Here is a 57,671-nt window from a genome sequence, read left to right as displayed (position 1 = left end):
GCTCAACGGCTTCAGCTTGCCCCGCTTCAGCAGCAGCTTGCTCGTCCATCGCTTCGGCCCACATATCTAAGCCATCTTCGTTTTCTGTACTCATGTCAACCTCAATAGGATGTAATGCTAAGGTTTAATACTCTAAATCGTCTTCGAGTAGGTGTAATTCGGCATCGCTATCTAAGCGCTTACCACCTTTTGTCAATATGGTCAGTTCATTCTTAACTGACTCAGGACGTTTAATTTTCGACTCAATTTGCAACGCGACATTATCTCGACTGCGGCCTAACTTGGCGCGATAAGTCGGTAAATCTTCCACTAACACAGTGACGTGATCTGGCATTTCAATCGGGATAATATCCCCTGCCTGTAGCTCCATCACCTGTTGCAGCGGTAAATCAACTTCTAAGAACTTGGTATTTAAATTAATCGGCACGTCCATAATTTCATCGCGCAACGCCTTCGACCAACGCATGTCAGTGTCTTCTTTATCACTTTGGACACCAGCATCGAGTAATTCACGAATTGGCTCTAACATTGAATACGGCAAAGCAACATGGAAATCACCACCGCCGCCGTCAAGTTCAATGTGGAAAGAGCTGATCACAACCACTTCAGTTGGGCTGACAATGTTTGCCATTGATGGGTTAACTTCAGAGTCGAGGTATTCAAAAGACACATCCATCACTGGCGACCAAGCTTCTTTGTAGTCTTCAAAAATTAGCTTGAGTAACATTTGAATAATACGGCGTTCTGTTGGCGTAAACTCACGACCTTCAATTTTGGCGTGATAGCGACCGTCACCACCGAAAAAATTATCCACCAAAATGAAAACTAAACGCGCTTCCATGGTAATAAGGCCAGTACCTTTAAGCGGCCTGAAGCGCACCATATTCAAGCTAGTCGGTACGAATAAAGTGTGTACGTACTCACCAAACTTGATCATTTGAATACCGTTGATTGACACCTCAGCGGTACGACGCATCATATTAAATAAACTGATGCGCATGTGACGAGCAAAACGTTCATTAACCATTTCTAAGGTCGGCATTCGACCACGAACAATTCTGTCTTGAGACGAAAAGTCGTAATCGCTCATGCCTTCAACGCTGGCAGAGTCCTCTACTATTTCCTCTTCTTCGACATCATCAACGCCGTGTAGTAGCGCATCAATTTCGTCTTGTGATAATAAATCGCTCACAAATCACACTCTTAGTTAATTAGCTAAACATTTGTTAACGCAGTTAATTACTGCATTACAAAGCCAGTAAACAAGACTTTTTCAACCACTTTTTTATCTTCAATATCCATCATCACTTTTTGTACTTCAGTCAATGACAATTGTTTCAAAGAGGTTTTACCCGCGCTGGTCGCAAGATCATCAGCATTGGCTTGAGAAAATACGCCTAAAAAGGTGCTTTCCAATAAAGGTACGTGTTTTTTGGCAATTTCTTCGTTGTCTGCGCCACGCACCAACAGCTGTACTCGAATTTCAACAAAGCGATCACGAGAGGCTCCCGGCACATTGAAACGAAATGGTCTCGGCATTGGCACATACAAAGCACTGCCAACTTCAGCCGCACCAGCATCGGCAACTTCGGCAGGCGCTTCACCAGAATCAAGCGCTGCAGCAGCCTCTTCTTCACTGACTTCAGGTTCGCCACCACTGAGAAAGAAAAATGCTCCACCACCAGCGGCCGCTAAAACAACAACAATAATGATGATCAACATCATTTTTTTCTTTTTACCACCGCCGTTATCTAGTTCTAACTCGTTTTCATCTGCCATGCTATCAAGTCCCAGTTCAGCACTAATCAATTTATAAGTTCAAACTATATCGCTGAAAACCATTCAAGCCAATGAGTTTTCAACAATTATGCGTAATAATCTACGCCGACTGCTGAACCTTTAACCATATAGCTTTGTTGGTCGTGCTCTGCGACTTGACCATGGTCTTGCTCTTGGTGCTCAGCACCACGGCCAGTGCCAGAACCACCTTGTGCTAGCTGTTCTTGGCTTTGCTGATCCCTTTGCTCGATGTTAGCGTCACCGACATCGACGCCAGAGCCCGCTAGCATGTCTTTTAATCGGTTAATGTTTTGCTCTAAGGCCTCTTTTGCCTGCTGATTTTGAACAACAAAGCTGACCGCTGCCTGCTCATTTTGTAAGTTAACCCTCACTTGAACATTGCCAAGCTCAGGCGGATCTAACTGAATATCAACTTGTTGTAGCTTTTGCGAGACCATTACCATCACTTTGTCTTTGAGTTGCGCACTAAAGTCTTTGCGATAAATATTGATGGTTTCGGTAAGTTGCGCTGCCTGCTTCTTCTGCACTTGCACATTGTCTTGCGTGACCTGATTAGCGACTTCATCTAAGTAGGTCTGCTGTTCAGTGCTTGTTCGCGCTTGTTGGATACTGCGCTCATTAGCCTGTGAAGCCGCATCTAGTGTTGCTTGGAAAGCACTGCTGCGATGGGCCTGTTGTTCAGGCTTTAAACTGTTTTTGTCTGACTCGGCAACAACAATATCTTGTTCAAGCGGTTGCTCAGTTGTCAGCTGTGCATTACTGTTTTGCCCTTGCTGATTGCTTGAACTTTGGCTATTACCTTGAGAGGTATTACTTTGTCCACCAGCACTTAAATCAACTGTGCGGTGATGACTGCCAGTGTTTGCTTGACTGTTAGTTTGGCTACTAAGGTTTCGCTCTTGTTCAGGGTTAGCTTGGCCAGCAATGACTTGGCGCCCGACATAAAGTTCAGACGACTGTGCAGTCAAAGCTTGACCATTGTCACCACTATCACCGCTAAGATTAACCGTTTGCTGTTGCGTACCAGTTGTATTAGCAGCAACTTGTGTATCGGCTTTTTGGGTCAAGACAGCATCACTATCAGGTGTCAGCGTATTAGCGGTTGTGACTAAGTCACCGTCAGTTTGAACTTCCAAGCTTTGTTGTTGAGCGGCCAATTCACTCTCTGCTGATGTTTTTACTTTGGCGAGTTCTGCCGCTATTTGCTGTGCCTGCCCAGCTGACGTTTGCTTTATCTGTTGTTCACTATTATTGGCGGCATGACTTAACACAACGCTGCTAGCCGCTGAGTCGACATATGCGCCTGGTGGCTGACCAATAAGATGCTTTTGACTCAGATCACCCCCCCTGCCAGCAAGTAATCGCTCTTTTATCGACAACTCGTGGTCAAGCACGGATCTTGCTGTCTCGGTAACTTTGCTCGCTGAGCCGGCTTCCGCCTTATTATTGCCAGCTTCGCCATTTGAAGTCAGCTCGGTTTTATTCTGTTGGGCTTGGGCTAATGCTTGAATGCGTTGAATCGTCTGGCCGTCGTCAGTGTTTTCAGTATCAGTGCTCTCTGTATTAGTAGCACTACTTACTTGCTTAGATCCATCAATCGCAATACCTTGAGTATTAGTGAACAACCGATCTTGTTTTGTTCTCTTTTCTGTAGGTAAAGTTATTAACCCGTCATCAGTTTGACTTTCACCATCAGCGAGCTTTTTACCATTGGCGTTATTGTCTTGTTGTATCAATAGTTCAGAGCGATTGACTAACTCAAGTAATTTCGACGCAGAACTCAACGCTGGCGTTTTCGCATCAGTATTGTCTGCTTGGCTATTGTTAGTTTGAGCATTAGTCGCTTGGTTGCTCTGGCTGGCAGTTTCTTGGTCAATCTTATCAATAGCAGCAGATTTAACTGAGGCTTCATTGAGGTGTTCATCGGTCTTGTTCGCTTGACCTGCCGATTCAGTGCGGGTTTGTCTCTCTTTATCTAGGCCAGCATTTGCCGCTTTAGACTTTTTGACTGCAATATCATCACGCTTGGTCGAACTTTCATGCTGACCGTTATTATCAGTTAACTCATCGCGCTGGCGATTTGTTGCCTCAACCTTCCTGCTTTTGTCAGCTTTACCTGCATTAATGTGTTGCTCTACTAGGCTGGCAAAACCACTATCGCCCTCACTATTGGCGCTAGTACTGGCACTGCTTGAGTCTTTGGTATCACGTGCTTGCGTTAACCCTAGATTGATAATATTTTCCATACGCCTAATTCACACCCCTAACAATCGCTTTTCATGACTATTGACTCAATGAACCATTGGTCAAAGCTCACTTAACCTTGTCTTAACCTTATCTAAGTTATCTTGGTCGATATTGCCGCTTTGGCTTGATTATTTTTGTTATTAAAAAACATACAAAAGTAGTGCCATGTTTAGCAGTAAATTAACTAACGCAGGAACTTTTACCGTGATAACCACCAATAAATGTCAAAATGAGTGTCTTACTGATAACGTTGGCGAATGAATTGTTGACCAGCAATTTCGTCGAACATTTTTTGTTCGCGCTTATTGGCTAACTGCTGCTCTTTTACGCGATACTTTTCCATCAGCTTCTCGACAGCTTGTACTTTTTGTCGTTGAGCTAGCCAGAGTTTTTTGCGCTGTTTAACCAGTGCCTTAGCTTGGCTAAGCGCTATTTCAACTTGCTCTGAGGCGTTGTCTAGTTTACTGATAAAAGCGTGAAAATGACTGTACGTTGCACTGTCGATACCTTGAATAGAGCGGTCGTTCAACCGTTTCATATATTCTAATCGATAGTCAGAAACACTTTGTAAACGCAGACGGTTTTGTTGAACATCTTGCTCTGCGAGCTGCAACTGCTGAGCCGCTAAGCGTTCTTTGTCTTGCTCGACCTTGTGTAGTGTCATCAACTGCTTGCTCAATGACTCGCTCCTCTCATTCTGATTACTTATGATAGCTTATGACAGCTTGCGACTACCTAAGAGGGCATCGCTTGGCCAGCCTGCTGCTGATGGTGAGCTTGAGCCGCGGAGACGATTTCTTGCAGCTGGGCTAAGCTCTGATCATAAGGAATAACTTCCTTCATTTGCTGCTGTAAGAAAAAGTTAATCACAGGTAGTAATTTAATTGCCTGATCAATTCTTGGATCGCTGCCCTGAGTGTATGCGCCTATGGTGATAAGATCTTTGTTTTGCTGATAAAGTGAATAGCTCTGTTTGAGCTGTCTCGCTAGGTCTTGGTGTTCGGGGCTAGTCACCATCGGCATCACACGACTAATCGAACCTTCAATATCAACCGCCGGGTAGTGACCGCTATCCGCTAATTCACGGGATAACACGATATGACCATCTAGAATAGCGCGTGAAGCGTCAGCAATCGGATCCTGCAAATCATCGCCTTCGGTCAATACGGTGTAAAATGCCGTAATTGAACCTTGACCATCGCCACCGTTACCGGCCCGCTCTACTAATTGAGGTAGTTTTGAAAAAACCGATGGTGGATAACCTTTGGTTGCTGGTGGTTCGCCAACTGCCAAGGCAATTTCCCGTTGAGCTTGGGCATAACGCGTAATAGAGTCCAACAGCAGTAAAACGTTTAAACCTTGATCGCGAAAATACTCGCTAATGGTGACAGCCGTTTCACAGCCTTTTAACCGCATCAAAGGAGAGTTATCAGCAGGTGCCGCGACCACAACAGAGCGTTTACGGCCTTCTTCACCGAGGATTTCTTCAATAAACTCTTTAACTTCGCGGCCGCGTTCACCAACTAAACCAACAACAATCACGTCAGCAGTGGTGCCGCGAGTCATCATGCCCAACAAAACACTTTTACCGACACCACTGCCGGCAAATAAGCCCATGCGCTGGCCTTTACCAACGGTGATAAAACTGTTGATTGAGCGCACGCCAACATCAAGCGGTTCGCTAATCGCTCTTCTGGCTAAGGGGTTGAGCATTTCAGATCGATAAGGCGTATCGTTGGCTTTAATCGGGCCTTTGCCATCAAGTGGCTTGCCGATACCATCGACAACCCGCCCCAATAAGTCCATTGACAATGGCAACCGAGCTTTGGTGGCAAGGGGAACAACGCGAGCCCCCGGTTGAACCCCCTGCAAGCTTTGCTCGGGCATAAGAAATGTTTTGTCGCCGGCAAAACCAACGACTTCGGCGATTAAGTCGCCGAATGCGGTTTCAACCAAACACTGGCTGCCGACATGTGCCTTAACGCCGACCGCCTCAAGTGTTAAACCAACTACGCGTACTAAGCGACCAGCGACCGATATTTTGTGTTTGTTAACAAATTGCTGGCAATTGCCAAGCCGCTGATTAAGCTGCTCAATATTAATCATAGTAAAAACAAACCGCGTTGGGTTTTTGACACTCGAGTAAAATCAGTTATTGATGCAGTGCTTGTTGCAAAAATGAGTCCAGTACGTCTTTAATTTTTGATTTTATTGATAAGTCGATATTTGAAGTACTATTTTCAATTTGGCAGCTTCCTGGCATCAACTGAGGTGCCGGCAGCAAACGCCAGCCGTGCTCCGCCAAAAATTGCTCGCCAAATTGGCTTTCAACTCGCTTAATATCTTCTGGGTGTAAATACACTTGAGTTTGATTTTCTTGAGCGGGTAAAGCTTTCATACCCTCGGTAATCGCCGAAAACAAAATATCTTGATTAGTTTTGGCTTCATGCCCAGTAATAGCTTCAACCAATTGCACCACTAAGTGAAGTAGTTGCTGCTCGACATTTTTCTCAACCGATTGCATCGGATGGTGCAGTTCGTTGACAAGCCCTTGCCAACGCTCGGCCAGCTCATTGACTTGGTGCTCACCATCAGTAAAGCCTTTTTCAAAACCCTCTTGCTGACCAGTCGCTAAACCTTCTTCATGGCCTTGCGCTTTACCTTCTTGATAACCGGTTTCAAAGCCTTCCTCTTTGCCTTGGTTGAAGCCCTCTTGGTAAGCTGCTTGACGAATTTCTTCAATTTCTTCAGCAGTTAATGGGACAACTTCTTCAACCACTTCCTCTTCTGGAGGTTCATAACGCCAACTCGGCTTTTTGCCGATAGCATTGGTTTGGCTATCATCAATTTCAAGCTCAACATCAGGTAACGGCCAAACGTTTAAATCATCTTTCAGCTCTGGTTTCGCCTGAGCTTTAATAATATATCCTTGCTGGTTGCTAGCCTTAACGGTCATACAACTACCTCTTGGCTGTTAACAACTAAAAACAACTTGTTGTTACTCGCGTGATTACAAGAATTCATCGCCACCACCAGCGCCGCCAAGCATGATTTCACCTGAGTCAGACAAGCGTCTAGCAACCGATAGAATTTCTTTTTGTGCCGCTTCAACTTCACTGATGCGCACTGGCCCCATCGCTTCTAAATCGTCTGCGAGCATTTCAGCTGCGCGTTTCGACATATTGCCAAGAATCTTCTCTTTCAGTGCTTCATCAGCACCTTTAATCGCTTTCATTAGTGAGTCTTGTTGAACATCGCGAAGAATGGCTTGAATACCTCTATCGTCGACATCGGCAAGGTTTTCAAAGACAAACATCAAGTCTTGAATTTGTTGGCTCATCTCTTCGTCGTGCTCGCGAATCGCGTCCATCAAGACACCTTCAACATTGGTATCCAAGTAGTTCATGATGTCTGCCGCAGCTTTCAAGCCGCCCATTTTGGCCGCCTGCGCACCAGCTTGACCCGCGAACTGTTTCTCCATGATCTCGTTCAATTCTTGTAGTGCCGCCGGTTGTACTTCTTCGAGGTTGGCGATACGCATCATCAAATCTAAGCGAACTTTGTCGGCAAACTGGCCGAGAATTTCTGCTGACTGCTCAGGTTCTAAGTAAGACAATACAATGGTTTGAATCTGGGGATGCTCGTTGCGAATAATGTTGGCAACTTGTTTTGAATCCATCCACTTCAACGAGTCTAAACCTTTAGCGCCACTGCCCATCACGATTTGGTCGATCAGGTTGCTCGCTTTGTCTTCACCAAGTGCCGCCGTTAATGCTTTGCGGACGAAATCTTCACTTTGGAAACCTATGGTACTAAAGTTTTGGATTTCGTTGATAAACAGCTTGTGTACCGAAGTAATTTTCTCTTGGGTAAAATCCTCCATGCCGGCCATGGCCGTTCCCACCTGCTGTACTTGCTTTGGCTCAAGGTGTTTTAAAATTTGTGCGGCGTCCTCTTCCGACAAACTCAACAGTAAAATGGCTGCTTTTTCGACACCTTCGAGCTTTTCAACATCAAAAGTACCGCCACCGCCTTCTCCGGCCGGGACTAATTCTTGGCTCTCATCACTCATCTTCGACTAACCAACTTTTCACAACTTGAGAGGATAATTCAGGCTCGTTTGCCACTAAGGCGCGAACCGCTTTCAGTACATCTTCATCGCGATGTAAGTCTGGTAATTGTAAACTACCGTCTGGGGCAAAACCAACCGCTTCAGCATCAAAATCTGCCGTCAACATGTCCATGGTTTCATCGCCGAGATCAACATGGGTGTCTAATGACTTCTCGCCGTACTCATCTGGCGTTTGCGCTGGGTTCATCAAGCGCGTCAACATTGGCTTAATGACAAAGACAATCAAGACAATAATAACCAGTGCCGCTAAGCCAAGTTTTACTAATTTCATGAAAATTGGCTTGTCGTAAAACGGTACCGCTTGCTGCTCACCCAAGTCGATGCGTGAGAAAGGTAACGTGACCACTTCTAGTGCGTCGCCGCGTTGCATGTCAAAACCAATACTACCCTGTAGCAAGCGACGGATATTGGCAAGCTCTTGCACCGATCGCGGTGTCTGCGTAGTTTCGCCTTCTGCCGACGTGCCGTTGATGTAATCAAGCGCCACAGAAACACTGATACGACGAATAACCCCCGTTTGTTGCTTGGTGTAGCTAATTGATTCGTCTAATTCATAGTTGCGGGTTGACTCACTGTGCTTACGACTTGGTGTCACGGTTTGGCTATTAGCACCACCAGCTTCTTCTGGAATATCTGACTCTAACGGCGGTTGATTTGACAAGGCACCAGGAATTCCGCCAAGACCACCACCAATAGAGCTGTCTTCAACGGTCATTTCGCTGCGGAGTGCTGGTAAGTCAGGATTATAGCGGCGCTGGGTTTGTTCAGTGTTAGTAAAGTCCATAGTGACGTCGACTTGCGCCGTGTAATTGCCCAAACCAACCACTGGAATTAAAATACTGTCGATTTTTTCGCGGTACTCTTGTTCGCGCTTTTGTTCAATTTCAAATTCTTTACGAGAGCGCGCTGACACTGAGTTTTGTGAACCTGAGTTGAGCAAACGGCCGTTTTGGTCAGTTACTGTTACTCGGTTAGGATCTAAGCCCTGCACTGCTGAGGCAACAATATCAACCACTGAATCGACTTCTTCTGCCGACAAAATTTTACCGCGGCTCATGGTCAGTACAACAGTTGCCGACGGGCTTTTTTGTTTGCGAGCAAAAACATTTTCACGGGGAATCGCTAACAAGACTTTAGCACGAGCAATTGACTGTAAGTCTTCTATCGTGCGCGCCAGTTGTTGTTCACGGCCGTGCTTTAAGCGCTCGCGTTCTAAACGCTGACTCACGCCAAAGCCCATGTCTGTCATCAAAATTTCGTCGCCTGCACTCGGTTCATCATTTAAACCTTCGCGAGCGAGTAACAGTTTAATGCGCTGGTAATCTTCTTCTGGAACAAAAATGGTGTTGTTTTCTTGTTTGTAGTCTTTGACGTTATTGGCGTCGAGAAAATCCATGGTCTTGATCAATTCTTGCGTCGGCAATTTAGCGACTGCTCGGTATTCCGGCTCATAAGCAAGAATCAAAATAAAGGCGGCTATTGCCAAACAAATTGCCAGCGCCGCAACCAAAGTAAATTGGCGCATCACATCAACGTTGTTAAGGGCGGCGGCAAAACCAGATTTTTGCTCTTGCCCGATAGCATCGTTGTTGTCATTGGCGATTAAATCGTTGCCAGCACCATCACTTGCGACCATTGCGTTACTTGTATCAGCCACTTAACTTCTCCACTTAGCCTTAATACTCAGTTCAACTCGCGGCCTAAACCGGCATACTCATAATTTCTTTGTAGGCTTCAACAAACTTGTTGCGAACCTGAACAGTGGCTTCGAAAGCGACCCCAGCTTTTTGACGAGCAATCATGGTTTCAGCAAGTGTAATACTGCGGTCTCCCATTTCAAACGCCGTGGTTTTGGCACCGGCGTCTTTTTGGATACCATTAACCGTATCAAGCGCTTGTTTGAACATGTTGCCAAAGTCTTCACTTGACTTGTTTACCTGACGGATTTCAGTTTGGCGATTACCTGTGGCTTCAACCGCCATAGATTGCATTTGCGCAAATAATGAATTGCCTTTGATATCCATAGTTCACCTGCTCGTAAAAAGTTGTTAAAGGTGCAATCGTCAAAACTTTGAAAGCACTGTATAACAGCTATCAAGCAAGTGTAATGCCAAAAACAATTTAATACATAAAGACTTGATACAAATAGAAAAAGACGAAATAAATCGCCTAATAAAAAATTGACACTGTAGAAAATACAAGCAAGTTCTCAATCTTGGTTGAGAACTTGATATTGACTAAAAGCTAGAAGCTAACAGATGACATCACTTAACCGGGTATTTGAATGCCATCTTCACGCATGCGCGCGAGTTTGTAACGCAAAGTACGAGGACTAATACCGAGCTTCTCTGCAACGACTTTGCGTTTACCACTACATGCTTGCAAGGTGTCCAAAATAATTTGGTGCTCTTGCTGCTTGAGTTCGTGACCAAGGCGATCATCGCTTTGCACAGGTTCTGCTGGCGCGACCACCGCGGTTTCAAATTGCTCAATTAAAATATCTTCCGCGTTAATACAATCATCACTTTGCAGGATCAAGGCGCGTTGAATAACATTATCGAGCTCGCGGACATTGCCTGGCCAGTTGTAGGCAGATAGCTTGCTGCGAGCAGCTGGCGACAAATGAGGTATGACCTGCCCAGCTTTTTGACAATGACGCTCAATTAAGTGTTGTGCCAATGGCAAAATATCATCGCTACGCTCAGCCAACGGTAACCAGCTCAGTGGAAAAACATTTAATCGATAGTATAAATCTTCGCGGAACACTCCGTCTCGCACCGCTTCTTTTAAATCGCGGTTACTGGTGGCAATAACCCGAACATTGAGCTTAATGGTTTTTCTACCGGCCAAACGCTCAACTTCTCGCTCTTGTAATACCCGCAATATTTTCGCCTGTAACCCCAAATCCATTTCGGTAATTTCGTCGAGCAAAATCGTGCCACCTTGGGCTTGCTCAAACTTACCCGGACACGCCTGAATAGCACCGGTAAACGCGCCTTTTTCATAACCGAATAAGGTTGCTTCGAGCATGTTTTCAGGAATTGCAGCACAGTTAATGGCAACAAACGGCTGATCAGCACGAGTTGAGTTAGCATGAACGTATTGCGCTAACACCTCTTTACCCGAACCACTTGGCCCCAAAATCATGACTGACGCGTCTGTAGTCGCGACTTTTTTGGCTAATCTCAATAATTCTAAACTGCGATTATCGGCAACCACTGGCGTGTGCTGCTCTGAAATTTGGCTTGGAATATATTGATTGACCATATTGAGCAAAACTTCAGGTGCAAATGGCTTCGCCATATAATTGGCGGCACCATCTTTAATCGCTTGCACAGCGTCATCAATAGTGCCGTAGGCGGTCATCATCAACACTGGCATTTTAGGCCAGTGATGCTTAATCGTTTTCAATAGCGATAAACCAGACATCCCCGGCATTTGAACATCACTAACGACCAAATCAATCTCTTGGTTTTTGAGTTGTAATAACGCGCTTTCGCCTGAATCTGCTTCAAAGCACTGATAATTTGAAATCATCAGCGTGTCAATGAGTGCCTCTCTTAAACCAGCATCATCTTCAACGACTAAAATTCTACTTGTGGTCATTTGGACTCTCCTAACTGTACATTTGAGCGCACTTGAGCGGATTCGATAACATCAGCTAACGGCAAAGTAAGATGGAAATGAGCGCCTTGTTCGCTTGGCATTAACTTAACTGTGCCCTGATGAGCGCCAATAACAGATTTGACAACCGCTAAGCCCAAACCCGTACCTTGCATTTTTGAGGTAAAAAACGGTTCGAAAATCTTTTCCCTCAGTGATTCTTCAATACCTTGACCATCGTCTTTAACATCAATGGCTATCGAGTCAGCACGACGGGTAATTGACACTTCAACATTAACCCCTTGTGGGCTCGCTTGAATACTGTTGTCAATTAGGTTGCGCAAAGCCCCCGATAACGCCGATGAATTACCCAATATTTCGAGCGGCTTGTTGTCACTAGCAACACTAATACTACTATTAGACTTGTTCGCAAGTGCAGCCATCTCTTGTGCAATAGACTTCACTAACTCGTCAATTTCAATGCGTTCAACGACCTGCTGACGACCACTTTTGGCAAATAACAACATGTCATTCACTTGCTGCTCTAAATCTTGCAAACGCGACATTAATTTTTCTTGAAAACCCGATTTGGCTTGCGCACTAATTTTACTGTTGGCTAGGTTAGCGCCGTAAAGCATCGCAGCAGACAAGGGTGTGCGAATTTGATGTGCCAGAGACGACACCATTTTACCCAAGGCAGATAAACGCTGGAGCTGGCTTAACTTGTCTTGCAACAATCGAGTTTCGGTTAGGTCGGTGATCATGATCAACTGCCCCGGCTGATTACCAAGAGCGCTAATTTCTAGCTTCACTCTGCGACCATCGCGCAATGACACCTCGTGGTAATCATCAGCTCGTGGTTTAAACGAACGTTGAATCACTTGAAACCAAGGCTGACCAAGAATCGGTTCATCGAGCAAGTCAATCGCCACTTGGTTGACCCTGACAACAATGCCATCACCGTCAAGCATAATAAGCCCGGTTGGCATTGCATCGAGTACTTGGTTTAATTGTTCTTTCTGTTTACGTAAATCGGCTAACTCGCCTGGATAGCTTTCCGACATTAACGCAGGTTCTGCACGTTCGACACGGTTTGGCGACATAGGGATCGCCGCAACCGGATTAAGCACAGATTTTGATGACGGGGATAAGGCTAGTGCCATAACAACTCACTTAACAGTTTAATATGATGAGTTGTTTTAAGCACGATACATGCCAAAAAATTAAATCAATGAAATCAATGTATTAAAATAAAAATACCGGTCAATTTTTTGACTGATTGTCGCTAAATGACTAGATTAAGTCGGTGAGTTTGAAGCAACACAGCAGTTGAATGAACGACTGTGTTTCGCCACTAGTGCTTAACCAAAATAAGGTTTAACCAAAGTAAGTTTGTAACTGCTGCCAAAATTGCTGAACAATTTCTCTGTCTTGCGGGGTAAGCTCAGTGCGTGCTTGTGCTAATTTTTCACTAACATCTTCGACTAACTCAGCACCCAAGGTTTGTTGTTCATCGCCAAATTGGCTGGCTGCCAACGCAATAAAGCCACGTAAGTAACTGCTGGCAAACAAGGTATCGCTGTCGGCATCACGGCTCACAAGGTCATCAAAGTACTGATAAAGTTGCTCAAGCTTAGTAAGCGCTGGAACGTCTGTTAACATGTTAATATTCCTGTAAAAATAATTTTATACCTAAACTTAAACCTAAATCTAAGCTCAGGGCTATTAATAAACTCTGGTCTATTACTCTGGACTTGCAACGGGATACAAGACTTGGTCGTTATATCCGGTCACTATCGGCAAATACCCGGCTAATTCTTGATCTAAGCTTGGATCGCCAGAGTCACTAATCAACGGGCGTTGGTTTAACGCCTGCAATTTGGTTTTAGTTGCGACAATAATAATATTCTCTTTGCCTATGGCGCGAATCACTCTTGGGCTTAGCTGCTGATTACCACGCCCTAAAATATGACCTTGACCACCAATCAGGGTGATCACTAGCTTGACACCATGGCTCTGCGCTTTTGCGTGTTCTATGGCTGACCAAATTTCAGCTTCGGTGACATCAGATTGCACGAGCATTTGCTCTTTAACTAAGTCAACTCCAAGTAAAGTGCTATCTAGCGCGAGTTCTTCCATAATAAAAGCCGTTGTAGAACCAGAGCCAATAACAAACAACTCATCTTCCATTTGGTCGATAACATGGGCAGCGATATCTTGTAGCACTAATTCATCAGATTCTTTACCGCCGGCTTTTACCGCTTGGACATAGCGCAGTTCACTTGGAATTTGCATTTCACCATAGCGCTTAGCCTTGACAACCCCTTCGCGAAAGAGCGATTCGTCAATGTCCATAACATCGGCATCAGTTAATGAAACCAACTCTTTGTTAACCATTAACTCAACAACTCGACCTGCTGCACTTGGCGTCACAGCATACACGCCAGAATGTATTTTACAGCCTGCCGGAATGCCCAAAACAGGAAAGCTATCATCGACCGCGTGACAAATATTGCGAGCAGTGCCATCGCCACCAGCAAACAGCAAAACATCGACTTGTTCAGCAATGAGCTTCGCGACACTATTTTCTGTATCTTGCGCTGTAGTTTGAGCCGATTCTGGTTGAAAAATACAAACGACGCTAAAACCAAGCTCTTTGGCTATGCGCTCCCCCATTTCTCCGGCAGCGGTGTAAATGGTAATTTGATCGCGATAAGACAGTAGTACGTTAAGTGCCAGCGCCGTGCGTTTATTTGCCATTGGCTCGGCACCAAGGGCTAGCGCTTGTTCAGCCATACCATCACTGCCCTTAAGGGCAACGCTACCGCCAAGGCCGGCAACCGGGTTAACGATCAGCCCGAGTTTAAACTGCGACATCAACTTTTTCCTCTGAAACTAATACCTCTGAAGCCAACCTCTCTAACGTCAAGTCAGTTTGATAGTCAAACTGTTCAATTGAGAGTGGGTAAGGTATTTGATAAAAATTGGCAAGCGCAAGAATAAAATCATCAGCACGCGCTGGAAAACCAGTATCTAAATATTGTTTTACCTGCTGATAAACTTTGGCCTGAAAAGCAAAACGGTCAGGCTCAAAATCGCCATTGAGATTATCAACTGAAACAGTAAAAGGTTTGCCCGCAGGTTTGCCCGCAGCGACACAAAACGCCCACTCAATAGCTTGTGGTTTTACTTCTACCTGCTCAAACTGGCTTTGTTGATCTTGGTCTCGACCATCAGGTAAATACCAATAGCCGAAATCTTCCAACAACCGCCGAGCCTCACCAGCAATGCACCAATGACTAATCTCGTGCAGTGCACTGGCGTAATAACCATGGGCAAAAACAATGCGGTGATAACTGACTTGATCATCTGCAGGTAAATAAATAGGCTCGTCGCCCCCTTTTACCAACCGCGTGTTAAAACGTTCAGCAAAAGTTTGCTCAAACAATACAATCAAGTCTTGATAACGGTGTGATTTAGTCATTTATAAAACAAAATAGTGAAAAATATAGCGACAATACGCGCTTACGCCCACGACAAAAACAATATTATCAACATAATACCATTTCCACGGTTAATTTCAGAAATAGAAAAAATTTAATAGATAATAACCAAAATAACTTTGCATGACGAATTATATTCGGATATGGTGAGTAAATTAAAATACGAGAAATTAACGGCTGGCTGTATAAACCATGAAAAAACTCGACGATATCGACTTGCGAATTCTGACTATTCTATTTAAAGACGCCGATATTACCAACAAAGAGCTCGCTGCTCAAATAGGCATCGCGCCTTCGACCTGTTTAGAACGCGTTAAGCGCATGAAACAATCAGGTGTCATTAAAAATGCCTTTATCGATATCAACTTTAAAAGCCTTGGTGGCAATATACAAGCGATTGCAGCCATTCGCTTACAGCCGTACTCAGAGCAAATCGTCAACCAATTGCGAGACGACTTGCTGCAACTACCAGAAATTGTCAGTTTATATCACATGGGTGGCAGCTATGATTACTTTATTCACATGTCAGTGAAAGACAGCGAACACTTGCGCAAATTTGTCTTCGACGCCATCACCTCTCGCGATGAAGTCACAACTGTTGAAACCTCACTGGTGTTTGAGCACAGTCGCAGTGGTGAGCTGCCTAACTTTAGTGATGAGTAACAAGTAAAACTAACGTGATAACTCGGTGACAAAAACCGTGAAAAAATGATGAAACCATGACAAATAATCGTTAGCTTATACCTAATATAGTGCTCATTAGTCAAAACAAGGATAAGCTCATGAGACATCATCAATCCGTACTTCCGATACTTGCAGCTGGTATGCTTTTACTATTTCTAGCCAGCTGCTCAAACCAGCACAGCAACGAATATGACGCGGCGACATCTTCAAACGAAAATGAAGAAGTCGAAAGAATTGTAGTTACTGGCAGTAGAATGTCGCTAGCCGACCAAAAAGCGGCTGGAGTAGCACTTAAACGCAAACAAACCAAGCAGCGCAATGAAAAACCAGCATTGTCTCAAGCCGAATTGATTAAATTGGCGCAAGTGCCCGAGTCAAGCTATCAAATTTTCAAACGCTACGGTGTTAACCCGACTATCTCCAGTCAAGACCAAGCGCTATCGACCTTTTCAATGGATGTTGATAACGGCTCTTACAAGCTTGCCGCTAATATGCTCAATAACAACCGCTTGCCCGCTCAAGAAGGTATAAGAATAGAAGAGTTTGTCAATGCGATGAACTACGATTATCAACACAGCCAAGATGTTTTCTCACTTAGCGCCGAAGTGTTCCCTTCACCCTTTAGACATGGCTACCACGTGTTGCACTTGGGCGTCCAAACCCAACGATTGGCTGAATACGAACGCAAAGCGAGTAACATAGTCTTGGTTGCTGATATTTCAGGCTCAATGGCTTCAGACAGTAAGCTTGAGTTACTTAAGCAATCGCTAAAAACCTTAGTATCACAACTAGGACCCAATGATCGGGTTGCTTTAGTTAGCTACAACGAGATTGCCCAGGTTGTATTACCAAGTACAAGCGCCTCATACAAGAGAGCCATTAACAAGGCAATTGACACACTCTCATCTGGCGGCAGTACCAATGTCGAAGCCGGTTTATCACTAGCCTACCAGCAGGCAACTGAGATGTTTGTCCCAGGATTAAACAACCGCGTTATATTAACCTCCGACGGTATGGCCAATACTGGCGCAACTTCTCCTACCGCAATTTTACAACAAATAGAAACACACAAAGAGGAAGGCGTATTTTTAACAACGATCGGCGTTGGGCATAGCATGTTCAACGATTATTTACTTGAGCAGCTAGCCAATCAAGGCAACGGTCATTATTTGTATGTTGCCAACCAAGGCGATATCCAAGCCAGTTTTGTCGATGGTATTTCACGCCAGCTACAAACGGTTGCTAAAGATGCCAGAGTGCAAGTAACCTTCAACCCAGATCAAGTTAGCCATTACCGACTACTAGGTTATGAAAACCGGCAGCTTAACAACGTTGATTTTACCAACGCGGCAAAAGATGCCGGAGAAATAGGTGCAGGACACAGTGTCACTGTACTTTACGAAGTTAAGTTAACTAGCGAAACAAACAACTCTGATTTGGCTAACGTGTCTATCGCCTATAAAAAGCCACTTGGTCAGCAACTTCACTACATCAGTAAAGAAATTCCCAAAAGTGTTGTCAGAGCCATAGAAACAACCTCTTCTGACAGCAAATTGTCACTCGCGACAGCAGCCTTTGCTGAAAAGCTAAGACAATCTTACTGGTCGCGAATTTATCCGTACCAAGCAATAACCGATTTGCTTGAAACGCTTCCAGTTCGTTATCAGCAAACGCAACAAGTGATTGAGTTAGCCTCACTAATTAAACGTGCAAATCAGCTTGATCACAGAGCAGATCCTTATATTGATGATCACCCAATCAACACCTTGAACTTTGACCGAGTACCTTTACTTGACTAAGGTAACGCCAGCGGTGTTAAAAACTTCTATTTACGCTGCGATCATCGTCATCGCAGCCATTATTGGCGGCTTGTTTTTAGTTGAGTATCAACTCACTCAGCAACTGCTGGCGAATAACAAATCGTTACTGCAAACAACCGTCAATAAAACGTTTAAAGCCCTAGTTGATAATAAGATTGCTCAATACCCGAATAATCGAGCCTATATTGAAGAAAATTGGCGAACGTTGTCTCGCCCGTTTTTATTTAGGTCAGCTAGGAAAATAATCTACCCACATCAGTTTAAAGGCAGTAAAAGCAGTGTTCTAAGCGATAAATGGCGTTATTACGAAACATTTACAACCGATGGGCTTAACGGCGAAGAACGCGTTCGAGTTCAGGCATTGGCTCAGTTAAAGCAAGCTTTGGTGACTGAAGATGCAAAGACCATTAAACAAGCGATCACAAGCTATTTTGAGCATGTTGAAAATTACCAGCTATCGCCGCTATCAGAGGTGATTTCAGGGTTAACGTTTTTACAAATAAATACCAATCACCAGTGGAATCCGGCGCTTATTGAACAACTTATCCTTACCGACAATGGCATTCTAGTCCCCATCACTAATTACATTTTTCTTAAAAATAAAGACTTTAGTTATGCTGATTTAAAAAAGGCCGTTAACCAAATTAACTCGATACTTGAGCAAGCAAACCTAGCAACTCAATGGTTCAACCAAAATGTCGATCTAATGACCTTGAAATGGCCAGAGACACTAGCCAATCCATTGATGACAAAGACTGTTGTCAACGAGCAATGGCTTTATGCGCCCTTGCCCAACCATAGTGAGCTACTGATTCCATTTAACACTGAAGATATTACCAAACAAGTCAGCAAAACGTTGACTAAACAGGGGCTCTTAAATAGCGACGACTCAATAGCATTAATGCCACTGGATTGGCCGGCATCAATAGATAGTATTGAATATAAAATCGATAAACCTTTGTGGGTAAAGACTGACTCTGACCACAAGTTCTATTTGGTGATAAAACTAGCCCTTTTGTCTATTGCGATGGCTGCCTTAATTTTTGTCGTAAAAATCATGTTCAAGCGCTACGAGAAAAAACACGACTATTTAAATGCCAAAGAGCAGTTTATCCATTTGGTGAGTCACGAATTTAAAACGCCTCTAGCTGCATTGAGAATTATGTCGGAAACGCTCGCCAAAAGAGCCGAGAAACAATTGGATCTAAAAGACTACCCCGAGAGAATTATTACAGAAATAGACCATCTTTGGCTAATGGTCGATAACTTGTTATCCGTTAACCGGCTTAAATCAGACAATGACCAGCTCAACTGTAGCCCAATTAACCTCTATCAAACCCTCAACCGGGTAACAGAGACATTTGCCCGACAAAGTAACCGAAATATTCAACTATCAAATAATCTAGATCCAACACTCAGGCTACATGCAGATCCACTACTTATTGAACTCGTTTTGAATAATTTGATCAGTAATGCCGTCAAGTATTGTGATGAAACAGAGATATTGATTAGCGTCGAGTTTGACAGTAAATTTTTTAGTATCATTTTTACTGATAACGGCATCGGTATTGCTAAAGCTGACTGGCAGAAAGTATTTAATCAGTTCGAACGACTACCACAAAAGAAATCGATTAAAGGCACAGGAATAGGCTTATATCTGTGTAAATTGATTATGGATAAGCATCAAGCAAAAATGAAAATTGCCGAATCAAATAGCAACGGAACAAGGTGGCTCTTGTCTTTTAACGCGGACAATATTGAAGTATGAGCAAGTGTATCGCAGTTATTGAGGACGACGAAAATCTCAGAAATTCGCTGGTAGATTATTTAGAGCTAGAGGGCTATCAAGTATTCAGCTTTGAGCTATTAGAACAAGCGCGGTGTTGGCTCAGTGCCAACCAAGTTGATCTAATTTTACTCGACATAATGTTACCCGATGGCAACGGCTACCAATTTAGTCGATGGCTCGAACAAAATTCAAATGCCCTTGTACTTATGCTGACAGCAAGGAGTATGGAGCAAGATATTATTGAAGGGTTCGTTTCCGGCGCTGACGACTACGTGACAAAACCATACCGAATTAGTGAGTTACTACTTAGAATAAAAGCCTTACTTAAACGACAACAGCCAAAACAAGCCGCGCAAGATACCACGGTTATTAATGGCTTTGATGTTAATTGGCAACTCAGGGAAGTCAGCCATCAAGGAAGAGCCTTACACCTTACCAAAACCGCTTTTGACATTCTTCAACACCTGTATTCGCAATGTAATCAAGTGTGTAGTAGAGAACAAATTTTAGATAAGGTTTGGGGAGAAAACGTCTACGTTGACAACCGAACCATAGACAATTTTATTTCAGTATTAAAGAAGCAGTTAAACCTTCAACCAGGGCAGCACTATTACATTAAAACTGTTCGCGGTGTTGGTTACTCAATGATTCGCTAAACTTAACCGATAAATATCACGTTAGGGGTTAAGCTTAGCGATAAATGGGGCTAGTGATACTCACTTTTCGCTTCGGGTTTAAAGTCTTCAGTTTCATAATACAAAGGCTTTAGCGTGCCGCAATGGAGAAATCGGCTCAGTAGTTCATTCAGGCGCGGTGTCGCTGACGAGGTGCGAATGGTTTGCGGACAACCTGACGTTAAGTCAACGTGTAAGATGTGATCATAACTTGGCGCTTGTTGAATTTTATGTACTAGTAAGCGATCGCTTTTTGAGTTGTAGCTAACCAGCTCGTACGACTGACTATTGCTCGAAGGCTCTAGTTCTTTCAACTCACGAACAAACAGTAACTCGTCAAAAACAATATCCATATCAGGGTAAATTAACTCGCCATCACGCTCAAAATGCCCCAAGTAAACGTCGGCTTTCAATACCATTTCTTCACCGCGCATTAACCGCTGTAAATTAAATTTTTCAGGCTTAATCGTGACTAAGTCGTTGTGTTTTACCAACTGAGATAAGGCTAAGTTACCGGCCATTTTTAGCTTGTAAATTAATTGAACGTCGTGCGGTTTTTTATAAAGCGGCATGTGCGAAGCAAATACCGTTGAGTTTTTATTCATCAAAGCCATACCATGAATACCAACATAAGCTGGATCTAGCGGTGGTAAATCGGCTGCTTCTTCAGCAACAGCCGTCAAAGTCAAACTACTGGCAATCGCCACTGCAGTGAATACTTTGCTCAATCCTCGTGTTAGCCATTGAGAAACGGACTTCAACATTAAAACTCTCCTATAAAAAATCCCGCACTTACCAATGTCAGTGCGGGATTATTATATCTTAATAAATGATGAATTAAATGATCAAGATTAAGACTTTAGATCATCAAAAAACTTTTTAACACCGTCAAAAAAGCCAGTTTCTTTCGGGCTGTGTTTTTTAGCACTTGAGCCCATTTTGGCATCGAGCTGGCGCAGTAGGTCAACTTGATCACCCGTTAAGTTTACTGGAGTTTCAATCACCACTTTACACATTAAATCTCCCGCAGATGCACTGCGTACTGATTTAACGCCTTTGCCACGTAACCGGAACATTTTTCCTGTTTGCGTTTCTTTAGGGATCTTAAGCTTAACTTTGCCTTCAAGGGTCGGCACTTCAATTTCACCGCCTAATGCAGCGGTTGTGAAACTAATTGGCACTTCACAGTAAAGGTTGTTTTCATCGCGAACAAAAATTGGGTGATCTTTAACGTGTACTTGGACATATAAATCGCCCGCTGGTGCGCCGTGCTCGCCCGCTTCACCTTCACCCGATAAGCGAATTCTATCGCCGGTATCAACACCTGCTGGAATTTTTGCGTTAAGGGTTTTGGTTTTTTCTACGCGGCCTTGACCACGACATGAGGTACAAGGATCTGAAATAACTTTACCTTGACCACCACAGGTAGGACAGGTTTGTTGAACGGCAAATAAACCTTGGCGCATTTGTACTTGGCCATGGCCATGACACGTTGAACAGGTTTTAGGTTGAGTACCTTTTTTGGCGCCACTGCCGCCACAAGGTTCACAGCTAACATAAGTCGGTACTTTAATTTCTACCGACTTGCCTTTAACCGCTTCTTCAAGGCTCATTTCTAAATTGTAGCGCAAGTCACTACCGCGACGCGCACGCGATTGACCGCCGCGTCCACCGCGACCGCCACCAAAAATATCACCGAAAACATCGCCAAAGATATCACCGAAGTCAGCGCCGCCACCAAAGCCGCCACCGCCGCCCATACCACCTTGTTCAAAGGCAGCGTGACCGTATTGATCATATGCAGCACGTTTTTGGTCGTCGTTAAGCACTTCATAAGCTTCTTTAACTTCTTTGAACTGCTCTTCTTTCTCTTTATCGCCTTTAGTGCGATCTGGGTGATACTTCATCGCCAGACGTTTATAAGCTTTTTTGATATCGCGTTCAGAAGCGCCTTTCGACACGCCTAATACTTCGTAATAATCACGTTTTGACATACAGGGATTTCTTTATTCTTACTTCAAATTTCTAAAAATTAGTATTAATTGGCTTATTAACTGAGTCGCTATTCACAAAGCGCCTCACGCAATTAACAAGCAAATTAACACCGCTTTAAAAACACAACAAAGCGCCGAAACCGACGCTTTATATTTATGTTCAAGGTGAACGACTATTAATTTGTTTGGTTATCACTGTATCGCTTTAGAGCAAGGCGGACACACGGAGCACTTACCTAACCAACATCGGTTTACTAAGTGAGTATGTCCAACGCAGCTATTGGGCGATACAGGCTTAACCAACAATTAATTTATTTGTCGTCTTTAACCTCTTCAAACTCAGCGTCTACAACGTCATCAGCTGGCGCTGCATCTGCTTCAGGAGCTGCACCTTCTGGAGCCGCGCCGCCTTGAGCTTGTGCTTTCGCTTGAGCAATTTCCATTAACTTGCTTGACGCTTCGATAACGGCTTGAGACTTCGCTTCAATCGCGTCTTTGTCGTCGCCCTTAAGCGCTTCTTCAAGGTCAGTTAATGCCGCTTCGATTTTCTCTTTGTCGTCGCTTGGTAAATCAGCACCTGCTTCTTCAATTTGCTTACGAGTAGCGTGAAGTAGGCCGTCACCTTGGTTGCGCGCTTGTACTAATTCTTCGAATTTAGCATCGGCATCAGCATTTGCTTCTGCGTCGCGTACCATTTGCTCAACTTCGTCATCTGATAAACCTGAAGATGCTTTAATGGTAATCTTCTGCTCTTTACCCGTGTTCTTGTCTTTTGCAGATACGTGCAAGATACCATCAGCATCAAGGTCGAAAGTTACTTCGATTTGCGGCATACCGCGTGGTGCTGGGTCAATACCTTCAAGGTTGAATTGACCGAGTGATTTGTTAGCACTTGCTTGCTTACGTTCACCTTGTAATACGTGAACAGTAACCGCCGCTTGGTTATCTTCAGCAGTAGAGAAGGTTTGTGACTGCTTAGTAGGGATAGTCGTGTTCTTGTCGATAACTTTAGTCATCACGCCGCCCATCGTCTCAATACCTAGAGAAAGCGGAGTAACGTCAAGAAGAAGAACGTCAGTAACATCACCAGAAAGAACACCTGCTTGTACCGCAGCACCAGAAGCTACTGCTTCATCAGGGTTAACGTCTTTACGTGGCTCTTTGCCAAAGAAGTCAGTAACAACTTGCTGAACAAGTGGCATACGAGTTTGGCCACCAACAAGGATAACGTCTGTTACGTCTGAAGTTGAAAGGTCAGCATCTGCAAGCGCAGTCTTTAACGGCTCTAAAGTCGCTTTAACCATATCTTCAACTAATGACTCTAACTTAGCACGTGTTACTTTGATGTTCATGTGCTTAGGACCAGTCGCATCAGCTGTTACATAAGGTAAGTTAACGTCTGTTTGCTGTGCTGAAGAAAGCTCACATTTTGCTTTTTCTGCCGCTTCTTTAACACGTTGCATCGCAAGTGCATCGTTTTTAAGATCAATGCCTTGGTCTTTTTTGAATTCGTCTACCAAGTAGTTGATTAAACGGTTATCGAAATCTTCACCACCTAAGTGAGTGTCACCGTTGGTCGCAAGTACTTCAAAGGTGTGCTCACCTTCAACTTCATCGATTTCGATGATAGAGATATCAAATGTACCACCACCTAAGTCATATACCGCAACAACTTTGTCACCTTGTTGCTTGTCCATGCCGTATGCAAGGGCAGCAGCTGTTGGCTCATTGATAATACGCTTAACGTCTAAACCTGCGATACGGCCAGCATCTTTAGTTGCTTGACGTTGAGAGTCGTTGAAGTAAGCAGGAACTGTGATTACCGCTTCAGAAACTTCTTCACCTAAGAAGTCTTCCGCTGTTTTCTTCATTTTCTTCAATACTTCAGCAGAAACTTGTGGTGGCGCCATTTTTTCGCCTTTCGCTTCTACCCAAGCATCGCCGTTGTCAGCTTTTTTGATACCAAATGGCATGATATCGATATCGCGTTGCACTTCTTTGTCTTCAAAGCGACGACCGATTAAACGCTTGATAGCGAATAAGGTGTTTTCTGGGTTTGTAACCGCTTGACGCTTAGCTGGTTGACCAACAAGTGTTTCACCTTCTGCACTGTATGCAATGATTGAAGGAGTCGTACGATCACCTTCCGCGTTTTCAATGACACGAACGTTTTCACCATCTAATACTGCAACACATGAGTTAGTGGTTCCTAGGTCAATACCGATAATTTTGCCCATCTTAGGATCTCCAAAATTCTTAAAACTAAATTTATTTCTTTCGATGACCAGTTAGTGGGGGCGTCAAATTGCTTTTCAACACTTACTAACAAAAAAAATGCGGATATTTGAAAAAAATGTCAAAAACCTGAAATTTTTTCAGGATTTGTTCTACGGTTGATTTATAAGCATCCCACTTTGTAGTAAGTAGTCGCTATATTTTTCGAGAGTTCAAAAGAAACAGGAACAGTAAATTGTCGACAACATAACAAAAATAAAGATTTTAAATGTGTAAATTAATCACAAATCCATTATTTTGTCGACAAAACAACAAACAAGCAAAGCGATGTCTTTATATATTATTCTCGGTTTTATCAACACAGCATTTATTGTCATCAGTTTAATCGGTATTTTTTCTCAATTAAAAACAATATGGCGTCGAAAAGCACAACAAAAAAGCGGCACAGAATTACTATCAATTAACCAATTTTCGGTGAGCTTTCTCGCTTATTTTTCTTTTTTTATTTATGGCTATAGCATTGAGCCTTTTAACCACTTCATCGTTTGGCCTAGGTTAGTTGCGTCAGTAATTGTCGCCATCATTTTATACGAAATCTGGCGTGAACGACGAAATAGTAAGGCTATTGTCACGATAACAATCACTGCCATTATTTTTATCGGTGGTTTAGCTGGCCTGCTCTACAACAACAGCATAAGCGACCACAGCCAGCTGATTTCAAGCGCACTGATTGTCATAATTACTCTGTTACTCGCGCAAGGTTACGGCCATCAAATAATGTTGATTATGCGCTCAGGCAAAACCGGCGCTGTTGATATTAGAATGAGTAAGTTTATTTTAGCGATGGACATTTCAACCATCGCCTTTGCTTTATCGATGGGACTTGGTAATGGCTGGCCACTATTATTACTGGCGTCAGTTAGCGCTAGCACTAAAATCATCATTATTGGCTTATTTCACAAGTACAATAAAACCAAGGCTACTCATTAAAAATAAAGGAGTGATACGCTCAATATTCTAATAGCCTAAACGTAGATATCTTTGCTATGACTGCACATAAAAAAACGCCAGCTAGCATTCCGCTAACTGGCGTTTTATATCTATTAAAATCAGTGATTAAGCAGAAGTATCAACGCTAGCTGCTTTTGATACCATCACCATGGCTGGACGTACTAAGCGACCATTTAATTCATAACCTTTTTGCATTACCGCGATAACCGTGTTCGGCTCAACACCCGGTACTTCTTGCATTGACATCGCTTGATGTAATTCAGGGTTAAACGGCTGATCTTGTGGGTCAATCGCTTTTACGTCGAATTTTTCTAAGGCAGACAAAAAGCTTTGTAAGGTTAATTCGATACCTTCAATCATCGCCTTTTGACTTTCGTCTTCTTTATCGGCACTTGCCAGCGCGCGCTCTAGGTTATCAACAACGGGTAACAATTCACCAGTGAACTTCTCTAGTGCAAACTTACGTGCTTTTTCAACATCTTGGGCACTGCGGCGGCGAATGTTTTCCACTTCAGCCTTAGCGCGAATTACTGAATCTTTTTGATCAGCAACCGTCGCTTTAACGGCAGCTAATTCAAGTTCTAGTTCGTTAATTTTCTCTTGCTCTGGGGTAATCACTTCGTGTGCGTGATCTAACTGCTCTTCTACCTGAGCTTCCGCTTCAGCAATGATATCTTCTGCTGATACTTCCTCAGCGACTTTATTTTCGGTTGACTCGTTAGTCATGAAAATCTCCAAGATTTAATTCAATACTTATTTCAATTAGCGTAATTATGGGGCTAAGTTTTTATGATTCAAGCGCCAAATGTAAATGATTTTGCAAAAGTCAGCTTTACAAGCCATAAAAATACGGCGAAACTCCAACTATAACTTATATTTAGCAAAAATTACCGATGACTCAGCTATACCAAACGATCGGATTGATTGGCAAGCCACAGCACCAAGGTGCTAGTCAAACTATTGAAACCTTGCACAGTTACTTAACCGAGCACGGTTATAAAGTATTGGTGGAAGCCTCAGTTGCCCCCTCTGTTGATATAAAAAACATCAATGCTGCTAGTGTTGTTGAAATTGGCGAGCAAGCAGACCTTGCCATCGTTATCGGCGGCGACGGTTACATGCTCGGCGCAGCAAGAGTGCTGTCTTGCTATAAAATTGCCGTTATCGGAGTTAACCGCGGCAATTTGGGCTTTTTAACCGATCTTTCGCCTGACAATATTATTGAACCACTGTCAGAAATTCTCTCAGGAAAATCGCGCACTGAGCAGCGCTTTTTAATTGAAGCGGAAGTTTATCGCCACGGTAAACTAAAAAGCTCAAACGCCGCCATGAACGAGGCAGTTTTACACGCCGGCAAAGTAGCACAAATGATAGAATTTGAAGTCTATATCGACGACGCTTTTATGTTTAGCCAGCGCTCAGACGGGCTGATTATTTCAACGCCAACGGGTTCAACTGCTTATTCAATGTCTGCCGGCGGCCCTATTCTCACACCAAATCTAAACGCACTTTCGCTTGTTCCCATGTTTCCTCATACCTTAACCAGCAGACCAATTGTGGTAGATGGCGACAGCGAAATAAAGTTAGTACTTGCTCACGAAAATAAAGACGACTTGCAAGTCAGCTGCGATGGCCATGTCATTTTAAGTGTTTTGCCGGGCGATGAAGTGGTTATTCGCAAGAGTGAATACACTCTGCGCTTAATTCACCCGCTTGATCATAGCTACTTTAACGTATTGCGCAGTAAATTAGCTTGGGGCAATAAACTGTTCTAAGAGCTCATGCGTTCCCCTAGCTTTAACAGCGGTGAGCATAATCAACAGCTTCTATAAACCAGTAAGACATACAAGTACTTAACTAAAAAGCTCAAAATAAAATCAATTCACACTTGCACTGTTTAAACATCCAATATAAATTTAACTGTATATTTAAACAGTCAGGTTTCTTCACACATCAACTGCTCAACGTTGAAATAACAAACAGCAACAGGTGTGAATTAGGTGAACTTATATGCTTTTACAACTCAATATTCAAAACTTTGCTATTGTTCGACAGCTTGATATTGAATGGCAAGGTGGCATGACCACGATTACAGGTGAAACGGGTGCAGGTAAATCTATCGCGATTGATGCCTTGGGTTTGTGCTTAGGCGACCGTGCAGTAACCAATGTAGTAAGACCAAATTGTAAAAAAGCAGAACTCACCGCCAGCTTTGCCATAGACAACAACGCGCTTGCCAAACAATGGCTTGAGCAACACGATATTTCTTTTGATGGAGAATGTATTTTACGCCGTGTTATTTCCAGCGAAGGACGGTCGCGGGCTTATATAAATGGTAGCCAAGTTCCCTTAGCTCAGCTCAAAGAAGTAGGCCAACTACTGGTCAATATTCACGGGCAGCACGACCACCAACTGATTGTGAAAAATACCGAGCAACGTCGATTACTCGACAGCTTTGCCAATCACACTAATCTACTCGACGACGTAAAATACTACTATCAACAGTGGCGCGCGCTAGTTGCCGAGCTAAAACGCTTAGAAGAAAACCAACAACAGCGAGAAGCACAGCGTCAACTGCTTGAATATCAAGTAAAAGAGTTAGACGAATTCGCCCTGCAAGACGACGAATTTAGCCAACTAGAGCACGACTTTAAACGCTTTAGCCACAGTCAACACTTACTCAGTGAAACCTTGCACACCTTGCAATTACTCAGTGAAAACGAACAGTTCAATGCCGTTGATAGCATTCGCAAAAGTGCGGATAGTTTAGCTGACTTATCTGAGTATGACGAAAGCTTAAAAGCGATTAGCGACTTACTGCAAGAATCGTTAATTCAAGTTGAAGAGGCCAGTAACGATTTACGCCACTATCACGACCGATTAGAACTTGACCCTGAAACTTATCAAATGATTGAAGAGCGCTACTCAACAGCGCTCCAACTTGCCAAAAAGCACCAAGTAGCGCCTGAGCAGCTTAGCCATTACCACCAAGAACTAGTCGCTCAACTCAATGGCATCAGCAGTGACGAAACCCGCCTAGCCAATATGTACAGTGAAATAGAAAAGGCTAAGCAAAACTACCTCGATGTCGCGAACAAACTATCGCTGTCTCGACAAAAAGCCGCCAATGGCCTTAGTAAACGCATTACAAAAAGTATGCGCGAACTAAATATGCCACACGGCAACTTCACTATTGCTGTTAACAATCCTTGTGCTGACGCTAACCAAGAGCCGTTAACCAGTCAGCAACTAAACGACCAAGCATTAAGCAGCCACGGGCTAGACGATGTGAGCTTTTTAGTCAGTATTAACCCAGGCCAAGCACTCGAAGCCATGAACAAGGTAGCCTCAGGTGGCGAATTATCTCGTATTAGCTTAGCAATGCAAGTGATATTAGCTGAGAAAGTCGTTTCTCCTGCCCTGATTTTTGACGAAGTTGATGTTGGTATTAGTGGCCCTACTGCCGCTATGGTTGGAGCTAAATTACAAGAGCTCGCAGCAAGTACTCAAGTTATTTGTGTTACCCATTTACCTCAAGTGGCCTGTAAAGGTCACCAACAACTTTTTGTCGCTAAGTTGACCGACGGTGAACATACTGAAACCACCGTTACGGAACTAAGTGAGCAAGGCCGCGTCAAAGAAATAGCTCGATTACTCGCTGGTGATAAAATTTCAGAACACAGCTTAGCCAACGCCAAAGAATTATTAGCTAGTTAATTGTTGAGATAACGAACAATAGAACAAATAGCAAACGACTCTTAACGAAAGAATAATCGCTAAGCACGCGATGCAGTCACCAACATGAGTAACAAAAAAATTTGTCTCAATTGGGATGCTTCGTTATTATGCCAGCAACTTTTTTAAGGATCTTTAGTATTACATGATTTTACGCGTAACAACCTTATGCCTTGCTTTAGCGCTTTCAGCTTGTTCAAGCTGGGTATACCGCATCGACATTCCGCAAGGTAACTACCTCGAACAAAAAGACATCGACAAACTTCAAGTTGGCATGACCAAAGAGCAAGTTAAATTCGTACTAGGTAGCCCAGTAGTACAAGATACTTTTGAAAATGACATTTGGCACTACGTCTACAAGTTTAAATCTGGCCGCAGCACTGACTTTGATCTGCGCAAAGACTTCACGGTAAAGTTTGTTGATAACAAACTGGCAGAAGCTTACGGTGACTTTGAGCTACCAGAAAGCTACTATACGCCAATTGAGAACGACCAATAGTAGTAAAAGCAAATAAGTAAACGTCAGATACTTCAAATTATCTGGCTTCGAAAACATAAAAAACAAAAGCCCGATTTGCACTAAATCGGGCTTTTTTAATACGATTTTCTCTGTTAACTACTCTTCTGAAGATTTACCGCGCAGTGGGTTTACTCTGCCACCTGTCACTTTGTCGGCTCGACCTTCTAACTTAGCTTTTTCAGCTCGGCGTTTGCGCACTTCTTTCGGGTCAGCTAACAAGGGGCGATAAATTTCAATGCGATCTAAATCGTGTACTTCAGCACTTGGCTTAACGACTCGATTCCATATACCAACACTGCTTTTTGCTAAGTCAATTTCTGGAAACAAGTCGAGCATGCCTGAGGCTTGAATAGCTTGTTCAACGGTGATGCCATCATCCACTTGCAACGCTAAAATTTCCTGTTTGGTTGAAGTACCATAAACAACTTCGATATGAATTTTTTGCTCGTGTTCATCGGGCAAACTTGTTTCACCTAGTTGTTCAACAGAATTTGATTGCTCAGACATGACTACCGTAAACCTCTTTTGCTCTTTGCGTAAATGCTTGCACCATATTGTTTGCTAACTGGTTAAATATCTTACCAAAAGCTAGCTCAAGTACACCGTTAGAGAACTCGTAATCAAGCTCTAAACTAATTTTACACGCTTCGTCAGACAAGGGTTGTAGTAACCATGAACCACTGAGCTTTTTAAAAGGTCCATCAACAAGTGACAAGGTCACGCGTTCATTAGTAGTAAACGTATTTTGCGTGGTAAACCACTTTTTTATACCGCCTTTAGCAACTAACAAAGATGCCGTCATTGACTGCTCATTTTGTTCAATGATTTTACTGTCGTGACAATCAGGTACAAATTTTGGGTAAGCTAATACGTCGTTAATGAGTTGATACATATCTGCCGCGCTATACATAACAAGCGCACTACGCTGAATAGATGGCATTTAATCCCCCGCTTTATTCGGCGGCTATGTTATCAAAAAGCCTGTGAAAAACCCAACTGATTCAGGGTAATTAAGCCACCATCAGGTAACTTATTGCGACAAATTTCGCATTGAATATTTCAAATAGTAGCCGAATACGTATAATGAGCGCGGTTAACGATGGAAGTACAATGGCTAAAAAGAAAAAATCAAACAAAGCAAATAGTAATACGATTGCCTTAAACAAAAAGGCGCGTCATAACTATAACCTTACCGACAAATACGAAGCAGGTATGAGCTTACAGGGCTGGGAAATTAAAAGTATCCGCAGCGGTAAAGTGAATATCTCTGACTGTTATGTCATGATCAAAGATCGCGAAGCCTATTTAGTTGGTGGCGAAATTATGCCATTAACCGCCGCTTCAAGCCACGTTGTTTGTGACCCTGTGCGACCGCGTAAACTGTTGCTTAATCGCCGAGAATTAGACAAGCTCATTGGCTCGGTTGAGCGCGATGGTTACTCGCTTATTGCCACGGCCATGTACTGGAAACAGTGCTGGGTAAAACTTGAGTTTTATTTGGGTAAAGGGAAGAAAGATCACGACAAACGCGCAGACATAAAAGAGCGCGAATGGAAAATAGACAAAGAACGCATGATGAAACATGCTCGATAATCAAGCAGTTAAACTTGCGCGCATTGTTTAGCAATTAAAAGCAGAGTACAATGCAAGCCTTATCAATTGTCAGAATTGATATTCAATACTTTGGGGCGGATTTAGGATTCGACGGGATTCACGAAACCCAAGGTGCATGCCCAGGGGCGGTTGGCCTGGTAAAAAGCCGCAAAACTATAGTTGCAAACGACGAAACGTTCGCACTAGCAGCTTAATGCTAGCCATCCTCTCAACACTTGGTCTGTTGGTGTGAGAAGCGATGGTCATAACAAATAGACTAGCGAGGGAAACTTGTCTGAGGTTGAACCGCGAAACAGTATCAGACTCACCAGAAAGTAGCCTGTCGTTCGGCGACTGACTGGTTAAACAAAAGATCGACTAAGCATGTAGGACCGAGGATGTAGGTTTTTCGGACGGGGGTTCAACTCCCCCCCGCTCCACCACTTACAGGTTCCAAGAGAACCCAAAAAGACCAGAAATACCAATAAAAATAAGGCTTTCTGTTTTTTTTATGTCTTAACCAACCCGTTAATAAAGACCAACACCAGACTCACTAGCCTCCAACGCACAGCAGGTACGTTGCGAACTAAAGTGTGATCGGTCCATCACCCAGCACTTTCAATAAGAATGGCGTTAAGCCAATGACACCAATTGACATCAAAATAGTTAGGGTGATTAGTATCCCACTGACAACGTATTTTACCTTAGTACTTCTACTCTCTTTTGCGTAAAAGTATAACTGCGCCGCTGCAAGCGGAACCAGAAAACAGCCAAATGTCCAAAAAGCGAAAAAAGGGTCGCCGAATGCTGGTTTTGCGCCGACCACCGTGCCAGTGATCATGTAACTAAATACGCCTACTCGTAAAAGCCACTGTGCATTTGAGACTAAAAATAGCCTTATCGCCCATTTTCTGTGATCCGCTAATTTTCTATTTCTCGCTGTTTTAACAGTGAGGTAGGCAAAGCCCAGAATCAGAAAGCCATTTATACTGGTGCCAATTGCGGCGGCAATATCGGGCGTCGCCTCTCTAACCCACACCAAGTAAAAGCCTGACAAAGACAACAGTAAAACGGTAATCAGGTAGATATAGCCATTTAGCTTGTGAAATTTTGGTGCTTTGGCTCTTATTTGTGGCATAAGTTGAAGTGCGCCACCAAATGCGACAATGCCAGCGCCAATGGCGTGAAAAGCAAACGCTATATTGCCTCCTGTATCGCCTTCTTTGTAGGGAGTGTTGCCCAGTGCTTCCCAGCGATTCCATATTTCCATATTGTTCTCTATTACCGAAAAGCCATAGAAGGCCATAATGTAGTAAAAGAAAAACCACTGGCCGATAAGTATTGCAATAAACCAAATGATAGCAGAGTAATCGAGTGCTTTTTTTGCAAGCTTGGTATTAGTTTTTTTCGGTGCCTTTACTTCATTTATCGCCGACGTGTTTTCAGATATGTTCTCCAAAGCATATTCCTCAAATTGATATTATTTGAGCGATATTTTTGCAGTTGGGAACAAATTCTTCGTCCGAATGGGCATATTTGGACGAATTAGTCCATTTTTTGCTGGTTATTTAGACTAATGTGATGATTTGAATACCGTTGGCGTTTCGCCAACAAGTTTTTTAAATGCTGAATTAAATGTTGATTTAGACTTAAAACCAACCTCGTAGGCGATTGACGTCACCAACATATCGCTACTTAATAACAGCTCTTTGGCATTCTCTATACGGTAACCATTTACAAACAAAAAGAAGTTAGTGTTCATATGCTGCGAGAGTGTTTCGGAGATGTGATTTTCTGATTCAGAAATAAATTCTGATAACTTGTTTAACGATAAATCCTCATTTAAATACAGTTTGTCTTCGGTCATTGCGTGCTCAAGCTTAGCAGCAATAGCCTGCATTTTGTCGTCGCTAATTACTGCGTTCCGTGGTTTTGTTTTTTTAGTTGTCGCTTTCTCCATCTCGGTAAGCCCTTTTTGGCCGAGTGCTCGATGAATAAAAAGCGCGAGCGCAATCGCGGTTATCATTGGCAGTACAATACCTGAACCAAACCAGCGCACCCCAAGTGCTCCCATAGAAAACTCGGCGGAATACATTAACCACGCCGCTCCCCATATAAAAAGCACGCCTCTAAACCAACCAAGTGCCCGATGTTCAATCTCAGAGAACTTTTCCATTAACTGCGCGACATGCGAGTTATGTAATTTTAAGGCCATACCTAAAAATAAAAGGGTGTAGAAAATAAAGATTAATGTTGTCGATAAACAAGTGAAAACGGCTATTTTCCACAACTGAGGGTCTCGTGTTTCAGGCGTTGCCAAGGCGAGCTTTTCAGAAGGCGTTATCATGAACACAAAGGGCAACATAACTAGTACCACAATAATAGGCCCTGAAAGAGCCAGTAACTTCACGCGTTTGTCGATAGCAACATCAGGAGACATCGTTGCATGGGCGTAAAAATAGAGTGCAGGACCTAGCAACACTTTAAACGGGATTTCTAAACCCGCAATCATCGGAGCATAGACATACACGGCTGACGAGATATAAAGCTCGCCCGCCAAATGCAACATTAACAGCACTAAAATGCCTCTTAAGAAGAGGTTAGGTCTATCGTTGGAACGTTTGAATACATCTAGCGAGGCGAGAATGACCATGCCCATCATGCAAGAATACAAAACAGTAGAAAAAACGTTAACCATTAAACGACCAAGGCATAAGTGATTGTCAGGCCGATAACTATAAAACCCAAGAGCGTCAGTAGTCAAATAGACCACGACACTTCTACTGGCCTTTTTAGGGTACAAAACCATAACAATTTTTAACGAAATAAAGATTGTTAAACCTCGATCACTCTTTAAACTTATACACCGTGTTTCGGTCTTACTACACGCTCGCTGAAAACCGTTAATTATTAGTTTATTGTGTTCAGCTAATATTCAGATTCACATTGATAATATGTAATCCAGAGTTGTCACTCTCTTTGTTACTAGTCCTGAATTACTGAGAGAGCGCTACTTAATATTTGTTGCAAAACAGAAGTACTAAACAGACATAGTTATATAAAAGTAGCTAAATAAAACCGATACTCGATAGAAGTTGTTGCCGATAGAGTGTTACTGTCATTTATGATCAAGTTATTTAAAACTAGCGCCGTTGTCACTTTTTGCTTACTAATAGCAAGTTGTAGCACTATTCGCTTTCAAGATTTATTTGCCAGTTATACCGAGCAAATGTCGGCAAGCCGCCAAGCGCAGCGCGTTGGTGATTTTCCAGCGGCATTAGCTGCCCTACCCCAACCATACATTGGCCACAACAATTACGCACTATCTTTACTTGAACAAGGCCGATTGAACTTTCTGGCTGAAAATTACCAAAAGAGCGAGCAAATATTTACCCTTGCTTATCAACAAGTCGCGCGCGAAGCAGAACGCGCCAAGGTGCAAATAAGCCGCGGATTACAAAATGCAGGTGCTGTAGTCAGCAACGACAGTGCAATAAAATACAAGGTGCCAGCATACGAGCAAAGTATGCTGCACAGCTATCAGGCGCTCAATTACCTGCACTTAGGTCAGTTAGAATCTGCACTCGTTGAGGTGCGCCGTGCAAATTTGGTACAAGAACAAGCCCTTGCCAAGCACGAACAAGCGTTACTTGATGCAAACAGCAAACTCGGTCAATCAGGTATTGGTCAAAATGAGCTGTTTAGCCAATACCCCTCAATGGATGCCATGATAGGTAATCTTAAAAATGGTTTTCAAAACGCCTACACGTTTTATCTTTCAGGGTTGCTCTACGAAGCGGCAAACGAGCCTAATGACGCATACATTGACTACAAGCGCGCATTAGAAATTTACCCCAACAACCAGGTTATTCAACAAGACTTACTGCGCCTCGCAAAAAAGCTGGGTATGCGCGATGACTTAGCTCGCTTTGAGCAAGAGTTTGGTCAGGTAAATAATCAGAAAATTAAATCATCGTCGAAAACATCAGGCTATTTAGTTGTGCTGTACGAGCAAGATCTCGCCAATGAAAAAGAGCCACTAGCACTTAATTTACCGGTATTTACTCGCAGAGACGATGTTCGCTTTTTCAGTTTTGCCTTGCCCGTTTATCGAGATGATTATCGCGAACCAGCACCTTTATACGTGCATACGTCAAATGCACAAGAAATTAAGGGGCAAGAACTAGTGCGCGTACAATCATTGGCAGCCAAAACACTTTACGACCAACTGCCAAGCATTCTGACGAGACAAGTTGCACGGGTATTGGCAAAAGAAAAATTGCGCCATGAACTACAACAAGAAGCTGGCGACGTCGGTAATATTTTGGCAACGCTTTATAACGTTGCTACCGAAAAAGCAGACACCCGTAGTTGGTTGTCGCTGCCCAACAATATTCAAGTGGCCAAACTGCCATTAACCGCAGGCCAACATCAGGTCACACTAGAGCACGCAAATGGCAGCTCGGTGCTCGATGTCAACATTCAGGCCGGCCACACCACGCTAGTAAGTTTAACCTCTTTGGCTAACTATACTGGTATTAACACGGTAACACTGTAATGCGCACCGCTAATTATTGTTATCAAGATAAATAAGAGGAAGCCAAGATGCGAACCAACACACGAAATAAATCTCTATTACTCGCCAGCAGCGCCCTGCTCGCCTTGGCTTTAACTGGCTGTAACAGCACGCCGCCGGTAACGTCTGGCATTGGTGCTGAATCACTGCCCCCGAAAGAACAATTACAGCCTTATTTAAAAGTGGACAACGCTGATTTAAGCGACAAATTGGCGATTAGTGATGTACTCAATCGCAAAAGCCAAGGCTTTCTCGAGGTCAATGTTGAATTGAGCAGCCAATACAAAAAGTCGCTGAAGTTACAATATCAATTCAACTGGTTTGACGCCCAAGGCTTTGTGATTGAGCCTGAAAAGAGCAACTGGCAGCCGGTTGTTTTACACGGCCATCAGTCAATCAAATTACACGGGGTAGCGCCAACAGCAGACGCGCAAACCTTTAATATTTATGTCAGAGAAATTCCGGCAAAAGCTTACAAATTCGATTAGAACAAATTTTAAGGATTTACCATGAAAAAAATTACCTTACTTACCAGCGCGCTGCTTGCTGCGGCTATTACCTCAGGTTGTGCTCAACGCTCAGTTGTTCAGTACGGCGACGCACAAGCGGTAGAAACAACCGACATTAACTTTGGTTCAACGGATTTGCAGAAAATTGCCAATCAAATGACTGATTCACTGTTGGTGTCACCGGTTATTGGCAACTTAACCCAAAATAATCACCCTGTAGTCTTTGTTGAGCGCATTAAAAACAAAACTAGCGAACACATAGATACAGAATCTATTACTGACTCTATCTCAACTAAAGTGTTGCGCTCGGGTAAATTTCGCTTTGTTGATATGACGCGTGTTAACGCGGTTCGTGAACAGCTTAACTTTCAAAACGAAGGTGGCTTAGTCGACCCAACTAAAGCGGTACAGTTTGGTCGCCAAGTGGGCGCTCAATACATGCTTTACGGCAACCTATCAAGCATTGTTAAGTCTAACCAAGACAAGTCAGACGTTTACTACAAGTTCACCATGCGTTTAATGGATTTAGAAAGCGGTATTATTGAATGGGCTGACGAAACCGAAATTCGCAAAACTCGTACTAAGCAATCTATTGGTTGGTAAAAACCAAGGAGATTGAGGAGGTTAATATGCGCTTACTAAAACAAGAGCAAAATACCAAGCCTTTACAGACACTTTATAAAACATGGTTGCTGCTAGCAGTTGTTTGCAGCTTGTCAGCACTGTTGTTTTACAGTGGCTTAAGCCACGCCAACCCGTATCAACGTAACAAAGCAGTGCCCGTTGAAAAGGTTTTGTTTGGTCAAGTTACATCAGTCAGGCAGATCACTGAAACTGAACTGATTGAAGATCGCAACCAAGGATGGAAAGTATTCGGCGGCGCACTCATTGGCGCCGGCATTGGTCATCAATTTGGCGGTGGCAGTGGCCAAGATATCGCGACTATTTTAGGGGCATTAATTGGCGGAGCTACTGCCAACGAGCGCAACCCTAAATACTACGAGCAAAGCTATCACCTCGTTGAGTTGTTAATTACCACAGACGAAGGTGAAGACTTTATAGTGGTACAAGACTTAGATAGCAAAATGCTATTTCAAAATGGTGACCCTGTACGCATCATTTATTTGCAAGGCGGTTTTGTCCGGGTCGACAAACAATTGTAGAACTTTGCAGCATTGCTTTTGTGCATGAATCATTGAATATAAAGTAAAAGGGCTAGTTTTCACTAGCCCTTTTTAGTCTTGTTTACCGTGTTGTTTATTGGATGAGTAACCCTGTTAAGCAGCGTCTACTTTTTGTTGCTCAACTGCGTTTTCATCAATTAAGTTCATGTCAAAATCGAACTCATCAACACGCACGGCAACTTTGCGCTTGGTGTTGTAATCGAGCACTTTAGCCACTTCATCATCACTCAGTTCGTTGCGCGCTTGCAACTGACCAACAACATATTCAAATGAAGGTGCAGGAACAACCGGATTAGCGCGCAGTGCTTTTTGAATTTTCTTCAAAATTGGCAATACCGCGTGTTTAGCTTCAAAAGCCTGCTGATTAATATCGTTGCCGTCGCCAGCTTGTACTTTAATTAAGTTGGTTAACTGACGTTTGATACTGGTTTGTTGCATACTTGCTTCAGATAACTCACGCACTAGATCATCTGAAATACCGGCAACTGAACCAGAGTAAGTATTAGTTAGCACTCGCATTAATACACGTGTTGGCGCATGCGGGAAGTTCTTAACAAACGCGACTAACGCTTGCTCACCTTGCTGTAAACACCATTGAATTGCGTATTCAAAGTAAGGACGAGCTTCAGCTCGGCTTTCGACCCTTTGCTCGTAGTAGCGAATAACCGCCATAGCGGCATAACAATAGCTAATAACATCACCTAAACGCGCCGACAATAACTCAGCCTTTTTAAGATTTCCGCCCAGTACAAGTAGCGATAAATCAGCCATAGGAGCTAATTTTGCCGCTAATGCATTTAAGCGTTGTTCGTATTTTTTAACTTCAGCTAAGCTAGAGTCCGCCTTACGAATAAATGGCAAGTAAGCATTACCCAAACTTCTAAAGGCATTGTTAACGCTAAAGCCGACGGTTTTGCGCAATACTTTGTTGAACTTAGCATCGGCGCCAGCTTCTTCACTGTGAATGAGATCAACCATGTCTTTTAAGTACGGGTGACAACGCATTGCACCTTGACCAAAAATCATCAAGTTGCGGGTAAGAATATTTGCCCCTTCAACGGTAATACCGATAGGTTGTGATGCATAAGCACTGGCCAACGTATTTTGTGGCCCGCGCTGAATGGCTTTACCCGCTTGTACGTCCATCGCCGAGTTAAGAATATCTCGACCTAATTCAGTCATGTGGTACTTGGCAATTGCAGTAACTACTGAAGGTTTAACACCAAGGTTTAGACCTTCTGTTGTTAATACGCGCATCGCTTCTTGAACAAAGGTTTTACCAGCAATATCGGCAAGCTTTTCTTGAATACCTTCAAAACGACCAATTGGCGCACCAAACTGTTCGCGAACAAATGAGTATTCAGCGGTTGATTTAAACGCTGCTTGTGAGGTTGCAACTCCTAACGCAGGTAATGAAATACCACGACCTGCACCTAAACAACTAACCAGCATCTGCCAACCGCGACCAATGTTTTTCTGGCCGCCAATAATGAAGTCCATTGGAATAAATACGTCTTTACCACGGGTAGTACCATTGTAAAAACGCTGACTCATTGGATCGTGACGATTGCCTAGTTCAACACCTGGGTGCGATTTAGGTAATAATGCACAGGTAATACCTAATTCTAACTTGTCACCTAGTAATTGGTCTGGATCGAAGACTTTAAAAGCAAGGCCTAGCACTGTGGCAATTGGTGCCAGAGTGATGTAACGCTTGTCCCAGTTAAGTTTTAAACCTAGTACTTCTTCGCCTTCCCACATGCCTTTAGTGACAATACCTGTATCGGGGATTGAGCCAGCATCTGAGCCAGCTTCAGGGCTTGTTAAGGCAAAACAAGGGATTTCTTTACCTACAGCTAACCGAGGAAGCCATTGATTTTGCTGTTCTTCGGTACCGTAGTGCATTAACAACTCGCCTGGCCCTAACGAATTAGGCACCATAACAGTTACTGCGATAGCACAGCTCTTAGTCGCGATAGTGGCAACAATTGTCGAGTTAGCATATGGCGTAAATTCCAGACCACCGAATTTCTTTGGAATGATCATTGAGAAAAAACGGTTCTTGCCGAGAAAATCAATGATGTCTTGAGGAATGTGAATAGAGTTGTTCAATTCAAATTCATCGACCATTGCCAGTAATTCTTGTACAGGGCCGTCAATAAATGCTTGTTCTTCGCTTGATAATTGCCCTTGTGGTAAGTCTCTAAGGGCTTTCATATCAGGTTGTCCTTGATAAATAGAAGACTCAATCCATACATCGCCCGCATCTAATGCTTCTTGCTCTGTAATAGAAATAGGTGGAAGGACTTTTTTAAGGCTAGTTCGAATACTCATAATTTCCTCGTCAGCTCATACGACCAGTTGATTAATTGCGCTAGATTGTAGTGATATTCGGTGAAAATATCAAAAAATACCGACATATTTACGAACAAAACTTACAATTGGATTTGTTTTTTGCCACCTAATACTGAACTTAATTGTTGGCTTTACAAGACCTTACTCCTGATTATTGATGAATTATCAGGCATATTTATATTCAGTATAGTTAGACAAAACTCACTGTATTAGGAGCGCTAATGTGTAACTTTAGGAGATATGTGAGAGAAGTTATGGCGAATGGCTAAGAAAATAGTTGAAGCTTAAACTGAGGTAGTCAGCGCGTCTCTTTACACTGACTATCAGTTTTCATCTACCGAAGTATTTACAATTGCTCTACTTCGGCAAGTGCTAAGGTAAACTCGGCTAATTCAAGTTCATAGCATTCAGCGTTGTCACCTTCTTGCCAGTTAAGGCCGACGACAACATCGTCTTCTTTTAAGTCATCAACCCAGTATTCTAACCAGTCTGCAATACTAATTTGAGCCGGTTGATAGTCTTGCCATTGCTCGGTGCAATGCACTTTAGCAAGTTCAGCACTCGACCACAACGGCATGGTTTCGGCGTTTTCAAAATGAACTGAGTCGAGTACTACCCAGTCTTCAGTTTCACTGTCTTGTAGCGCCCATAAGGTTTGCTTAGTTTTCACCTGAGCGATAAATTGCTGTAATGTTTCAGCCATAGTGTTAATGCTCGTTATAGTTTAAATACTTACAAATTGTCTGGCGCTATTATATCGCGCTTATCAATTGGTTTGTTAGCTATTTACACAGTTTTCAGTAACTGATGCTAATGGCAGTGATAGCAAGGCTTGTATATCTGAACAGACATAATCAGGGCTGCTGTCGGCAATTGGTCGGTCATAGTTGTAGCCATAAGTTAGCCCAATAGCACAACAGCCAGCTGCTCGCGCGGCAAAAATATCATTTTCAGAGTCACCAACCATAACAGTATCAGCTATTGAATAACCGTGTTTTTGGGTTAAAACGTTCAAACCAATCGGCGATGGTTTTTTCTCAGCTAAAGTATCACCACCAATAGCATCAGAAAAATACTGTTCAATATCAAAATGCTGGAGAATTGGCCTAACAAACACCTCTGCTTTGTTGGTTAGCACAGCCAGTGTATGCCCCTGCCCGACTAACTCAATTAAGGTGGTTTTAACGTTCGGGTAAAGAGTGTCAGCGCTGTGATCAGACGCGCCATAAAACTGCTTAAATAAACTAACGCCCTGCTGGTGCTGGGTTTGATTAAGATCAGGACAAATATCCACCGACTGACTGATACCCCGCGCAACCAACACCTCAATACCATTGCCAACCCAGTGCCTTGCTTGTGTCAGAGACACTTGTGGCAAATCTAACGCCTGCAAAGTCTGATTTAAAGCCATAGCCAAACTAGGAACTGAATCTACCAGAGTACCATCAAGGTCGAACACAATGAGCTTACTGGGAGATGATGTGCTAAAAAGTAACGACATAAAAACTTTAAAACCTTTAACCTTTAAAAAAGACAATAAAAATGAGTGATTAGATTAACAGTTGAGCGACAGTTGTTGCTCTTGATAGAGACTAAAAGCGGTTTCAACAACAATGGCGTGGCGCTGTGCTAAGCGTTGATGATCTTTGTCATAGCCACCGCCAATGACAGTCGCAACCGGAATTTTATTCGCCAAACACGTAGTCAGCACTAGGTGATCACGCCTTTTCATGCCTTGCCAACTAATAGAAAGCCGCCCCAAAACATCTTCTTGCCAAACATCGACACCTGCATCATACAAGACAATATCAGGCTGTTGTTCGGCGATCAGTTTAGTTAAGGCTTGCTCGACGACACTGAGGTAATCGTCGTCACCGAGCTCATTGACTAAGCCGATATCGAGATCACTTTGTGATTTGCGAAATGGAAAGTTCTTTTGGCAATGAATTGAGCAGGTAAAAGCGCGTTTTTCATTAGCCAAAATAGCAGCGGTACCATCGCCTTGATGAACATCGAGGTCAAATATCAATACTCGCTCTACCTGTTTTTCATTCAATAGAGATAATGCGGTATAAGCCAAATCATTGACCATACAAAACCCAGAACCAAAATCGTAATGAGCGTGATGAGTACCGCCCGCCAGATGACTAGCAATACCGTACTTAAGCGCCAGCTTTGCTGCTAGCAACGTGCCGTTAGGGGCAGTTAAGGTTCGGTCGATCAACCCTTGGCTCCATGGCAGCCCTACTCTACGCCACGTTTTTTCGTCGAGTTGGTTGCGTACCATCTGAGCGAGGTAGTCATTGCTGTGGGCAATTGATAGATCTTCTATCGTCGCTGGTTTGGGTCGAAAAACGTTGGCTTTAATCATGCCTTTTGCTTTGAGGTAGTCATGCAGTCGAACAAATTTCGACATCACAAAACGATGATTTTCTGGAAATGGGCAAGAATAATTTTCGTGATAAACCAGAGGTAACAACACAAACTCCAATGATAAACGGGCTCGTTCAAACAGTGATAAAAACGCGAGAAATAATAGCAATTAAACATAGCGAACAAAACTCCATCACTGCTAAACAGGCCGAAATGAAATTCGATCACTCTAGAATCAATCCAATAAGCAGCAAAAAAGTCTAAAAAAAGATCAATAACTATCAAGTAGTTATAAAAAAGGGCAAAACACAGGCTTGATATGACAACAAATAAGAATTATTATCAATCGCAGTTTGATTAAATAACTCAATATTACTGATTAAATCTTCGGGTTATTTAATGCCCGTCAATTAAATTGTTAACAAGTTATCGAGAGTATCAAGTAAAAGATGTTCGTTTGTATTTGCAAAGGTATCACTGATAAAGACATTAAAGCCCTAGTCACTGAACAAGGGGTTGGTTCTATTCGTGAACTAAAGGGTCATCTGCCATTGGGTAGCCAATGTGGCACCTGTGTAAAAGCAGCTCAAGCGATAATCGATAACACTATTGTTGACGAAAGCCTATTCAAAGAAGTCAGCTAATAGAAAATTAAGCTTAAACTCAAACCTAAGCTAACTGCCAACGCACTTAAAATAGATTCTCAGACCTTAAAAACGACACCTAACAACAAACTCAACAACTTTTGCTCTTCCCTTAGCGCTCAGCTAACCGATTAGTTCTGGTGCTAATCTAAGTTATTTTCATTACCCTTACTTCTGCCGTTTTAGCTACATTTTCAATTAAATACTTAACCTTTTGATTTTTATAGGTTTAGGTTTTCATGACAAAAAGTATCTTAAATATAGCAATCTAACTGATAATGATTATCAATGCTAAATAGTTGTTTTTAAACGGTTTTTATTGAAATGTAATAAACCATAACTATACTTGAACTCAATTTAATCACATTGGGTTTACATTATGAAAAGCAATGGTTCTGTTGTTAGTACACTAAACAAGGTGTTAACCACCGAATTAACCTCAATTAATCGTTATTTTTTACACGCTCGTATGTTTAAAAACTGGGGATTTAGCCAGCTGAATGACAAGGGCTATAAAAAATCGATTTTAGACATGAAGCAAGCGGACAAAATTATCGAACGTATTTTGTTTTTAGAAGGTCTGCCTAACTTGCAGCAGTTGAGTCCATTAGCCATTGGCGAAGACACTCAAGAAATGCTCAACTGCGATACCAAATTTCAGTTGCAACAAATTGATGAGCTAAAAGCTGCAGTTGCTTTGTGTGAGCAAGAGCAAGACTACGTAAGCCGAGATATGCTGACTGAGATTTTAGAAGGCGAGGAAGAATACCTCGACTGGTTAGAAACCCAGCAGTATCAAATAGACAACATGGGCTTAGCTAAGTACCTACAAGCGCAACTTTAAGCGAGGACAAGATTATGCAAGGCAAACAAAACGTTATTGACGCCCTCAACGGCTTACTAGCATTTGAACTAGCAGCGATGGACCAGTATTTTATTCACTCGCGCATGTATGAAGATTGGGGTTTAAACAAGCTTTTTGAGCGCATTGACCACGAGTTTGACGATGAGAAAGGTCATGCTTCTTTGTTAATCCAGCGCATTCTATTTTTAGAAGGCACACCCAATATGGTAAATCGCGATGGTTTACAAATTGGTAAAGACGTTCCTGAAATGCTCGCAAGTGATTTGCGTGTTGAGTATGCAGTAGACGCCGCATTAAAAGATGCAATGGCGCTTTGTGAAAAAGAACAAGACTACGTATCTCGCGACATGTTACAAACTTTGTTAAATGATACTGAGTCTGATCACGCATACTGGTTAGAGCAACAACTGCGTTTGATTAAAACTATCGGTTTAGAAAACTATTTACAGTCGCAAATGTAACCGTCGATTCTGTACTACAAAAAAAGCTGCTGATGTTAAACATCAGCAGCTTTTTTCTTGAAAATGAAAAGTGTTGTCAGTGAACTATTGCGTTGGCCAAGGCAACCAAGGTAGACCTTGCCGCAATCCAGTCAACATGGTTTGCTGGCTGTTAGGCTGATATGAATACACCCTCAAACCAAAAATATGCAGCATTAAGCTAGTGGCATACTGCTGGGCAATATCTGGTTGATATTCTTGAGCGATATAACTCGCGTAAAGCGCTTCAATGCGTTTAGTTTGTTGGGTAATAAAAGCTTTGAGTTCTTCATCACCGGCACTTAACTCAAGTTGACTTTTTATCAAGAAGCAACAGCGATAATGGCAATCTCCCGATTCATCCACCATACCTTGTAAAATATTACAGATACCTTCTAATGGTTTATCAGTAGCACTAAGAGATTGCTCTATCATGTTAATAGTTTTCTCGGCATAACTGCTCAACGACTGCTTAAAAAGCTCAGCTTTATTGCCAAACGCCAAGTAAACACTACCAGGTTTCAGACCTGTTACCTCAAATACTTGTTGCATTGAGCTGGCATGAAAGCCCTGCTGCCAAAACAGCTCCGTTGATCTTTCTAAGACCTGCTCGCGATCAAACTTTACTCTTGTCATTAATACGCCTTTCACCACTATCTGTCATCTTTATTGTAACCAATTAAGCTTATTTATAACAATTTTATCCATCAAACAAACTTGAATGACCATTCAAGTGCTGATTTAATAGACTCACTTTGAATGATTTATTTTGGAAATAACTATGTCTATGAGTGAACAGTCTCTAAGTGAAAAACTGACCGAATTTAGAAATTCATTTTTAACTAACGTACCCGCAGATATTCAAGCAATTATGGCCAACGCAACTGAAGAGGTGACCAAATCAGCACTGGTTGAAAACGCCCCTAAAACTGGCGATAAGCTAAAAACTTTTGAGCTATCAGATCAAAATGGCAAAGTAGTAACACTTCAAGCTTTGCTAGCAAATGGACCGCTTGTTATCACTTTTTATCGAGGTGGCTGGTGCCCGTACTGCAACCTCGAACTAAAAGGTTATCAAGAGATTTTGCCTGAAATTAAGGCCGCTGGTGGCTCATTGGTCGCCATAACACCGGAATTACCAGACGCGTCGCTGTCGACATCTGAAAAAAATGAGTTAGCCTTTACCGTATTGTCAGACGTTAATGCTGATTACGCTCGCGAGCTTGGTTTGGTATTTACCTTACCTGAAGAGTTGAAACCTATTTATCAAAATTTCGGGATTGATTTAGAGCAACACAACGGCTGCGGTCAATTTGATTTACCACTTGCTGCTACTTTTGTTATCGCGCAAGACGGCACGGTGGCGAGTAGTTTTGTCGATGCAGACTACACATTGCGCCAAGAACCTAAAGAAGTACTTGAAGCATTAAGAGCGTTGTAAAAGCACAGTTAATATCAAACGCAAAATAACAAAAAACCGCTGATGCGTTAACATCAGCGGTTTTTAATCTTTACTAAAACCCAGCCAATATTTTTGACTCAGTCTAGTTACTTTGTTCAGTTGCTACATCCATGTCACTCGCTATAGTTGAATTACTCAATATAGCAGACACCGCTAATATAAATACTGCAAATATTACCGTTGTCAATTTAAATCCCCTTGATGGTGATTTATTCATGCCAGCGCCTTGATTTAGCAAAGTTGTTATAATTATGTAATTCGGCAACAAATTTATCTGATAAGTACCTGAATTTCAATAGGCTATTTATCTATTTATGTTAATAATTGATTTTCAGGCAAATTAGCCATTAAAGCATGTAAAGTTAATAACCTCTTTCGCGCTCAACTCGGTTCAAAAGCGGCTGTTGCTTTTTAAAACGCTGATAGTTTTCAACGATTTGCTCAATTACTGTCTTGGGATTGGTTACTGCGGCAATGTGTGGTGTTACAACGACATTTTTTAACTGCCAAAGTGGGTTTTGTTCAGGTAGAGGCTCTTGGGTAAAAACATCAAGCACCGCGAAACTAAGCTGTTTGTTTAACAACGCCTGATAAAGTGCTTGTTCATCAACCGTTGCTCCTCGCCCCGCATTAACAAAACAAGCACTAGGTTTAAGCTGTGACAACAACGCTTGATTCACTAATTTTTCTGTTTCAGGCGTGCTCGGCAACAGGTTAATCAGGTAGTCACAATCAGCCAACGCTTGAGGTAACTGTTGAACACCCGAAAAATGCCGACAAAACGTTTGACTTTTCTCAGTGCGGCTCCAGCCGGTAACGTCAAAACCATTTATCATCAAACATTTGGCAACCGCTGCCCCAAGTTGACCGAGACCAAGTATTGTCACTTTATTGCCCGAATGACGGGGTAAGCCTGACCATTTCTGCTGCTGTTGTTGCTGATAAAACTCAATAAAACGGCACTTAAGCATTAGCACTGACGACAATACATAAGACGCCATTTCTTGAGCTAAGTCTTGATCAACAACACGACTAATTGCGACATTGTCACCAATACTGCCATCAGTGATCAGGTTTTCAACACCAGCACCAAATGATTGAATCACTTTAAGCCGAAGATATTGATGCCAGAGCCCGATTGGCGCTTGCCAGGCTACCGCGAATTCGACGCGTTCAGGTTGAGTAATGTTGGGCCAAATCTGACAATCAATATCAGGTATACAACGGGCCAATTGCTGGTGGATATCACTGGGATCTCGATCAGCGATAATGATGGCTAATGACATAAGTTTAACTATTTTTTACTTGCTGCTCTTGTTCTATTTGAAAATCGAGATCATCCATTATCAGTTGCTTTTCAATACTCGATAAGCCAACCCGTAAGGTCAGGCTGACCATAGTACTACCAGAACTTAACGGTGAGTACTTTATTTCACCGTCGAATAAACTTTTGAGCTGCTCAACCATTAGCATATTGGTACTGACAAAATCTTCTGAGGCGTCCTTTTCAGTGTCGACATCGTCATTTGATTCTCTATTGTCACCCACGCGATATGCATAGTCATCAAACTCGGTAATCATAAAAAACAAGCTTGCTTGTTCAGACTGGTACAAGTGTGCTTTGACTGACACTTTCAATTTATATGAATTAAAATCTTGAATACACGCGGTTAACAAACCAATTAATAACTGCTGCAAGTGTAATTCATCTGCGGTGATGTATACCGGCACGTTTTTGTGCTGAACAAACTTAATATTACTGTGTTGATTGCAATGTTTAACGTTCAAATTAGTTTCAATACGCTTTAAAAATGCGTGGAAATCAAAAAGCTTATCCTCAAGCTGAGTGCGTCCAGATTCAATGTCAGCCAGCTGATTCAGGGTTTGATAGGTTTGCTGTAAGTTTTCATTGGCTTGCAATATGTTTTGATAAATAGCGTTTGAGCCATCGGTTCTCTTACTCGGATTTAACAACGGCAACTGCTGATTGAGTTTATTCAGTGGTTGTTGGAGTTCGTGTTCCAGCGCGACTAAAATATCACTTTTAGCATCACTGGCTTGATCAGCCTGCTCTCGGGCCAACAATAACTCTTTTGTTTTCAATGAAACTTGGTGACTCAACTCAGTTGACGACGATGCGCCAAGCAATAATAGTAATTGGAATAACACGCCACCGACAGTACTGCCAATTAATAACGTCCACACTTTCCAACTTTTGTTTTGAAAAAACCATGGGTCTAATTCAGCAAACTTGAGCTGCCATTGGCGATAGAAGAAGTCTAATTCAGTCACAGTGTCAAGCCGATTAGCACTGACAATTGTTTGACCAAATAAGGTGAAAGGCTCCGCCTCACTAACATCTGATACCTGCAACTGTATGTTACTCAGCCCTTGCTGCTGGACAACTTGATTAAAAAACGCCTTAAACTGAACAACGGCCAAAATATAACCTGAAAGTCCTTGACGCTCGCCAACATTAATACCCCCATATGGATTCATTCGGTCGAGATTATAAAGCGGAAAATACACCAAAACACCGGGGTTTGAGTAGTCATCTTGAACCAAGGTAATCGGGCGACTTGCGACTAAATCATTGTGCTCAACAGCTTTCATATGTGCCGACATTTCTTGTTCAAAGTTGTTGATATCAACGCCATAGGCTTGATTGTTTTGAAAGCTTGGGAAAATAAAATAAACCGGAGCATAAACACCAGGAATTATCTTGTTTTCATAACCATTAGTGGCAACGCCCGTTCTGACTTTGTAATTAAAATTAAGCACGTCGCTAGCCTGTTGCTCAAATGCCTGCTGGTGTTCATGTTTAATAATAGGCAGCCATTCAAGCGCTCGAATACTGGAATTTTGCTTAAAAATATAACTTGAAAATTGGGTAAACTCTTCAAGCGAGACGTATTCACTGCTGTAAAAAAGTGCTGTCAGTGCACGAATTTGCTCGCGAATAAAATCAATTTCCTCATTGAGAATTAACTCAACCTTTTTGGTGTCCTGCTCAAACGCGTATGCACGTTGAGCTTGATCATCTCGCTGCGACAAATTCAGTAATAAACTAATGCCAACAAAACCGATGACCGAGGCAAAAACGACAAAGTTCTTTTTACTACGCCCGACATCAGTTGTTGTATTGGTGCGTTGAAAGATAAAAATCGGCACCATAAAAACACTGGTTAAGGTCGCAAATGACCAAACACTGGCGAAGACATAAAAAAGCGATGATGAAAATTGCTGGTTCTCGATGATAGCAACTAGCACAGCACTTAGTGCTGCCATCAAATTTGTCAGTGGCCCTAACTTGACCATAAACCAAATTAAGGTGTTGCGGTGTTTTAGCAGCTTGTTTTCGTTAAAATCTTTAGCGCATAACAACTTGGTTATATAGGCCTGCAAACTAAATACTAACATCAAGAAAATAGCAATTGAAAAGCCAAAGGATTCATTGCCAAGCACAGTTAAATAACTGTGGAAAAGTATCCCCGACATGATTATCGCGGCGAAAATACGGTGACCTATGGTCAAAGCTAAGACACTCGCAATTGCCGCCATCGGGCCAATAAAATTAGTTAGCGAAAACGGGATAATAAGATGATGCGCAGAACACGCAAAGGCAAATATTAATAAGGTTGGAAAAAGTTGTTTCTTAACGGCTGCTAACATAGTTATCCTTACTCGATTAATCCTTAATCTATCAACCTAGGTTATTGATATCAAACATGATAGCTGAATTTTTTCAGGAACAAAACCTCTTTAAAATAGTTGACTACAAGGTCAATAAAATCAATTGATAGATAAGGCCAGCGAGCCGATGGAAACAGGACAAATCAGTTTGTACTAATCCATAGCAAAAAAATACCACAAAAATAGTAATATTATTTGCACCTGCTTTAGCTCTAGGCGAGAATAGCTGCCCGAATTGATCTTATATTTGAATATTGTTCAGGAGTTACTATGCCATCGCGTCGAGATCTGGCCAACGCTATCAGAGTTTTAAGTATGGACGCTGTCCAAAAAGCAAAATCAGGACACCCAGGTGCGCCATTAGGGATGGCAGATATCGCAGAAGTTCTTTGGCGTGACTTCCTAAAACACAACCCAACCGATCCTAACTGGGTTGACCGCGACCGCTTTATTTTGTCAAACGGTCACGGCTCTATGTTAATTTACTCACTGTTGCACCTTACTGGTTACGACTTACCAATGTCGGAGCTTGCCAACTTCCGTCAGCTTCATTCAAAAACCCCTGGTCACCCAGAATACGGCTACACACCTGGTGTTGAAACAACAACAGGTCCACTAGGTGCTGGTATTTCAAATGCTGTCGGTATGGCGATTGCCGAAAAAACCTTAGCCGCGCAATTTAACCGCGAAGGTCACGATATCGTTGATCATTTCACTTACTGTTTCTTAGGTGACGGCTGTTTAATGGAAGGTATTTCTCACGAAGCCTGTTCACTTGCTGGCACACTTGGCTTAGGCAAGTTAATCGCGTTTTGGGATGACAATGGCATTTCTATCGATGGTGAAGTTGAAGGTTGGTTTAGCGACGATACTCCTGCTCGCTTTGCTTCATACGGCTGGCATGTGATTGCCGATGTTGACGGTCACGACTCAGCCGCCATCAGCGTAGCTATTGCCGAGGCACAATCAGTAACAGACAAACCAACCATGATTTGTTGTAAAACCGTTATCGGTTACGGTTCGCCAAACAAGTCTGGCAGCCACGATTGTCACGGCGCGCCACTAGGTGATGACGAAATTGCCGCAGCTCGCGAGTTCTTAAACTGGCCACATGCACCTTTTGAAGTACCTGAAGATGTATACCAAGAGTGGGATCAAAAGGCTAAAGGTCAAAACGCTCAACAAAGCTGGCAAGACAAATTTGCTGCTTACCAAGCAGCGCACCCTGAACTTGCAGCTGAATACGAACGCCGAGTCATTAAAGGTGAATTACCGGCCGATTTCTCTGAAAAAGCACAAGCTTACGTAGAAGAGTGTCAGGCCAAAGGCGAAAACATCGCGTCGCGTAAAGCATCACAAAACACCATTGAAGCATTTGGTAAATTATTACCTGAGCTACTAGGCGGCTCAGCTGATTTGGCTGGTTCCAACCTTACCCTTTGGTCTGGTTCTAAAGGCATTCAAGAAGACGCCGCGGGTAACTACGTTTTCTACGGTGTTCGCGAATTTGGTATGAGTGGCATTATGAACGGTGTCTCTTTGCACGGCGGCTTTATCAACTACGGCGCAACTTTCCTAATGTTTATGGAATACGCTCGTAATGCAGTGCGCATGTCAGCGTTGATGGGTATTCAAAACATTTTTGTTTACACCCACGACTCAATTGGTCAAGGTGAAGACGGTCCAACTCACCAACCGATTGAGCAGTTAACCAACTTGCGTACTACGCCTAACTTAGTGACATGGCGTCCAGCCGATGCAACTGAATCAGCGGTTGCATGGAAAAATGCCGTTGAACGTCAACAAGCACCAACATCATTAGTATTTAGTCGCCAAGGTTTACCAGCTCTTGCTCGCGACAGCCAACAAGTTGCTGACATTGCCAAAGGTGGTTATGTCTTGCGCGATAGCGAACAAACACCAGAAGTGATTTTAATTGCGACCGGCTCTGAAGTATCACTTGCTTTAGCTGCGGCGGATGCTTTGGCTGAACAAGGTAAACAAGTTCGCGTGGTATCAATGCCATCAACCAATATTTTTGACGCCCAAGACACTGACTACAAAGAGTCAGTATTACCAAGTAGTGTCACCAAACGCGTTGCAATAGAAGCTGCTCATACCGATTTCTGGTACAAGTACGTTGGCTTTGCTGGCAGTGTTGTTGGCATGACAACATTTGGCGAATCAGCACCAGGTGGCAAGCTTATGGAGCACTTCGGCTTCACGGTTGACAACGTTGTTAACACGGTAAATAGCTTGTAACTGTTGAGACTTATGAAGCGCCTGCAGGCGCTTCTTTTTTATCACAAGTACATTTTAAATAACTTAAAAGGAATCTAGTTTCAGATATGCCTATTAATGTTGCGATCAACGGTTTTGGTCGTATCGGTCGAAGCTTAGTGAGGGCCCTATACGAAAATGGCCGTCAAGCAGACCTGCGTTTAGTTGCCATCAATGAATTGGCCTCTTCTGAGGGCATCGCCCACTTATTAAAATACGACACCACTCATGGTCGTTTCTCCTTTGCGGTCAACCACCAACCGGGCAACCTCAATATTGCTGGTGATGACATCGCCCTTTATCATCACGACTCTATCGAAGATTTACCTTGGCAAAAACATCAAGTTGACCTTGTTATTGATTGTACGGGTAAATTTGGTAGTAAAGCTGACGGCGAAAAGCACTTGGCACAAGGCGCTAAAAAAGTCTTGTTTTCGCACCCCGGCAGCCAAGATTTAGATGCGACCATCATTTACGGTATCAACCATCAGAGCTTAACTGCTGCCGACAAAGTTATTTCCAATGGCTCATGCACGACCAACTGTATTGTCCCTGTGATCAAAGTGATTGACGACGCCTTTGGTGTTGAAAGCGGCACCATTACCACGATTCATTCATCGATGCATGATCAACAAGTCATCGATGCTTATCACCCGGATTTGCGCCGTACCCGTGCCGCTAGCCAGTCAATAATCCCAGTTGACACAAAATTAGCCGCAGGTATTGAACGAATACTACCCAAGTTTTCTGGCCGTTTTGAAGCTATTGCCGTTCGAGTCCCGACCATTAATGTCACGGCAATGGATTTGAGCTTAACGCTTAACTCAGATGTCGACATTGAACAGGTAAACCGTGCAATTAAAACGGTACAAGGCGCCGACAGTCCCCTCACCGGCATTTTAGGCTACACCGAAGAGCCACTGGTTTCGATAGACTTTAACCACGATCCGCACTCTTGTATTGTCGACGGCAATCAAACCAGAGTCAGTCACAAACGCTTAGTTAAAATGCTAGTGTGGTGTGACAACGAGTGGGGATTTGCCAACAGATTACTCGATACCGCTGAAATACTTGGCGACATCGACGCGCAATAACAGAAATATTAACGATTTAGTTTACTGATTAGGAATTTGCTATGACCATTAAAAAGATGACTGACCTAGCACTTAAAGACCAACGTGTATTGATTCGCGAAGATCTGAATGTGCCAGTGAAAAACGGTGAGATTACTTCTGACGCTCGTTTAAAAGCGGCACTGCCAACCTTAAAAATTGCCTTAGAAGCGGGTGCCAAAGTGATGGTGATGTCACACCTTGGCCGTCCAACTGAAGGTGAATACAACGATGAATTTTCGCTACAGCCTGTTGTTGATTACTTGGCGGCAGCTCTTAACACACCCGTTCGTTTGGTTAAAGACTACCTCGATGGCGTTGAAGTACAAGCAGGCGAACTAGTGGTTTTTGAAAACATTCGCTTTAATGTTGGTGAGAAGAAAAACGATGACCAGTTATCGCAAAAACTCGCTGCACTGTGCGATATTTACGTGATGGACGCTTTCGGTACCGCTCACCGTGCTCAAGCCAGTACTCACGGCGTTGCTAAGTTCGCCCCAGTTGCTTGTGCTGGTCCATTGCTAGCTGGCGAGTTAGATGCGCTATCAAAAGCGTTAGACAATCCTGCTCGCCCACTGGTCGCAATTGTTGGCGGTTCAAAGGTTTCAACCAAGTTAACGGTACTTGAATCACTTTCAACTGTGGTTGATCAACTTGTCGTTGGCGGTGGTATTGCCAATACCTTTATTGCCGCGCAAGGTCACAGCGTTGGCAAATCACTATTTGAAGCAGACTTAGTTGCTGAAGCTAATCGCTTGATAGAACAAGCCAAAGCAAACAAGGGTGATATTCCAATTCCAACAGATGTTGTAGTTGGCACTGAATTTTCTGAGCAAGCCGCTGCTACCTTAAAGCCTGTTGCTGACGTTAGCGCTGACGATATGATTTTTGATATTGGTCCAGATTCAGCTGATGCTCTTGCCGAGATTTTAAAAAGCGCCGGCACTATTGTTTGGAACGGCCCAGTTGGCGTTTTTGAATTTGATCAATTCGGTCAAGGCACAGAAACTATTGCCAACGCCATTGCTGAAAGTTCAGCATTTTCGATCGCAGGTGGTGGTGATACCTTAGCAGCAGTAGATAAGTACGGCATTGCAGACAAAGTGTCTTATATCTCGACTGGCGGTGGCGCCTTCCTTGAGTTTTTAGAAGGCAAAAAACTACCAGCGGTAGAAATTCTTGAACAAAGAGCCAACGATTAGTTTCGCCACAATTAGCTAAATGCTCTCGCATTAAACTAATTGCATTAAAATTTATTCATTGGTGGCTAGGCAACAAGTTCGTTTCTGATAGAATTCCGTAAATATAACTAAAAGTTTTTATCGACTAAATCAGTTTTTTTACTAGTTATGCGAAGCAACAAAATTTAGTTTTATTTTATGACAAAGCAACGTAATTTTTTATCAGAGACCAGCTAAGTCTTTGCCGAACTTTATATTTAATTAATATTTATTTTTCAAGGATAATCAATGAGTTCAACTATCACAGAAATGCTAAATAAGGTAACAGAACAAAACGGCTTTATTGCTGCCCTCGACCAAAGTGGTGGCAGTACCCCTAAAGCACTTGGCCTTTATGGTGTTGAACAAGATCAATACAGTTCAGAGCAAGAAATGTTTGATCTCGTGCACAAAATGCGTTCGCGTATCATCACTAACGAAGCCTTTACTGGTGAGCGTATTTTAGGCGCTATTTTGTTTGAAAATACACTAGATCGCACCATTGACGGCAAAAGTTCGGCCCAATACTTATGGCAAGAAAAACAAGTTGTGCCATTTTTAAAAGTCGACAAGGGCTTAGCTAACGAAGAAAACCAAGTGCAACTGATGAAACCGATGCCTGAGCTTGACCAGTTACTTGATAAAGCAGTAAGCGCAGGTGTATTTGGTACCAAAATGCGTTCGGTGATTAAAGCTGCTAATAATGAAGGGATAACGAAAGCTGTTGCTCAGCAATTTGATATTGCCAAGCAAATTCTAGCAAAAGGACTAGTACCAATTGTTGAGCCAGAAGTTGATATTAATATTAGTGATAAAGCCGAAGCCGAGCAATTATTAAAAACAGCTATTATTGAACAGTTAAACCAGCTAAATGCAGACCAAAAAGTGATGTTAAAGCTTACTTTACCTGAACAAGACGACTTTTACCTCGACTTAGTTGAGCACGATAACGTGATCAAAGTTGTCGCCTTGTCAGGTGGTTACAGCCGCGAACAAGCCAATCAAAAAGTGGCAAATAACAAAGGCATGATTGCTAGTTTTTCAAGAGCACTCACCGAGGGTTTATCTGCTCAGCAATCAGATCAAGCCTTTACTGATATGCTAGATCAAACTATCGAAAGTATTTATCAAGCCTCAATTAGCTAAATAAGCTCTTACTTAGCCTACATAAAATAAACTGGCAGCACAAGTTCAAACTTAGCTGCCAGTTTTTTTTGATTCTGTTATAATTCTGACGCCAAATTAGTAGCCTCTACGAAAACTTTCATTAGAAGTTACAAAAAAGCACCTGAAACGCTAATAACAAAGAAAGATTAAACAAATCAGCTACCGAGGAGAAAATTAAGATGGCCTTAATTTCTATGCGCCAAATGTTAGATCATGCTGCCGAGTTCGGCTATGGTATTCCAGCCTTTAATGTAAACAACCTAGAGCAAGTACGTGCCATTATGACTGCTGCTCGCGATACCGATAGCCCAGTTATTTTACAAGCGTCAGCAGGTGCGAGAAAATATGCGGGTGCACCGTTTTTACGCCACTTAATTTTAGCAGCTATTGAAGAGTTCCCTGAAATTCCGGTGGTTATGCACCAAGACCACGGTACTTCGCCAGCGGTTTGTCAGCGCTCGATTCAATTGGGCTTCTCATCAGTGATGATGGATGGTTCGTTAATGGACGACGGTAAAACGCCATCGAGCTACGAGTACAATGTTGATGTTACCCGCCGCACCGTTGAAATGGCACATGCTTGTGGTGTTTCTGTTGAAGGTGAATTAGGTTGTTTAGGTTCACTTGAAACCGGTATGGCTGGCGAAGAAGACGGTGTTGGTGCAGAAGGTGTATTAAGTGCCGACCAATTGCTCACTGATCCTGAAGAAGCTGCTGACTTCGTTGCTAAAACACAAGTAGATGCTTTGGCAATTGCCTGTGGTACTTCACACGGTGCTTACAAATTCACTCGTCCACCAACGGGTGATATTTTATCTATCGACCGTATTAAAGCGATTCACCAACGCATTCCTAACACTCACTTAGTGATGCACGGTTCGTCTTCTGTACCGCAAGACTGGTTAGCCATTATCAATGAATTCGGCGGTGAAATCCCAGAAACCTACGGCGTGCCAGTTGAGCAAATTCAAGAAGGTATTAAAAACGGTGTTCGTAAAGTCAACATTGATACCGACTTGCGCTTAGCGTCAACCGGTGCGATTCGTCGCTTCTTGGCTCAAAACCCAAGTGAGTTTGATCCGCGCAAATATCTTGCTGTATCAACTCAAGCGATGTACGACATTTGTAAAGCGCGCTATGAAGCCTTTGATACTGCAGGTAATGCCAGCAAAATCAAGCCAATTTCGCTTGACGCTATGTTCGATCGCTACCAAAAAGGCGAACTAAACGCAGTGATTAAATAAACGCGTTTAACCCCTCTTTTATATACAAAAACCGAAAAGTCTAACGGCTTTTCGGTTTTTTTGTCTCTAAAATAACGCGACTAATAGTTATTGATTAGTCATTGAACCATTTTGTGTTTATAATTCGAGCCGCTTGAAATAATAGCCCTAATACTAATTCTTACAAAACTTAAAGGGCATTGAATTCAGTAGTTACCAATGTCAGTTCACCGAAACTTAGAGGATAATAATGAAAAATAAACTCGCCCTAGCCACCTTAACACTGGTCCCATTTTCAGTATTAAGCGAAGAGGCTAAGACGGACGAAAAACCAGCATTTACTGCTTCTGCTGAATTTGGCGCTCTATACCGTACCGGTAACACGACCAGTGGCGATATCAAAACTGGGGTAGCGATTCGTCACGAAAAAGCGCAATGGCGCAGTAGTGCTAAATTTGACATGTTGGTCAGAAAAACGGAAGAAACTGACGAAAACGGTAACGAGGAACTTACTACCACAGATCAACGCTGGAGCATTGACGCAAAAACCAATTATACCCTCAGTGCAAGTGGTAAAAATTACTTATATGGTAACGCTTATTACACAGAAGACCGCTTCAACGGCTTTGAAAATCAGACTTCGCTTTCAGCGGGTTGGGGTCGACGTTGGATCGATACGGAAAAGACTAAATTTGACGCAGATATCGGTCCTGGTTTCAAAAGTGACGTAGTAACAGCTACCGACTCAACCCCTGAAGAAACCCGAAATTCATTAATTATTCAGGCGCAAGGCTTATTCACACATCAACTCAACGAAAACGTTGAGTTTAGACAGTTATTAAGTGCTAAGTATGCGACAAAAAGCGGTGAAAACAGTATTTACAAAAGTGAAACCTCAATTATTACTAAGCTCATTGAAACATTACAATTGAAATTTGCCATCACGGTTGATCACAATACCGATGTTGAAGCCGATCGAGAAAATACTGACACCCAAACCAGTATGACGATTGTTTATAGCTTTTAATATCAATTCGTATAAATAATGCCATCAAAAGTGGCTGTGTGTTGTCCTAGTATAGGTTGACACTATTTACGCTAAAACGCTCGATGTACTTCATCGGGCGTTTTGTATTTTAAGGCCATGTGTGGCCTTCGTTGATTATAGATAACAACTGATTCCTCGACC

General features: G+C 42.8%; 54 protein-coding genes and 1 other RNA gene (1 of these 55 running past the window's edge). 24 read left to right on the top strand and 31 right to left on the bottom strand.

Features of this window, described 5'->3' with window-relative positions:
* The 15 genes from fliN to J7384_RS15285 form a co-directional block, all read right to left on the bottom strand.
* Positions 1 to 94, bottom strand: the 5' end (the start) of a protein-coding gene (gene fliN / locus J7384_RS15355) for a flagellar motor switch protein FliN (RefSeq protein ID WP_209115416.1). 305 nt of this gene lie to the left of the window's left edge; only the first 94 of its 399 coding nucleotides appear in the window; its start codon is at positions 92 to 94; the stop codon falls past the left edge of the window.
* Positions 95 to 124: 30 nt separating this feature from the next.
* Positions 125 to 1,192 carry a flagellar motor switch protein FliM gene (gene fliM / locus J7384_RS15350; RefSeq protein WP_209115415.1) on the bottom strand — a complete coding sequence of 356 codons (1,068 nt, stop codon included), beginning with the start codon at positions 1,190 to 1,192 and terminating at the stop codon, positions 125 to 127.
* 47 nt (positions 1,193 to 1,239) lie between these two features.
* Complete coding sequence (gene fliL, locus J7384_RS15345; protein ID WP_209115414.1) at positions 1,240 to 1,779, bottom strand: flagellar basal body-associated protein FliL; 540 nt, start codon at positions 1,777 to 1,779, stop codon at positions 1,240 to 1,242.
* Between the two features lie 86 nt (positions 1,780 to 1,865).
* Positions 1,866 to 4,046 (bottom strand): flagellar hook-length control protein FliK, encoded by a 2,181-nt coding sequence (locus J7384_RS15340; RefSeq protein WP_209115413.1) that lies wholly within the window; start codon positions 4,044 to 4,046, stop codon positions 1,866 to 1,868.
* A 239-nt stretch (positions 4,047 to 4,285) separates the two neighbouring features.
* Positions 4,286 to 4,726, bottom strand: a complete 441-nt coding sequence (gene fliJ, locus J7384_RS15335) for a flagellar export protein FliJ (protein WP_209115412.1) — start codon at positions 4,724 to 4,726, stop codon at positions 4,286 to 4,288.
* A 56-nt stretch (positions 4,727 to 4,782) separates the two neighbouring features.
* Entirely contained in the window at positions 4,783 to 6,153 is a 1,371-nt protein-coding gene (gene fliI, locus J7384_RS15330; protein ID WP_209115410.1) for a flagellar protein export ATPase FliI, read from the bottom strand.
* Positions 6,154 to 6,199: 46 nt separating this feature from the next.
* Positions 6,200 to 7,003, bottom strand: coding sequence for a flagellar assembly protein FliH (gene fliH / locus J7384_RS15325; protein ID WP_209115408.1), 804 nt, complete (start codon positions 7,001 to 7,003; stop codon positions 6,200 to 6,202).
* 54 nt (positions 7,004 to 7,057) lie between these two features.
* A complete protein-coding gene (gene fliG, locus J7384_RS15320; protein ID WP_209115407.1) occupies positions 7,058 to 8,119 on the bottom strand; it encodes a flagellar motor switch protein FliG in 1,062 nt (353 codons plus the stop codon).
* Positions 8,112 to 9,836, bottom strand: a complete 1,725-nt coding sequence (fliF, locus tag J7384_RS15315) for a flagellar basal-body MS-ring/collar protein FliF (RefSeq protein ID WP_209115405.1) — start codon at positions 9,834 to 9,836, stop codon at positions 8,112 to 8,114. Before fliF ends, fliG begins: the two co-directional genes overlap by 8 nt.
* Positions 9,837 to 9,879: 43 nt before the next feature.
* Positions 9,880 to 10,203, bottom strand: coding sequence for a flagellar hook-basal body complex protein FliE (gene fliE / locus J7384_RS15310; protein WP_209115404.1), 324 nt, complete (start codon positions 10,201 to 10,203; stop codon positions 9,880 to 9,882).
* A gap of 244 nt (positions 10,204 to 10,447) precedes the next feature.
* Positions 10,448 to 11,785 carry a sigma-54 dependent transcriptional regulator gene (locus J7384_RS15305; protein ID WP_209115403.1) on the bottom strand — a complete coding sequence of 446 codons (1,338 nt, stop codon included), beginning with the start codon at positions 11,783 to 11,785 and terminating at the stop codon, positions 10,448 to 10,450.
* Positions 11,782 to 12,945, bottom strand: coding sequence for a HAMP domain-containing sensor histidine kinase (locus tag J7384_RS15300; protein ID WP_209115402.1), 1,164 nt, complete (start codon positions 12,943 to 12,945; stop codon positions 11,782 to 11,784). Before J7384_RS15300 ends, J7384_RS15305 begins: the two co-directional genes overlap by 4 nt.
* Positions 12,946 to 13,159: 214 nt before the next feature.
* Entirely contained in the window at positions 13,160 to 13,444 is a 285-nt protein-coding gene (locus J7384_RS15295; RefSeq protein WP_209115401.1) for a YfcL family protein, read from the bottom strand.
* A gap of 81 nt (positions 13,445 to 13,525) precedes the next feature.
* Positions 13,526 to 14,659, bottom strand: coding sequence for an ATP-NAD kinase family protein (locus J7384_RS15290; RefSeq protein WP_209115400.1), 1,134 nt, complete (start codon positions 14,657 to 14,659; stop codon positions 13,526 to 13,528).
* Complete coding sequence (locus J7384_RS15285; RefSeq protein ID WP_209115398.1) at positions 14,646 to 15,266, bottom strand: elongation factor P hydroxylase; 621 nt, start codon at positions 15,264 to 15,266, stop codon at positions 14,646 to 14,648. Before J7384_RS15285 ends, J7384_RS15290 begins: the two co-directional genes overlap by 14 nt.
* 211 nt (positions 15,267 to 15,477) lie before the next feature.
* Between J7384_RS15285 and J7384_RS15280 the strand changes: the two genes are divergently transcribed.
* The 4 genes from J7384_RS15280 (at position 15,478) to J7384_RS15265 (ending at position 20,234) form a co-directional block, all read left to right on the top strand.
* Entirely contained in the window at positions 15,478 to 15,948 is a 471-nt protein-coding gene (locus tag J7384_RS15280; RefSeq protein ID WP_209115396.1) for an Lrp/AsnC family transcriptional regulator, read from the top strand.
* A 119-nt stretch (positions 15,949 to 16,067) separates the two neighbouring features.
* Positions 16,068 to 17,768: a von Willebrand factor type A domain-containing protein gene (locus J7384_RS15275; RefSeq protein ID WP_209115395.1), complete on the top strand. Its 1,701-nt coding sequence runs from the start codon at positions 16,068 to 16,070 to the stop codon at positions 17,766 to 17,768.
* Entirely contained in the window at positions 17,761 to 19,557 is a 1,797-nt protein-coding gene (locus tag J7384_RS15270) for a HAMP domain-containing sensor histidine kinase (RefSeq protein ID WP_209115393.1), read from the top strand. The genes J7384_RS15275 and J7384_RS15270 overlap by 8 nt, the downstream gene beginning before the upstream one ends.
* Positions 19,554 to 20,234 carry a response regulator transcription factor gene (locus tag J7384_RS15265; RefSeq protein WP_209115392.1) on the top strand — a complete coding sequence of 227 codons (681 nt, stop codon included), beginning with the start codon at positions 19,554 to 19,556 and terminating at the stop codon, positions 20,232 to 20,234. Before J7384_RS15270 ends, J7384_RS15265 begins: the two co-directional genes overlap by 4 nt.
* A gap of 50 nt (positions 20,235 to 20,284) precedes the next feature.
* Here the strand turns inward: J7384_RS15265 and J7384_RS15260 are convergent, their stop codons facing one another.
* The 3 genes from J7384_RS15260 to dnaK all read right to left on the bottom strand — a co-directional run bounded on the left by J7384_RS15260 (position 20,285) and on the right by dnaK (position 24,483).
* Positions 20,285 to 21,016 carry a hypothetical protein gene (locus J7384_RS15260; RefSeq protein ID WP_209115391.1) on the bottom strand — a complete coding sequence of 244 codons (732 nt, stop codon included), beginning with the start codon at positions 21,014 to 21,016 and terminating at the stop codon, positions 20,285 to 20,287.
* Positions 21,017 to 21,103: 87 nt separating this feature from the next.
* Positions 21,104 to 22,246 carry a molecular chaperone DnaJ gene (dnaJ, locus tag J7384_RS15255; RefSeq protein WP_209115389.1) on the bottom strand — a complete coding sequence of 381 codons (1,143 nt, stop codon included), beginning with the start codon at positions 22,244 to 22,246 and terminating at the stop codon, positions 21,104 to 21,106.
* Positions 22,247 to 22,557: 311 nt separating this feature from the next.
* Positions 22,558 to 24,483 carry a molecular chaperone DnaK gene (dnaK, locus tag J7384_RS15250; protein WP_209115387.1) on the bottom strand — a complete coding sequence of 642 codons (1,926 nt, stop codon included), beginning with the start codon at positions 24,481 to 24,483 and terminating at the stop codon, positions 22,558 to 22,560.
* Positions 24,484 to 24,808: 325 nt separating this feature from the next.
* On the opposite strand from dnaK, the gene J7384_RS15245 reads away from it, so the two are divergent.
* Positions 24,809 to 25,471: a hypothetical protein gene (locus tag J7384_RS15245; protein ID WP_209115386.1), complete on the top strand. Its 663-nt coding sequence runs from the start codon at positions 24,809 to 24,811 to the stop codon at positions 25,469 to 25,471.
* Positions 25,472 to 25,597: 126 nt separating this feature from the next.
* Here the strand turns inward: J7384_RS15245 and grpE are convergent, their stop codons facing one another.
* A complete protein-coding gene (gene grpE / locus J7384_RS15240; RefSeq protein WP_209115385.1) occupies positions 25,598 to 26,218 on the bottom strand; it encodes a nucleotide exchange factor GrpE in 621 nt (206 codons plus the stop codon).
* Positions 26,219 to 26,385: 167 nt separating this feature from the next.
* Between grpE and nadK the strand changes: the two genes are divergently transcribed.
* The 3 genes from nadK (at position 26,386) to bamE (ending at position 29,726) form a co-directional block, all read left to right on the top strand.
* On the top strand, positions 26,386 to 27,267 hold the full coding sequence (nadK, locus tag J7384_RS15235; RefSeq protein ID WP_209115384.1) for an NAD(+) kinase: 882 nt from the start codon (positions 26,386 to 26,388) through the stop codon (positions 27,265 to 27,267).
* Positions 27,268 to 27,502: 235 nt separating this feature from the next.
* Positions 27,503 to 29,209, top strand: coding sequence for a DNA repair protein RecN (gene recN / locus J7384_RS15230; RefSeq protein WP_209115383.1), 1,707 nt, complete (start codon positions 27,503 to 27,505; stop codon positions 29,207 to 29,209).
* Between the two features lie 163 nt (positions 29,210 to 29,372).
* Entirely contained in the window at positions 29,373 to 29,726 is a 354-nt protein-coding gene (gene bamE, locus J7384_RS15225; protein WP_209115382.1) for an outer membrane protein assembly factor BamE, read from the top strand.
* Positions 29,727 to 29,843: 117 nt separating this feature from the next.
* On the opposite strand, the gene J7384_RS15220 is transcribed toward bamE, so the two are convergent.
* Complete coding sequence (locus J7384_RS15220; protein WP_209115381.1) at positions 29,844 to 30,254, bottom strand: RnfH family protein; 411 nt, start codon at positions 30,252 to 30,254, stop codon at positions 29,844 to 29,846.
* The gene (locus J7384_RS15215; protein ID WP_209115379.1) at positions 30,247 to 30,687 is read right to left on the bottom strand and encodes an SRPBCC family protein; all 441 of its coding nucleotides are present in this window, start codon (positions 30,685 to 30,687) and stop codon (positions 30,247 to 30,249) included. The genes J7384_RS15220 and J7384_RS15215 overlap by 8 nt, the downstream gene beginning before the upstream one ends.
* Before the next feature lie 170 nt (positions 30,688 to 30,857).
* Here J7384_RS15215 and smpB point away from each other — a divergent pair, with 170 nt between their 5' ends.
* Entirely contained in the window at positions 30,858 to 31,340 is a 483-nt protein-coding gene (gene smpB, locus J7384_RS15210; protein WP_209115377.1) for an SsrA-binding protein SmpB, read from the top strand.
* Between the two features lie 92 nt (positions 31,341 to 31,432).
* Positions 31,433 to 31,783: a transfer-messenger RNA gene (ssrA, locus tag J7384_RS15205) on the top strand.
* Positions 31,784 to 31,926: 143 nt separating this feature from the next.
* Here ssrA and J7384_RS15200 read toward each other — a convergent pair.
* The gene (locus J7384_RS15200) at positions 31,927 to 32,799 is read right to left on the bottom strand and encodes a DUF2306 domain-containing protein (protein ID WP_209115376.1); all 873 of its coding nucleotides are present in this window, start codon (positions 32,797 to 32,799) and stop codon (positions 31,927 to 31,929) included.
* A gap of 114 nt (positions 32,800 to 32,913) precedes the next feature.
* Positions 32,914 to 34,038: a helix-turn-helix transcriptional regulator gene (locus J7384_RS15195; RefSeq protein WP_209115375.1), complete on the bottom strand. Its 1,125-nt coding sequence runs from the start codon at positions 34,036 to 34,038 to the stop codon at positions 32,914 to 32,916.
* Between the two features lie 426 nt (positions 34,039 to 34,464).
* Here J7384_RS15195 and J7384_RS15190 point away from each other — a divergent pair, with 426 nt between their 5' ends.
* The 4 genes from J7384_RS15190 to J7384_RS15175 are packed head-to-tail and all read left to right on the top strand — an operon-like array spanning position 34,465 to position 37,588.
* Complete coding sequence (locus J7384_RS15190; protein WP_209115374.1) at positions 34,465 to 35,898, top strand: hypothetical protein; 1,434 nt, start codon at positions 34,465 to 34,467, stop codon at positions 35,896 to 35,898.
* Between the two features lie 47 nt (positions 35,899 to 35,945).
* Positions 35,946 to 36,404: a YcfL family protein gene (locus J7384_RS15185; RefSeq protein ID WP_209115373.1), complete on the top strand. Its 459-nt coding sequence runs from the start codon at positions 35,946 to 35,948 to the stop codon at positions 36,402 to 36,404.
* Between the two features lie 21 nt (positions 36,405 to 36,425).
* A complete protein-coding gene (lpoB, locus tag J7384_RS15180; RefSeq protein WP_209115372.1) occupies positions 36,426 to 37,028 on the top strand; it encodes a penicillin-binding protein activator LpoB in 603 nt (200 codons plus the stop codon).
* A 26-nt stretch (positions 37,029 to 37,054) separates the two neighbouring features.
* The gene (locus J7384_RS15175; protein ID WP_209115370.1) at positions 37,055 to 37,588 is read left to right on the top strand and encodes a glycine zipper 2TM domain-containing protein; all 534 of its coding nucleotides are present in this window, start codon (positions 37,055 to 37,057) and stop codon (positions 37,586 to 37,588) included.
* Between the two features lie 114 nt (positions 37,589 to 37,702).
* On the opposite strand, the gene J7384_RS15170 is transcribed toward J7384_RS15175, so the two are convergent.
* The 4 genes from J7384_RS15170 to J7384_RS15155 form a co-directional block, all read right to left on the bottom strand.
* The gene (locus J7384_RS15170; protein ID WP_209115368.1) at positions 37,703 to 39,943 is read right to left on the bottom strand and encodes an acyl-CoA dehydrogenase; all 2,241 of its coding nucleotides are present in this window, start codon (positions 39,941 to 39,943) and stop codon (positions 37,703 to 37,705) included.
* 367 nt (positions 39,944 to 40,310) lie between these two features.
* On the bottom strand, positions 40,311 to 40,667 hold the full coding sequence (locus J7384_RS15165) for a DUF2750 domain-containing protein (protein ID WP_209115366.1): 357 nt from the start codon (positions 40,665 to 40,667) through the stop codon (positions 40,311 to 40,313).
* Between the two features lie 75 nt (positions 40,668 to 40,742).
* Entirely contained in the window at positions 40,743 to 41,465 is a 723-nt protein-coding gene (locus J7384_RS15160) for a phosphoglycolate phosphatase (RefSeq protein ID WP_209115364.1), read from the bottom strand.
* 54 nt (positions 41,466 to 41,519) lie between these two features.
* Positions 41,520 to 42,446, bottom strand: coding sequence for a histone deacetylase (locus J7384_RS15155; RefSeq protein WP_348523881.1), 927 nt, complete (start codon positions 42,444 to 42,446; stop codon positions 41,520 to 41,522).
* Positions 42,447 to 42,786: 340 nt separating this feature from the next.
* Here J7384_RS15155 and J7384_RS15150 point away from each other — a divergent pair, with 340 nt between their 5' ends.
* From J7384_RS15150 to bfr (J7384_RS15140), 3 genes are all read left to right on the top strand, one after another.
* Entirely contained in the window at positions 42,787 to 42,981 is a 195-nt protein-coding gene (locus J7384_RS15150; protein WP_209115362.1) for a bacterioferritin-associated ferredoxin, read from the top strand.
* Between the two features lie 379 nt (positions 42,982 to 43,360).
* A complete protein-coding gene (gene bfr / locus J7384_RS15145; protein WP_209115360.1) occupies positions 43,361 to 43,825 on the top strand; it encodes a bacterioferritin in 465 nt (154 codons plus the stop codon).
* Positions 43,826 to 43,839: 14 nt separating this feature from the next.
* Positions 43,840 to 44,307, top strand: coding sequence for a bacterioferritin (bfr, locus tag J7384_RS15140; protein ID WP_209115359.1), 468 nt, complete (start codon positions 43,840 to 43,842; stop codon positions 44,305 to 44,307).
* An 84-nt stretch (positions 44,308 to 44,391) separates the two neighbouring features.
* Here the strand turns inward: bfr (J7384_RS15140) and J7384_RS15135 are convergent, their stop codons facing one another.
* Positions 44,392 to 44,961, bottom strand: a complete 570-nt coding sequence (locus tag J7384_RS15135) for a TetR/AcrR family transcriptional regulator (protein WP_209115357.1) — start codon at positions 44,959 to 44,961, stop codon at positions 44,392 to 44,394.
* A gap of 145 nt (positions 44,962 to 45,106) precedes the next feature.
* Here J7384_RS15135 and J7384_RS15130 point away from each other — a divergent pair, with 145 nt between their 5' ends.
* Positions 45,107 to 45,766: a peroxiredoxin-like family protein gene (locus J7384_RS15130; RefSeq protein ID WP_209115356.1), complete on the top strand. Its 660-nt coding sequence runs from the start codon at positions 45,107 to 45,109 to the stop codon at positions 45,764 to 45,766.
* 383 nt (positions 45,767 to 46,149) lie between these two features.
* On the opposite strand, the gene J7384_RS15125 is transcribed toward J7384_RS15130, so the two are convergent.
* Together J7384_RS15125 and J7384_RS15120 are read right to left on the bottom strand one after the other, a co-directional pair.
* Complete coding sequence (locus J7384_RS15125; protein WP_209115355.1) at positions 46,150 to 47,073, bottom strand: glyoxylate/hydroxypyruvate reductase A; 924 nt, start codon at positions 47,071 to 47,073, stop codon at positions 46,150 to 46,152.
* A gap of 4 nt (positions 47,074 to 47,077) precedes the next feature.
* Positions 47,078 to 49,459 carry a CHASE domain-containing protein gene (locus tag J7384_RS15120; RefSeq protein ID WP_209115354.1) on the bottom strand — a complete coding sequence of 794 codons (2,382 nt, stop codon included), beginning with the start codon at positions 49,457 to 49,459 and terminating at the stop codon, positions 47,078 to 47,080.
* 291 nt (positions 49,460 to 49,750) lie between these two features.
* Between J7384_RS15120 and tkt the strand changes: the two genes are divergently transcribed.
* From tkt to J7384_RS15090, 6 genes are all read left to right on the top strand, one after another.
* Positions 49,751 to 51,742 carry a transketolase gene (tkt, locus tag J7384_RS15115; RefSeq protein ID WP_209115353.1) on the top strand — a complete coding sequence of 664 codons (1,992 nt, stop codon included), beginning with the start codon at positions 49,751 to 49,753 and terminating at the stop codon, positions 51,740 to 51,742.
* Between the two features lie 86 nt (positions 51,743 to 51,828).
* On the top strand, positions 51,829 to 52,854 hold the full coding sequence (gene epd, locus J7384_RS15110) for an erythrose-4-phosphate dehydrogenase (protein WP_209115352.1): 1,026 nt from the start codon (positions 51,829 to 51,831) through the stop codon (positions 52,852 to 52,854).
* Between the two features lie 41 nt (positions 52,855 to 52,895).
* Positions 52,896 to 54,074, top strand: coding sequence for a phosphoglycerate kinase (locus J7384_RS15105; protein ID WP_209115350.1), 1,179 nt, complete (start codon positions 52,896 to 52,898; stop codon positions 54,072 to 54,074).
* A gap of 267 nt (positions 54,075 to 54,341) precedes the next feature.
* A complete protein-coding gene (locus tag J7384_RS15100) occupies positions 54,342 to 55,238 on the top strand; it encodes a fructose bisphosphate aldolase (RefSeq protein ID WP_209115348.1) in 897 nt (298 codons plus the stop codon).
* Positions 55,239 to 55,438: 200 nt separating this feature from the next.
* Positions 55,439 to 56,503 carry a class II fructose-bisphosphate aldolase gene (fba, locus tag J7384_RS15095; RefSeq protein ID WP_209115346.1) on the top strand — a complete coding sequence of 355 codons (1,065 nt, stop codon included), beginning with the start codon at positions 55,439 to 55,441 and terminating at the stop codon, positions 56,501 to 56,503.
* A 229-nt stretch (positions 56,504 to 56,732) separates the two neighbouring features.
* The gene (locus J7384_RS15090; RefSeq protein ID WP_209115344.1) at positions 56,733 to 57,509 is read left to right on the top strand and encodes a DUF481 domain-containing protein; all 777 of its coding nucleotides are present in this window, start codon (positions 56,733 to 56,735) and stop codon (positions 57,507 to 57,509) included.
* Positions 57,510 to 57,580: 71 nt separating this feature from the next.
* Here the strand turns inward: J7384_RS15090 and J7384_RS15085 are convergent.
* Positions 57,581 to 57,671, bottom strand: a 91-nt coding sequence (locus J7384_RS15085) for an integrase core domain-containing protein (RefSeq protein ID WP_209114217.1), incomplete at its 5' end; no start/stop codon positions are given.

It is taken from the genome of Endozoicomonas sp. G2_1 (genome assembly GCF_017744155.1).
Classification (GTDB): Bacteria; Pseudomonadota; Gammaproteobacteria; order Enterobacterales; family Alteromonadaceae; genus JAGHQT01.
This window is presented reverse-complemented; position numbering and strand designations above follow the sequence as displayed.

Excerpts from the sequence above, each read along its gene's own strand:
- bfr (WP_209115360.1), top strand. The coding sequence starts at position 43,361 with ATGAAAAGCAATGGTTCTGTTGTTAGTACACTAAACAAGGTGTTAACC.
- J7384_RS15195 (WP_209115375.1), bottom strand. The coding sequence starts at position 34,038 with ATGGTTAACGTTTTTTCTACTGTTTTGTATTCTTGCATGATGGGCATG.
- fliL (WP_209115414.1), bottom strand. The coding sequence starts at position 1,779 with ATGGCAGATGAAAACGAGTTAGAACTAGATAACGGCGGTGGTAAAAAG.
- J7384_RS15175 (WP_209115370.1), top strand. The coding sequence starts at position 37,055 with ATGCGCTTACTAAAACAAGAGCAAAATACCAAGCCTTTACAGACACTT.
- J7384_RS15285 (WP_209115398.1), bottom strand. The coding sequence starts at position 15,266 with ATGACTAAATCACACCGTTATCAAGACTTGATTGTATTGTTTGAGCAA.
- dnaK (WP_209115387.1), bottom strand. The coding sequence starts at position 24,483 with ATGGGCAAAATTATCGGTATTGACCTAGGAACCACTAACTCATGTGTT.
- smpB (WP_209115377.1), top strand. The coding sequence starts at position 30,858 with ATGGCTAAAAAGAAAAAATCAAACAAAGCAAATAGTAATACGATTGCC.
- fliI (WP_209115410.1), bottom strand. The coding sequence starts at position 6,153 with ATGATTAATATTGAGCAGCTTAATCAGCGGCTTGGCAATTGCCAGCAA.
- J7384_RS15280 (WP_209115396.1), top strand. The coding sequence starts at position 15,478 with ATGAAAAAACTCGACGATATCGACTTGCGAATTCTGACTATTCTATTT.
- fliE (WP_209115404.1), bottom strand. The coding sequence starts at position 10,203 with ATGGATATCAAAGGCAATTCATTATTTGCGCAAATGCAATCTATGGCG.
- bfr (WP_209115359.1), top strand. The coding sequence starts at position 43,840 with ATGCAAGGCAAACAAAACGTTATTGACGCCCTCAACGGCTTACTAGCA.
- J7384_RS15295 (WP_209115401.1), bottom strand. The coding sequence starts at position 13,444 with ATGTTAACAGACGTTCCAGCGCTTACTAAGCTTGAGCAACTTTATCAG.
- fba (WP_209115346.1), top strand. The coding sequence starts at position 55,439 with ATGGCCTTAATTTCTATGCGCCAAATGTTAGATCATGCTGCCGAGTTC.
- J7384_RS15185 (WP_209115373.1), top strand. The coding sequence starts at position 35,946 with ATGCGAACCAACACACGAAATAAATCTCTATTACTCGCCAGCAGCGCC.
- J7384_RS15260 (WP_209115391.1), bottom strand. The coding sequence starts at position 21,016 with ATGTTGAAGTCCGTTTCTCAATGGCTAACACGAGGATTGAGCAAAGTA.
- bamE (WP_209115382.1), top strand. The coding sequence starts at position 29,373 with ATGATTTTACGCGTAACAACCTTATGCCTTGCTTTAGCGCTTTCAGCT.
- J7384_RS15300 (WP_209115402.1), bottom strand. The coding sequence starts at position 12,945 with ATGGCACTAGCCTTATCCCCGTCATCAAAATCTGTGCTTAATCCGGTT.
- J7384_RS15120 (WP_209115354.1), bottom strand. The coding sequence starts at position 49,459 with ATGTTAGCAGCCGTTAAGAAACAACTTTTTCCAACCTTATTAATATTT.
- J7384_RS15265 (WP_209115392.1), top strand. The coding sequence starts at position 19,554 with ATGAGCAAGTGTATCGCAGTTATTGAGGACGACGAAAATCTCAGAAAT.
- J7384_RS15275 (WP_209115395.1), top strand. The coding sequence starts at position 16,068 with ATGAGACATCATCAATCCGTACTTCCGATACTTGCAGCTGGTATGCTT.
- J7384_RS15220 (WP_209115381.1), bottom strand. The coding sequence starts at position 30,254 with ATGTCTGAGCAATCAAATTCTGTTGAACAACTAGGTGAAACAAGTTTG.
- J7384_RS15105 (WP_209115350.1), top strand. The coding sequence starts at position 52,896 with ATGACCATTAAAAAGATGACTGACCTAGCACTTAAAGACCAACGTGTA.
- dnaJ (WP_209115389.1), bottom strand. The coding sequence starts at position 22,246 with ATGTCAAAACGTGATTATTACGAAGTATTAGGCGTGTCGAAAGGCGCT.
- J7384_RS15150 (WP_209115362.1), top strand. The coding sequence starts at position 42,787 with ATGTTCGTTTGTATTTGCAAAGGTATCACTGATAAAGACATTAAAGCC.
- J7384_RS15160 (WP_209115364.1), bottom strand. The coding sequence starts at position 41,465 with ATGTCGTTACTTTTTAGCACATCATCTCCCAGTAAGCTCATTGTGTTC.
- J7384_RS15340 (WP_209115413.1), bottom strand. The coding sequence starts at position 4,046 with ATGGAAAATATTATCAATCTAGGGTTAACGCAAGCACGTGATACCAAA.
- fliG (WP_209115407.1), bottom strand. The coding sequence starts at position 8,119 with ATGAGTGATGAGAGCCAAGAATTAGTCCCGGCCGGAGAAGGCGGTGGC.
- J7384_RS15100 (WP_209115348.1), top strand. The coding sequence starts at position 54,342 with ATGAGTTCAACTATCACAGAAATGCTAAATAAGGTAACAGAACAAAAC.
- grpE (WP_209115385.1), bottom strand. The coding sequence starts at position 26,218 with ATGACTAACGAGTCAACCGAAAATAAAGTCGCTGAGGAAGTATCAGCA.
- J7384_RS15170 (WP_209115368.1), bottom strand. The coding sequence starts at position 39,943 with ATGAGTATTCGAACTAGCCTTAAAAAAGTCCTTCCACCTATTTCTATT.
- J7384_RS15190 (WP_209115374.1), top strand. The coding sequence starts at position 34,465 with ATGATCAAGTTATTTAAAACTAGCGCCGTTGTCACTTTTTGCTTACTA.
- J7384_RS15090 (WP_209115344.1), top strand. The coding sequence starts at position 56,733 with ATGAAAAATAAACTCGCCCTAGCCACCTTAACACTGGTCCCATTTTCA.
- tkt (WP_209115353.1), top strand. The coding sequence starts at position 49,751 with ATGCCATCGCGTCGAGATCTGGCCAACGCTATCAGAGTTTTAAGTATG.
- recN (WP_209115383.1), top strand. The coding sequence starts at position 27,503 with ATGCTTTTACAACTCAATATTCAAAACTTTGCTATTGTTCGACAGCTT.
- nadK (WP_209115384.1), top strand. The coding sequence starts at position 26,386 with ATGACTCAGCTATACCAAACGATCGGATTGATTGGCAAGCCACAGCAC.
- J7384_RS15135 (WP_209115357.1), bottom strand. The coding sequence starts at position 44,961 with ATGACAAGAGTAAAGTTTGATCGCGAGCAGGTCTTAGAAAGATCAACG.
- epd (WP_209115352.1), top strand. The coding sequence starts at position 51,829 with ATGCCTATTAATGTTGCGATCAACGGTTTTGGTCGTATCGGTCGAAGC.
- J7384_RS15125 (WP_209115355.1), bottom strand. The coding sequence starts at position 47,073 with ATGTCATTAGCCATCATTATCGCTGATCGAGATCCCAGTGATATCCAC.
- J7384_RS15215 (WP_209115379.1), bottom strand. The coding sequence starts at position 30,687 with ATGCCATCTATTCAGCGTAGTGCGCTTGTTATGTATAGCGCGGCAGAT.
- J7384_RS15305 (WP_209115403.1), bottom strand. The coding sequence starts at position 11,785 with ATGACCACAAGTAGAATTTTAGTCGTTGAAGATGATGCTGGTTTAAGA.
- J7384_RS15290 (WP_209115400.1), bottom strand. The coding sequence starts at position 14,659 with ATGTCGCAGTTTAAACTCGGGCTGATCGTTAACCCGGTTGCCGGCCTT.
- J7384_RS15245 (WP_209115386.1), top strand. The coding sequence starts at position 24,809 with ATGTCTTTATATATTATTCTCGGTTTTATCAACACAGCATTTATTGTC.
- lpoB (WP_209115372.1), top strand. The coding sequence starts at position 36,426 with ATGAAAAAAATTACCTTACTTACCAGCGCGCTGCTTGCTGCGGCTATT.
- J7384_RS15165 (WP_209115366.1), bottom strand. The coding sequence starts at position 40,667 with ATGGCTGAAACATTACAGCAATTTATCGCTCAGGTGAAAACTAAGCAA.
- fliH (WP_209115408.1), bottom strand. The coding sequence starts at position 7,003 with ATGACCGTTAAGGCTAGCAACCAGCAAGGATATATTATTAAAGCTCAG.
- J7384_RS15130 (WP_209115356.1), top strand. The coding sequence starts at position 45,107 with ATGTCTATGAGTGAACAGTCTCTAAGTGAAAAACTGACCGAATTTAGA.